The following is a 54655-nucleotide window of genomic DNA, read 5'->3' on the forward strand; positions in this document are numbered from 1 at the left end:
AGACTCTCTTTGTCACGAATAAACTGTTTTACCGCCATCGAACCAATTTCCCTTATCTCAACTCATCTTCAACAAATATAAAGCCATAAAATATAAAATATTTTAGCACAAGCTAATTAGCTTACAGTAAATCACAACTATTTTGCAATAGAATATTTTTCTTGTATCTCCTTCGAAACATGCACAGGCACAGGGGAATAATGATCAAAAACCATTGTATACTGACCCCGACCCTGCGACATAGAACGTAAAGAATCCACATATTTGAACATACAAGCAAGAGGAACATGAGCATCAATCACAACATATACAGAACGATTTTCCTGCCCCTGAATATGCCCTCTTCGTGAACTTAAATCACCAATAACATCACCAACATATTCCCCAGGGATAACAACCTCAACCTTCATAACAGGCTCCAACAATTGCACTCCCATTTTACTTGCCGCCTCCCTAAAACAAGCTCTAGCAGCAATCTCAAAAGCAAGAACAGAAGAATCAACATCATGATAAGCACCATCCAATAAAACAACTTTCATTCCAAGCATAGGGAAACCTGCTAATGGACCAGAAGAAAGCATACTCTCAATGCCCTTCTTCACACCAGGGATATACTCTTTTGGAATAGCACCCCCCACAATTTTAGATTCGAATACAAAATCTTCTCCATCAGGATTAGGCTCGAATCCTATCTTGACCTTAGCAAATTGCCCCGCACCACCAGATTGTTTCTTATGAATATAATCATGCACACAAGCCTTGGTAATCGACTCACGATAAGAAACATATGGAGCACCGACATTAGCATCTACTCTAAATTCACGTGACATCCGATCAACAATGATATCAAGATGTAACTCACCCATACCAGCAATAATAGTCTGACCAGAATCCGGATCCGACCGAACTTGCAAAGAAGGATCTTCTGCCGCAAGGCGACTTAACGCAAGAGACATACGCTCTTGATCACCTTTAGACTTGGGCTCAATAGCAACTTGTATCACAGGCTCAGGAAAATCCATCCTTTCCAAAACAACAGGCTTAGAAGGATCACACAAAGTTTCTCCCGTTATAGTATCCTTTAACCCAGCGAGAGCGACAATATCACCACAATAAGCTTCATCAATGTCTTCTCGGGAATTGGAATGCATCTGCATCATACGACCAACACGTTCTTTTTTATCTTTGATCGTGTTTAACAGGATATCTCCCTTTGAAATTTTCCCAGAGTAAATACGACAAAAAGTCAACGAACCAACAAAACTATCCGCCATCACTTTAAAAGCGAGCATAGAAAGAGGCGCCGAGTCCAATGCCGGAACATCTATTTCACTATCAGTTTTTACGTCAATACCTTTAATAGCCCTTACATCAAGAGGAGACGGCAAATAGTCAACCACCGCATCCAACAAAGGCTGTACACCCTTGTTTTTAAATGAAGAACCACACAGAACAGGGAAAAACCTTACAGAAATAGTGCCTAAACGAATTAAAGAACGTATCTTATCTGGACTAAAAGACTCACCCTGCAAGTAAGAATCCATTGCAGTATCATCTACATCAACTATAGATTCAATCATCTTTTCACGATAAGAATCAGCCAAATCTTTCATATCTTCCGGTATTTCTACTACATCCCAACTAGCCCCTAGATCTTCATTTTTCCATAAAACAGCCTTCATCTCAACAAGATCAATCACACCCTGAAATTCACTCTCAGACCCAATAGGCAATTGTATCACCAAAGGATTAGCTCCAAGCCTAGAAGAAATCATTTCAACGGAACGATAAAAATCTGCCCCCATTTTATCCATTTTATTGCAAAATATAATACGAGGAGTGGAGTATTTATTAGCTTGACGCCATACCGTTTCTGTTTGTGGCTCAACACCAGCGTTAGAATCTAACAACGTTATCGCACCATCTGAAACACGAATAGAACGCTCTACTTCCATAGTAAAATCAACGTGTCCAGGAGTATCAATAATAGTTAATTTCTTCTGAATACCATCACGTCCCTGCCAGAAAACAGTAGTAGAAGCAGATGTAATAGTAATACCACGCTCCTGCTCTTGCTCCATCCAATCCATTGTAGCACAACCATCGTGCACTTCACCAATTTTATGAGATTTCCCAGCATAATACAATATACGCTCAGTAGTAGTCGTCTTACCAGCATCTATATGGGCCATGATACCAAAGTTACGACTATCTTCTATCTTACATTTACGAGCCATTTTTTTGAACCTTTCGCAACATTACCAACGATAGTGCGAAAAAGCACGATTAGCATCAGCTACTTTATGCGTCTCTTCACGTTTCCTAACAGCAACACCCCGACTGTTAGCAGCGTCAACAATCTCTCCTCCTAAACGATCTATCATAGTTGTTTCATTACGCTTGCGCGCTGCCATTATAATCCAACGAATAGCAAGAGCCTGACTTCGCTTAGCAGTTATCTCCCCAGGAACACTATAAGCAGCCCCCCCTACACGACGGACACGAACCTCAACTTGAGGAGTAACATTACTCAAGGCCTGACGAAATAGAATAACTGGATCTTGTTTCTCTTTTTTTTCAATCAGGTCAAATGCTCCATAAACAATACTCACAGCTACAGACTTCTTACCGTCATGCATAATGGCATTCATAAACTTAGAAACAATAGGATCAGAAAATTTTGAATCAGGCAACACTTCACGGACTACCGCTCTACGACGTCGGGACATAATAACTCTCTGTCTTTCACAATCTAACTACAATACTATAAAACTAAAGACCAACACAAAAACTATTTAGGACGACCAGCTCCGTATCGAGAACGAGCCTGCTTGCGGTTCTTCACACCTTGTGTATCTAGAACCCCTCTAATCACACGATATTTAACCCCAGGAAGATCCTTGACACGACCACCACACAACATAACTACTGAATGTTCTTGTAAATTATGTCCCTCTCCAGGAACATAAGCTATAACCTCAATTCCACTAGTCAAACGGGCTTTAATAACCTTACGCAATGCAGAATTAGGCTTTTTAGGCGTCACTGTATAAACACGAAGACACACACCTCTTTTCTGAGGACTACCTCTAAGAGCTGTCATTTTAGCACGAACACGAAAAGATCCTTTACGAGGTTTGCGTATAAGCTGATTAACAGTAGGCATTTTTTATAGCTCTCTTCCTAAAAAACATCTTTGATATCCCTCATTTACAATCCAAAAACAAAACACAACTGCTACATACAAAATGCACCAGCCAAATTATCCAAATCAAAAATCAATGGAAAATACATCAAATAAAGACATATTCACTAACAACCATATTCCTGGAAAATTACACCAGAAAAAGAATATCAAGAACTGATAAATACACGGGTGTACCAGCCGTGGTAATATTTTCTTACGCTCACGTCAAGATGAATCCATATAAAATCATCAAAAAACTAAAATATCTTCATCTAATAACAATGTTTTCTTCTTAATTCAATTTTTTTTGAAAATAACACTACAAAATAAATAACTAATACAAATAATTTATCCAGTGAAAAAATTATTTCCAAAATACTTTTACAAAGATAACAATATTATCACTTTTATCAAGATTGTTTATACATTGATCCAAATATTAGTTAAATATGCACATGTAAGGAAACTCTTGATTTTAATATACGATTATCTCTATAATAAAATAGAGTACGAAAAATGAACATATCATAAAAAGCGTATTTATATGAAAATAAAGTATTTTTATTTATGTAAAGTGAAAATCTTGAATATTGCATTTCTCTAAAAAACTTTTTATTCGTATACTAAAAAATATATGTATGAAGAATCCTTGTTTATTAGCACAAAAAATAAATTTCTTGATTATGATCGCTAATTACGAAAACCAAAATGAGAAGTTTTAATTGATATTATGACTGATAAAAAAACAAAAATTAACCCTACATTAATCCGAAACATTGCAAATATCCTTAATGAAACTAATTTGACAGAAATTGAAGTAGATGGCGATGGAGTGCGAATTCGCTTGTTGCGCTCTCCTCAAAAAGATCCTTCGATAAATAACCTTGATAAAAAAAATGAACAAGTAAATTACGTCTTGGAATCTAAAGTATCTCAATTAACAGAAGATAGTAATTCTAAACCAATAGAAGATAATAATTCTAGACTGAGCACCAAAAATATCCAGATTCCTATTCCTGATAATTCTCTTACAGTGACCTCTCCAATGGTGGGGACAGCATACTTGGCTAGTAGCCCAGGAAGTGATCCTTTCGTAAACAAAGGAAACCTTGTAGTCAAAGGACAAACCCTTCTTATTATCGAAGCAATGAAAACAATGAATCATATTATAGCACCATGCCCTGGTACAGTTGTGAGTATAAATGTAGAAAATGGTCAATTAGTAGAATATGGTGATTCACTTGTGGTTTTAGAAAAGAAAGAGGATAATAAATGATTTCTAAGATTCTTATTGCCAATCGTGGAGAAATCGCCTTACGTATTTTGCGTGCTTGTAAAGAGTTAAATATTTCTACAGTTGCGGTGCATTCAACCGCAGATTCTGGGGCTATGCATGTACGATTAGCAAATGAAAGCGTATGTATTGGACCACCTCACCCCAAGGATAGCTATTTGAATATTCAACAAATAGTAGCTGCATGTGAGATAACAAATGCTGATGCTGTTCATCCTGGATATGGATTCCTTTCAGAAAATGCAAAATTTGCCGAAATATTAGAAGCTCATCATATCAAATTCATTGGACCCTCTTCAGAACATGTAAATATGATGGGTGATAAAATTACTGCAAGAAAAACCGCCCAAGAGCTTGGAATACCTGTGGTTCCTGGATCTGATGGGGAAGTGCATAATAAAAATGCTATGAATATAGCTAAAAAAATAGGTTTTCCAGTGATGATCAAGGCTTCTGCAGGAGGAGGAGGACGTGGAATGCGCATAGCGCACTCTGAAGACGATTTGCTAGAAGCAATTAATCAAGCACGCTCCGAATCACTAGCCGTTTTCGGTAATGATGCCGTTTATATAGAAAAATATCTTAAAAATCCACGTCATATTGAAATACAAGTTTTTGGAGATGGTATGGGAAATGCTGTTCATTTTGGTGAACGAGATTGCTCCGTACAACGTCGTAATCAAAAAATATGGGAAGAAGCACATTCTCCTGTAATAAGTGCCAAGGAGCGTGAAGAAATAGGCGAAATATGCGTGCAAGCAATAAAAAAGATTCGTTACCGTGGTGCAGGAACAGTAGAATTTCTTTATGAAGACGGAAAGTTCTACTTTATAGAAATGAATACACGATTACAAGTAGAACATCCTATTACTGAAGCAATTACAGGCTTAGATCTTGTACATGAGCAAATATACGTAGCATCGGAAAATCGTTTATCTATACAACAAAAAGATATAAAATTTTCTGGTCACGCTATAGAATGTCGCATTAACGCCGAAGATCCTGAGAAATTTATACCTAATCCAGGTAAAATCACCTATTACCATGCTCCTGGTGGATTAGGAGTAAGAATGGATTCTGCATCTTATCAAGGATACGTGGTACCTTCTTACTATGATAGCCTTATAGCTAAATTAATTGTCCATGGGAAAAACCGTAAGGAATGCATGATGCGATTAAATCGAGCATTAAATGAGATTGTTATAGATGGAATAGAAACAACTATACCATTATTTCAAAATCTAATAAAGAATGAAGATATTATAAAAGGAAATTATGATATTCATTGGCTAGAAAACAATTTTCTAAAACAAACATCCTAAATTTCTAATTCCCTAAATAACTAAATTATGAATATAAATCCATATATTATAATCAGAGCATATTCTTTGGGAATATTCCCAATGGCTGATTCAGATGATAGCGAAGAAATTTTATGGATAAAACCTTCTAAAAGAGGAATAATTCCTCTAGATAAATTTCATATTTCAAAAAGATTAAATAAATATATTCGCCGTGGAATATATGATATTCGTGTTAACACAGCATTTGAAAGCGTGATATCCTCCTGTTCTCAGAAAACACATAATCGTCAGTCAACTTGGATTAATAAAAAAATACGAAATTCATATATTGATCTTTTTCATATGGGGTATGCTCATACGGTAGAAGCATGGAAAGAAGAACAATTAGTCGGAGGATTATATGGAGTGTCTCTTGGAGCTATATTTTTTGGAGAGAGTATGTTTTCTCGCATGGAAAATGCTTCAAAAATTTGTCTTGTTCATCTAGTAGAACATCTCAAGAAACGCCAATTTCTATTGTTAGACACACAGTTTATCACTAATCATCTAAAACAATTCGGAGCTATAGAAATAACTAATACCACGTATGAAAAACTACTAGAAAACGCATTGAAATATTCTAAAATATCTTTTTTATAGAAATAAAGATTAATACTTTATATGAATACTATAATTTAAAAGATAGGAAGAATTCTATATTAATTATATTCATTAATACAATATTATAATTTTACTAATGAGTTATTGATCTACTATCTTTTCTAACATTAATATCACCTACAGATAAAGGAAGAGAATTATCACCTTCGCTTTCAAGGGATTTCGGCATCCTTAATAATGCATGCTCAAGAACTTCTTCCATAAAAGAAACAGGTATAATTTCTAATCCATTCTTAACATTTTTAGGAATTTCCATCAAATCTTTAACATTTTCTTCAGGAATTAATATTTTTGTAATACCAGCTCTTAAAGCAGCAAGAAGTTTTTCTTTTAATCCCCCTATTGGCAATACTCTACCACGAAGAGTTACTTCACCTGTCATAGCAACGTTTTTATAAACCGGTATACAAGTCATAATAGATACTATAGCAGTTGCCATAGCAATACCAGCAGACGGACCATCTTTAGGAGTAGCTCCTTCTGGGACATGAACGTGTATATTGGTATCATTGAATGCTGTCGGAAGAATACCAAAAGAAGAAGATCTTGATTTCACATAAGAAGAAGCTGCTAAAATAGATTCCTTCATTATTTCCTTAAGATTACCTGTAATAGTAATTTTACCTTTTCCTGGCATGACGACACCTTCAACCGTCAATATTTCACCGCCCACTTCAGTCCATGCCAATCCTGTAACAATACCAATTTGGTCTTCTCCATCTATTTGACCATATTTATAATGAGGAACTCCTAGATAATCTTGTAAATTGCTTTTGTTAATAGAAACAGTCTTTTCAATACCTTTTACAATTTTGGTAACTGCTTTACGTGCTATTTTCATCAATGCACGTTCAAAATTACGAACTCCAGCTTCACGTGTAAAAAGACGAATTATGTCTAATAATACATCATCGCTTATATCAAATTCTTTTGACTTAAGAGAATTTATATTTAAAACTTTTTTAATAAGATGATTCTTAGCTATTTGTAATTTTTCTTCCTCAGTATAGCCAGAGATACGTATAATTTCCATACGATCCATTAAAGGAATAGGAATATTTAAAGTATTAGCTGTCATAACAAACATAACTTTAGAAAGATCATACTCAACTTCTAAATAGTGATCAACAAAAGAAGAATTCTGAGCTGGATCTAAAACTTCTAATAATGCTGCAGACGGATCTCCCCTAAGATCCGATCCCATTTTATCAATCTCGTCCAACAACAGCAAAGGATTACTTCTTTTAGATTTTTTAAGCGACTGTATAATCCTACCAGGCATAGAACCTATATAAGTCCTACGATGACCCCTAATATCTGCTTCATCATAAACACCACCAAGAGACATCCTTACATAATTACGTCCTGTTGCTTTTGCAATAGATTGTGCTAATGATGTCTTTCCTACACCTGGAGGCCCGACAAAACAAAGAATCAGCCCCTTATTCTCAGCTGAACGAATCTGTACTGCCAAATACTCAATAATACGTTCTTTAACCTTTGCAAGACCAAAATGGTCTTGTTCAAGAACACTAGTAGCGAAATCAAGATCCTTTTTAGTCTTTGAATTTTTATCCCACGGAACTCCTAAAAGCCAATCTAAATAATTACGTATAACAGAAGATTCAGCAGAGAGAGGATTCATCTGACGTAATTTACGCAATTCAGACAATGCTTTTTCGCGAGCTTCTTTTGAAAGCTTTATTTTAGAAATACGATCCTCAAATTCTCCTATTTCATCACGACCTTCTTCACCATCATCAAGTTCTTTTTGAATAGCCTTCATTTGCTCATTTAGATAGTACTCACGCTGTGTTTTTTCCATCTGACGTTTTACTCGAGAACGTATACGATTCTCAACTTGTAAAATAGATATTTCACTTTCCATAAAAACGAGTAACATTTCGAGACGTTCTTTTACAGAAACAGCTTCTAATATTTTTTGTCTATCAGTTACTTTAATTGATAAATTAGCAGAAATTACATCTGCTAGTTTTGAAAAATCCTCAATCTGAGAAGTAATACTTTCTAATTCAGGAGAAATTTTTTTATTTAATTTTATATAATTACAGAATTCTGAGATAACAGAACGACTAAGTGCCTCAAGTTCAATTAAATTCTCATCGGGATCTGGCAAAACTTGAATATTAGCTTCTAAAAAATCGTCACGCTCTATATATTCAACAATACGAGCTCTAACATTTCCCTCCACCAAAGTTTTCACAGTACCATCGGGCAATCTTAGGATTTGCAATACATCAACTACAGTACCAATTTTATAAATAGAAGAAGATACTGGATTTTCATCACTAGAGTTCAACTGAGTAACTAGGACAATCTTCTTATGAGAACTCATTGCTTCATCAAGAGCACGCACTGATTTCTCTCTTCCCACAAACAATGGAACAATCATATATGGGAAAACCACAATATCACGCAACGGCAAAAGTGGATAAGTTATACTAGAACTGCTACAGAGATCTTTACTCTCGCCTTCACACGCAACACCTGACTTTTTTTCATCGTCTTGATTCAAAATCACCCACCGAAATAAATAACTACGATAACAATACCGTAGAATAGAGATTTATAAATGTAACTTAAACGCTGTATTATATCAATATATCTAAAACATATAAGAATACAAAAGAAAATCAAAGATATATTTTAAAAAAAACATCTTCAAAAAATTACTTTCGCTTAAATTCAGAATGTCATTATGTTATTAAATCACATATAAATAATACAAATCATTTATCTATTTTTAAAAGAACACCCCATATTGCACACGATAAAAATTTAAGCAGAAACGTTAGCTTTTTCATCTCTCCTATCATCATACACATTAAGAGGGCATGCACTACCCTTAACAACATCCTCAGAGATAATCACACTGCTAACTCCTTTTAACATAGGTAATTCAAACATAGTATCAAGGAGTATTTTTTCTAATATAGAACGTAAACCACGAGCTCCTGTTTTATGAACAATAGCACGTTTAGCAATTTCCCTCAAAGCATCCTCATGGAAAATAAGTTTCACATCTTCCATATCAAAAAGACATTGATATTGTTTTATCAAAGCATTTTTAGGCTCAGAAAGAATTCTAACAAGAGAATTTTCATCAATATCCTCAAGAGAGGCCAATACAGGAAGACGACCTATAAATTCTGGAATCAATCCAAATTTTACTAAATCTTCTGATTCAATATTACGTAATACATCTCCGATAAGACGATCATCTGAATCCTTAACAACAGCAGAAAAACCTATTGAGGCCTTTTCTCCTCTAGCAGAAATTATACGATCCAATCCCGCAAATGCTCCACCACAAATGAATAAAATATTTGTTGTATCTACTTGTAAAAATTCCTGTTGAGGATGCTTCCTCCCCCCTTGTGGCGGGACAGAAGCAATAGTTCCTTCCATGATTTTCAAAAGAGCTTGCTGCACTCCTTCTCCTGAAACATCACGGGTAATAGAAGGGTTATCAGATTTCCGAGATATCTTATCAACTTCATCGATATATACTATCCCACGCTGAGCACGTTCCACATTATAATCTGCCGCTTGCAGCAATTTTAAAATAATATTTTCAACATCTTCACCGACATAACCAGCTTCTGTCAATGTTGTAGCATCAGCCATCGTAAAAGGAACATCGATAATACGCGCAAGAGTTTGAGCAAGATAAGTCTTACCACATCCAGTAGGACCAACTAAAAGTATATTCGACTTAGAAAGTTCTACATTACTATTCTTAGAAGAATGAGCTAAGCGTTTATAGTGATTATGAACCGCAACCGCTAAAACTTTTTTTGCCTGACTTTGTCCAATAACATACTCATCTAAAACTTGAAGTATCTCTTGTGGATTAGGAATACCTTCATGTGACTTAGTTATAGAAGACTTATTCTCTTCATGAATAATATCCATACATAACTCAACACACTCATCACATATAAATACCGTAGGACCTGCAATCAATTTTCTAACTTCATGTTGACTTTTACCGCAAAAGGAACAATAAAGCGCGTTCTTTGAGACACTACCATTATTGCCGGTTTTACTCATAGAATTCTCCCTTAATTAGCAAGCTGTAAAAACATTCTAAAATAACTTCAATAACATAGAACATTATTTACAAACAACGTTATATTTTTCGTTACCATAAAACACATCTTCCGTAGTTAAAACATTCTCGCTCTCGTACTTATACACAATTTTAAAATATCAATTCATTTACATCAGACATTTACATAAAAAACAAATAATCCATATTACGCTATACTGTCCTAAAATCTTTTCGATATTTTATTTGGCAAAAGATATATAATCAAAAAATTACTTGTGCTCTACTGAGATATCAACACGAGATATCAAGACCTTGTCAACCAAGCCCCAATCAGATGCCTCATCAGCTGACATGAAGTAATCACGATCTAATGTCTTCTCAACCTCTTCATATGTCTTGTCACAATGTTTAACATATATATTATTCAAACGGTGCTTAATTTTAATAATATCTCGAGCATGACGTTCAATGTCAGAAGCTTGACCAGAAAACCCTCCAGATGGTTGATGCAACATAATGCGAGCATTAGGCAAAGCAAAACGCATGCCTTTTTTACCAGCAGATAAGAGTAAAGACCCCATAGAAGCCGCCTGACCTATACAAAAAGTAGATATCGGAGGCTTAATAAACTGCATAGTATCATAAATTGCCATCCCAGACGTCACAACGCCTCCAGGTGAGTTAATATACAAAGATATTTCTTTTTGAGGGTTTTCTGCCTCAAGAAATAAAAGCTGAGCACATACGAGTGTAGCCATATGATCTTCAATCTGACCAGTTATAAAAATAATACGTTCTTTAAGCAAACGAGAATAAATATCGTAAGAACGCTCTCCTCTATTAGTTTGTTCAACTACCATTGGAACAAGACCTAAAGACATATCATCATAACCTCTTTGCATATATTCCTTAAACTCCATATTTTTAAGATTCCCCGTCTATGTTTATACGTATTACAGAATCTACATTCTAAATATTGATAAATACATTAAATTATCTAAGTTATCAAAATAATTTAAAATACCAACAACGTTACATATAAATCCGTATAAAGTGTTAATATAAATAACATATAAACAATAATATTATTTCAAAGATATAGCTAAATATAAATCACACATTATTTATATATGATAATAAAATAAGAAAAACATGTTATAACAACTACATAGAAATTATCAATTGATTTGATTATCAGAACGATTTCATGTGTAAAACACAAAATAATACAACGTAGTATTAGGGGGAACATACTGTTGTTTTATTATCCAATATTTTTTCTTTATTAACTCACATTTTTTTAATTTTTTTTGAAACAATTAAAAATCATTACCTTCAAATCTTGATAACCACATATCATAGTATTTAGATAACGCCAGAACGAGATAACTTATCTTTTTTATAATCTTCAAAATTGCCTTCAAACCACTCAACATGACCATTACCTTCAAAAGCCAAAATATGAGTTGCCAAGCGATCCAAAAACATACGATCATGGCTAATAATAACAGCACAACCTGCAAAATTTTCTAATGCATCTTCAAGAGCGGATAATGTTTCCGTATCTAGATCATTAGTAGGCTCATCAAGCAAAATTACATTGCCACCACTTTTAAGGATTTTAGCTAAATGAACACGACCTCTTTGACCACCAGAAATAGAACCAATCCTCTGCTGTTGATCTACCCCTTTAAAATTAAAAGCACCACAATAAGCACGAGAATTTATCTCATGTTCATTGAGCTTAATTATATCATCCCCTCCTGAAATTTCTTCCCAAACTGTTTTTTCCGCATTTAAAGCATCCCTACTTTGATCAACATAACTCAAACATACTGTCTCTCCTATATTAATCACGCCAGAATCAGGCATTTCATCTCCTATTATCATACGAAATAAAGTGGTTTTACCCGCTCCATTAGGGCCGATGACACCAACAATACCCCCAGGAGGCAATCTGAAAGAAAGATTATCAATCAATAGGCAATCATTATAAGATTTTGAAATATTTTTAGCCTCAATCACAACATTACCCAAACGCTTCCCGACAGGAATAATAATCTGAGCGTTGCCAGGATGACGCTGCGAAGAAGATTCAACTAATTCTTCATAAGAGCGAATACGAGCCTTAGATTTAGATTGCCTTGCTTTAGGAGAAGATACAATCCATTCTCTCTCACGTTCTATTGCTTTTTTACGGGAAATTTCCTCACGATTTTCTTGATCCATACGCTTAACTTTCATTTGCAAATATGTAGAGTAATTTCCCTGATATGGAATTCCTTTTCCACGATCAACTTCCAAAATCCAATTAGTCACGTTATCTAAAAAATATCTATCATGAGTAACCATCAAGACAGCACCAGAGTATTCTCGTAAATATTTTTCCATCCATGCAATAGTTTCTGCATCAAGATGGTTAGTTGGTTCATCAAGCAATAAAAGATCTGGACGAGAAAGTAACAACCTACAAAGCGCAACACGCCTCTTTTCTCCGCCAGAAAGAGAAACAACATCCGATTCACCATCCGGGCAATTAAGAGACCCTATAGACATTTGCACTTCAGTCTCAAGATCCCACAACCCTTTGGTGTCTATAATATCTTGCAACTTAGCAATTTCTTCTTCTGTATCTTCTGAATAATTCATCATCAGTTCATTATATTTGTCGAGTACAGCTTGCTTATGTGCGACACCATCTAAAATATTCTCTCTCACTGTTTTAGAATAATCTAATTGCGGCTCCTGAGGTAAATAACCAACTGTAAAATCAGTTGCTAACCAAGCATCACCATTATAATCTTTATCAAGACCAGCCATAATCCGTAAAATAGTCGATTTCCCAGCACCATTAGGGCCAATAATTCCTATTTTAGCATCTGGATAAAAAGAAAGATTAATATTATCTAAAACCTTTTTGCTTCCAAAAAATTTACTGAGGCCTTCCATATGATAAATAAACTTACGCGCCATAAAAAATACCCTTACTTTTTAATTGAGTTTTAGGTCAACTATGTTACTAAATCAAAGACTAAGTAATCAATTAGATGAAATCAATTTTTTACCAAAATAGTATACCTTATCATTTATTAAAGAATGGGATCAAAATTGCATGTCACCGACAACTATTCTAAACGAAGATAAAACCATAACCAAAACCTCTTATTCATGCAATCAAGTACATAAGACCCCTAGTTCTATAATACTAGTTTGTCAAAGCATAGAAGAGAACCTAGAAGACTACAATGATTTCTGTGAATACCTTGCTGAAGAAAATCTTGCAGTTTATATACATAGTTACCAAAACAACATAAACAAAGATCATAATTGTCCTCATAAGAGTTATTACCAACAAAATAATCAGACAATCTTACAAGATGTAATGAAATTGCGTACATTGATTTCAGAAAAACACGGAAATACACCAGTACTTCTCTTTGGATATTCACTCGGGACAATTATCGCTTTATCAACACTGATAAATTATCCACAAAAATTTTCTGGCATTGCTCTATGGAATCTTGATCTATGTTTTGAAAAACACAGCTGTATGATAATGACAACATTCTTAAAAATGGAAAAATTCTTCAAGGGATCAGATACACCAAGCAGATTCATGCACCATTTAACTAGCAATATTTGGAATCGAAATAGTCAAAATTGGAAGTTTTTTTTAAAAAATTCATCTATAACAAAAAATTGTAAAAATAATTCATTAAACTTTCAACATATCCCAATATCAGTATGGATTGAATTGATGTCAATGGCCTCATCTGTAAATGCACGAGGATCTTTTAATCCACTGTCTAGATTCACACCTTTTTTAATTATTGGAGGTGGTAATATTTATTCTAGCTCTGAAGATCCTTCTCAAACATATAAATTAGCAACTAGACTGCAAAACGAAGAATTTTATGATACTTACTTAATGAACCTACCTGCGATACAATTCAATAATCAAATTACATCTTTTCCTACCCAAGCAATCAAAAAATTACGTAATTGGATAGTAAATTCATACTTACCAAAAGTAACACCTAGAATTTCTCAACATAAAAAATAGATTAATTATCTTAAAAAGCAAAAAACATACCTTTCTAAAACTATCCTATAATATTTAAATATTAATATTTAAATAAACTACTATATTATAAAATACATCATCTAACCAACAAATAAATGTATATAGGGGTTATTTTTAAGTTGACCATTCATATAGATATGAATATTGTGATTCAAGATGATCTCTTTAAAGATCTTTTGGGAGCGCGTAGCTCAGTCGGTAGAGCGGTCGGCTTTTAACCGGTAGGTCCTGGGTTCGAGCCCCAGCGCGCTCACCAATTAATATAAACACCAAAAGACATTTTTTTGATAGTCTAAGGATATCTAAAAATTGAAGAACAGTGCATGACAATCTAGTCTAATGTATTTTTAAAATTATCATTTTAAAATATATACAGGTGGATAATAGAAAAAGTAACCTATATTACAGTTGATAATTAACTTATTTCGCGGAGTAACCTGTTCTTTTGACGATCCCAGTCACGCTTCTTATCAGCTTCACGTTTGTCATAAATTTTGTTGCCTTTAGCAAGGGCAAGATCAATTTTCACAAAACCTTTTGAATTAAAATAAATTTTCATTGGAACAATAGTCATACCATCACGACTTACAGCTGCATGCAAACGAAGTATTTCCTTTTTACGAAGTAAAAGTTTGCGATTTCTACGTGGAAAATGATTAAAACGATTAGCCTGTAAATATTCTGGTATATAGGTATTCATTAACCAAATTTCATTATCTTCAAAAGAAGCATAAGAATCAGAGATATTTACTTTTGATACACGCAGCGACTTAACTTCAGTTCCAGTTAATACAATACCAGCCTCGTAAGAGCTAATAATATGATAATTATATCTAGCTCTTCTATTTTCAGATATAACCTTTTTGGAAGGATCACTACGAAATTTAGAACTCATTCTAATCCCAATATAATTTTATAAATACATATTCCTTGAGATAATATATATTTCATAATAAAATTATTCAATAAACTATCCAACTAGTTCAAGAGCTTTATCAATAGCAATCATTGTTTTCTTCTCAAGCATTGATACCATAGGCGATCTTACCACTAATGATATATTTCTTCCCAAACGAGATAGAGCATATTTCACACAACACATAGAAGATTCTATAAAAAGAGCTTGATGAAGAGGCATAAGTCTATCTTGATATTCAAGCGCCTTACGATAATCTCCCTGAATAGTTGCTCGTTGGAATTCAGCACAAAATCTTGGAACAACATTAGCTGTAACCGAAATACAACCAACACCTCCATGAGCGTTAAATCCTAAAGCTGAAGCATCTTCTCCCGATAACTGAATAAAATCTGACCCACAAGCAAGACGTTGCTCTGACACCAATTCAATTCTTCCTGTAGCATCTTTTACTCCTACTATATTAGGATAAGTTTTTGATAATTTCGCCATCGTACAAACATCCATTTCAATAACCGTGCGACTTGGATTATTGTAAATATAAATTGGCAAATTTACTGTATTAGCTATTTCTCCAAAATGAGCTAGAAGACCTTTCTTATTAGGTTTATTATAATAAGGGATGACAACTAGCAAAGCATCAGCACCGATTTTTTGGGCATATTTAGCTAATTCAATTGATTCTTTAGTATTGTTCGAGCCGACACCAGCCATTACAGGTACGCGACCCGCTGACGTTTTAACACACAATTCAATAATTCGACAATGTTCTTCATGTGATAAAGTAGAAGATTCTCCTGTTGTTCCAGCAGGAACAAGTCCTTTAGATCCTTCAGTTATTTGCCATTCAACATGCTCTATAAAAGCATCTTCATCAATTAAATTACCCTTTGTAAACGGCGTAATCAATGCAGGGATAGATTCACCAAATAACATGTAACACTCCAGAATATCTGAGAAAAAATAATAGAAATAACAAACAATTTGAACCCACTTCAAAATAATAGCTAATTATCAAATATATCTAATATACTAGATCTATCCATATTGAAATAGGGTTAATAAATACTTACATCCCTTGATTACAATGACATTTTAGAAAGTATAGTTAAAACTATTGACGTATACATATACAAACAATTACTAATACACGTGAAGAAGTTTTTGATTTATAATTATACTAACTTCCAAAATAGCTATCTAAAAGATGCTCAGTTCAAACTGAGTTTAACAAATAATTTTTAAGAGTAAAATCCTTTATGAAAAAAGATAATCATCTTTTTCTAGTCGATGGATCTAGTTTTATATACAGATCCTTTTATGCAACTCCTTTTCTTTCCCGTAAACGAGATGGACTACCTGTTAACGCTATTGCTGGTTTCTGCAATATGCTATGGAAATTACTACAAAATTCTCACAAAGAAAATATAGCATCACATTTCGCTGTTGTTTTTGATCATTCTGCTACAACTTTTCGCAATGAACTATATCAAGACTACAAAGCTAATCGACCTGAAATTCCCAAAACATTACTTCCACAATTACCACTTGTACGTCTTGCAACACAAGCATTCGGAATACAAGCTATTGAAATAAAAGGATTTGAAGCAGACGATATTATCGCAACCTATGCACGTATTGCAGAAAAAGAAAGAATTTTTGTTACTATCATCTCTACAGATAAAGATTTAACACAATTAATCAGCCCTACTACTTGTTTATACGATACTATTAAGGAGGAAAAAATCGATGCTGAATATGTTATTAAAAAATGGGGTGTTCCTCCAGAAAGAATGATATGCTTACAATCATTAACAGGAGATTCCACCGATAACATACCTGGAATACCAGGAATAGGATATAAGACAGCAGCATTACTCCTACAAGAATATGGAAATCTTGAAAACATTCTTATAAATGCCGACAAAATAAAACAAAATAAAAGACGAAAAAACATTCTAGAATACGCAGATACAGCTCGCCTTGCCAAAAAACTTGTAACTCTACGTACTGACGTACCAATAACCATTCCATTAGAAAATCTTATATTTAAAGATTGCAACGGTCCTCAATTAATTTCTTTTCTTAAAGCATTAGAATTTACAAAACTAACCAAACGTGTTGCTGAATCTTTATATTGCGATGCAGATAACATTGAACCCATAACTTTAGATATAGACGATAATATAAAAAATGATTTTAACGATGTAGAAGAAAATAAATTCGAAAGTTTTACAAATCAATCTAACAAAACAATAACGGTATCGGAACATACTCCTAAAAAGTTATTTTTAGAACGGCTACAATCGCTAACCAAATATCCGATAAATAATGATTACTATACCATAATATCCAATATTAAAGACCTTAAAGAATTGGTTAAAACACTAGAAAAAAATAGTTGTGCTTCTTTCAAAATAATTACAGATACAGCTAATGCTTTAGATTCTAAGCCCATAGCTATTGCTTTCAGTATTTTAAATCAAAAAGATATCTCATCCTTCAAGATAGAAAACATATTCATTGATCTTTCATTAAATACATCTCAAGACAAAGTAGAAAATGCACCTTCAAAAGAAGGTATCTCAGTTCAAGAAATTCTATCATATTTTAAAAACTTCTTTGAGAATGAAATTTTTCTCAAAATAGGTCACAATATAAAATATGATAAATTAGTACTTTATCGTTATGGAATAAACATATATGGATTTGAAGATATAATGCTAATGTCCTACGTCTTGGATTCTGGACGATCTTCTCATGATATAGTTAATATTGCGAGAAAATGGCTATCTTATACTCTTATAACACGCAAAGAACTCTTAAAATCAGGAAAATCACGCATATCAATTGACCAAATTCCTGATTTAAAAATTCAAAAATATCTTATAGAGAGCAGTAGTATTATCTTACAATCATGGTTGCTTCTTAAGCCTAAATTAATTGTCGAAAAATTAATACACGTGTACGAAAGATTAGACAAACCAATGATTGATGTTGTATCCAAAATGGAAATAACAGGAATTAAAATAGATAAAGAACTACTCGGAAAAATTGCAATCGAAATATCTAGAGATTTATTATTGTTGGAAGAAAAAATATATAATATTTCTGGGGAAAAATTCAATATAAGCTCACCTAAACAACTAGGTGATATTTTATTTACAAAACTGCAATTTCCAGGAAGTAATAAAACAAAAACAGGAAAATGGAAAACTACAGCTCAAGATCTTGAACAAATAGATTGTGGACAAAATCCTATAATAGAACATGTCTTAGAATGGCGTCAGCTCTCAAAGATAAAATCTACATATGCTGATTCTCTACCAAATCATATAAATAAAAAAACACAACGTGTTCATACTTTCTATTCTTTAACTTCTGCAATTACTGGACGCTTAACTTCCCTAGAACCTAATCTTCAAAACATTCCTATAAAAACTAATTTAGGAAAAAAAATTCGTAAAGCATTCATTGCTAATAATAATAAAAAACTAATTTCTGCAGATTATAACCAAATTGAATTGCGTGTTTTGGCTCATATAGCAAGGATAACTCCATTATATCAATCTTTTAAAGATTCACTAGATATTCACAAGATTGTAGCAGCAGAAATCTTTGGCGTAGAAATAGAAGAGGTGTCTTCACAAATGCGAAGACATGCAAAAACTATAAATTTTAGTATCATTTATGGCATTTCGCCTTTTAGACTTGCTAATCAACTTAAAATAAAACGATCTGAAGCTGCTGATTATATTAAACGCTATTTTGATCGTTTTCCTGGAATACATGAGTATATTGAAAAAACAAAAAAATTTGTTAGAAAAAATAGATACGTAGAAACTATCTTTGGTCGTCGCATACATTATGATGAAATAGATTCTCCTAAATCATCAATTCGTAATACCATAGAAAGAGCGGCGATTAATGCTCCAATTCAAGGATCTGCAGCTGATATTATACGAAGAGCTATGATTTCAGTTCAGAAATCAATCGAATATAATCAAATGTCTACTAAAATGCTATTGCAAATTCACGATGAACTTGTATTTGAAGTTCCACAAGAAGAGATTACTACTGCCTCTCAAATCATAGTCTGCTCAATGGAAAAAGCATGCTTTCCTAAAATAGATTTGAAAGTTCCGCTAAAAGTAGATATTAAGGTATCTGATAACTGGCAAGGAGAAGATTAAGATATAACAATATCATTTAATTTTCCCAATTAAAGAAGTGAAATATTAAATAGAATAACCTAGGTTATTTAGTAAAATAAATCACTTAGATGACCATAATCATATTTTAAGGGAGTGCTGATTAGGCTACCCTTCCTATAGTAAATCCGCACCTATTCGTTCATAATTTTAAACTTATTTTTAACTAATTAAGAATTAATCCCCCCTCTCTTATTTACCCAAATAAGTGAGTAATACATATTAATGCAACTAAATGTTGCAACTTTTACATTATGATAGGTAACCATGAAACATATTTCTACTTTAGGATTATTATTTGTTTTTCTTGGCTTTAGTGGCAAACGTAAACTTAATTGCCGCCATGGGTATGGGGAACATGGGTATTGTAAAAATTTTCATGTCAATGGCTATTGCAAACGCAACGGAATTTGTGTCAAAGGCTATCATAAATGCTAGCCCAGAAGATATTAAGAATTTTTTTGTTTTGTGTTATAAGGGAAAAACTAATTGTCAAATTAAAAATACGATAATTACTTATAACCTTTATTTCTTATTAAATATTACTACAGAGAGCAAGGAACCTATAATAAAAAATACTAAACTTTTAGCGTTAGAAATAGCTAAAAAATATTTGAAATTATCAATTTTTTACACTTTTTGTTCTTTTGAATTGTTTTATCAACAAACATGTAACCTAAAATACAAGACATGATTTCTTGGGTAAAAGAAGAAAAATATGTCATAAGATCTACAGATATAGTCTTCGTGGCTATAAGATAAATCGCCAATAACGGATAAAACATAATCCAATAAAAAAATTGTAAGTAGTCTCATTAAATTAATCAGACCATCTATCAATTCAACATGTTTCTTCTTTTTTTCGTATTTTGCATGAACTATTTTTAGGTTTATCTGATTTTAGTTCTTCATCTTTGCTAAATCTATCTGAGCTTTTCTATCCATTTTGGATAATTTAATCTGTGTCTTGCTATATTCTAAAGAATGTTTCTGCGTAACTTTCGAATCACCTGAATATTTCATGGAACTTCTTGAGATTACGCCAATAGGGAAAGATACTTTTTTTGTTAATAGAGAAAAAGCCATAATTAATACCCATCAATTCAGTATGTGGTTTCAATCAAAAGCACGAAAAGCTGGAATTAATAAATCTGCTCATGGAGTTCGTAAACCTCTGCTACCTTACTATCCCGATGGTGGAACCACTACTTATCTTATGACTGTATTTTGGTGGAAAAATCAGTAGTACAAGCTGCAAGATAAAATCATGGAGCTAATAGAATGCGTTTAGTAATCAATGCTTCTAAGGTGATTTCTTCTTCAATTAATCACGAACCCAATAAAAAAAAGGCACGGACAATAAGGGAAAAATACTATAATATCAAGGACTTAACGTTAATTTATGGATTAAATATAATAATCTTTTCGAATAACTTGTTTTGAAATAACAGTTGCATCTAAATCTAAATTATAAACAAAGGCTTCTCCAGTATCTATAGTTATTTTAGGAATATTTTCTAAATTTATTTTTTCCAAAACCATGATCAAAGAACGCAAAGAATTACCATGAGCTGTTACAAGAACAGACTTATTCTGAAGGACAAGCGGCAATATAGATTGAATATAATAAGGTATAACACGAGCAACTGTATCTCTAAGACTTTCCCCCCCTGGTGGAGCTATATTATAAGAACGACGCCATAAGTATACTTGATCTTTCCCCCATTTTTTACAAGCATCATCTTTATTCATACCAGAAATATGTCCATAATCTCGTTCATTAAGCGCATCATCATAAATAGGAATAATATACTGCTGATTGATTTCTCGTAAAATTATCTTACAAGTATCTTGTGCTCGTTTTAAAGAAGAACTAAAAGCAGCATCAAAAACAATACATCGTTCAATGAATTTTTTACCAATATCAATAGCTTCAGTTAATCCAATAGAAGTTAATGGAGGATTACGCAACCCAGTGAATAGATTCTTTATATTCCATTCACTTTGACCATGTCGTACCAAAACAAGTCTTCTACTCATTTACTTTGTCCTTAGAAACATTCTGTAAGACATCACGCATGGAATATAAACCAGAACTTTTAGATTTTGCCCATAATGCAGCAGTCAAAGATCCTCTAGCAAAAATACAACGGTCATATGCACTATGGGATAAAATAATAGATTCACCTTCACCCGCTATAACAACAGAATGCTCTCCAACTATAGACCCAGCACGCAATGAAGAAACACCAATTGATCCTTTTTTACGAACCTGCTGTTTTTGATTACGATCTAAGATAATGTGATCCTTAAGATTAACCTTACGACCATCTGCTATTGCTTCTCCAAGTAATAATGCAGTTCCTGAAGGAGCATCTAATTTATGCCGATGATGCTTTTCTAAAATTTCAAAATCCCAATCCTTTTCCGGAAAATATTCTGCAGCAATTTCAACTAAAAATCTTAAAAAATTTATTCCTAAACTCATATTTCCTGATTTTACAATCCTTACGTTATTTGCAAAAGACGCAATAATCTCATTTTCTTTAATAGAAAAACCTGTAGTTCCAATAACATGCACAAGATTATGCTTAGATGAAAAATGTAAAGACTGCAACGTCAATGCAGGAGAAGAAAAATCAATTATTCCATCTACATCATGAGCAGATTCCAAATTATCAGAAAACATTACTCCCATAGGAGATATACCTACAACATTTCCTACATCTTTTCCTATAAGAGGAGATCCAGACCGCACTATAACAGAATTTAATATAATAGAAGGATGATCATGGATTTCTTTAATTAAATATTTACCCATACGTCCTCCACCTAAAACACTTACCTTCATTGGCGATTTCAACATATTCATCCCTCCCGAAAAACATATAAGTATTTTAGTAGATTATTTTATCAATCACTATTTAATCCACCTGCGCCTCACTCTTTCATCGACGATAAAATTAAAGCGATCTGCCATTTTTATATAAGAAACCATACCTAAAATTGCAATATAAGGATTAGTTATAACATATGTAGGTATTTTATACATGAGCTCTTTATGAGGAGATTTATCTTCAAAAGCATTTCGAAAACGAGAATTACACAATAAATCTATAATTCTACAGGGAATACCACCAGAAATATATACTCCACCTCTTGCCATAAAAATCAAAGCAAGATCACCTGCAACACGCCCAAGATAATCACAAAAAAGATTAATTGCTTCTAAAGCAATAGGATTTTCACCTTGAGCAATAATATCTTTTGAAGATAATACTGTTTTATTTTCAAAACCATTAGCCATACAAATAGCTTGATAAATATTTAGAAGACCTTTTCCAGAAAGTAATTTTTCGGCAGATAATCTTCCCTCAGCACGATCTTTCAAATAAGGGAAAATTTCATAATCACGTTTTGAGCTAGGACCTATATTCATATGTCCTCCTTCACAAGAAATTGGAATCCAAGAATCTTTTGATCGTATCACACTTGAAACACCCAACCCTGTTCCAGGACCAACAATCAACCGAGATGAAGATGGATAACTAGTATCTCTTTCTATAACACGTCCAATAGGAACATAATCAGAAGGAGATAAATAACAAATTGCAAGAGCTTGTGCTTCAAAATCATTAATCAGCAATACATCTTCAAACTGCATATGTGAAATTAATTCTTCTGGATTAATATCCCACTGATAATTTGTAAGCTTAAAACTTTTTTGATCACCAATTGAGGCAGCAATAGCCAGAAAAGCAGAACGTATTCTTATGGAAATTTTACTGTAAACTACATCTCGTATCGCATGTTCTAAATTATCGTAATCATCAATTTTTACTGTACAATAAAATTCGATATCAGATTCCATATTACGCAATATTGCAAAACGAACATTAGTTCCTCCTATATCTACTACGAGAACAGGAAAGGAAATAGGAAAATTTTTACTTGATATATTATTCATATAAAATAACAATCTGGAAGAGTATTACTAATTCTAAACTTTTTCTCTAAGTTTAATTTTTTATGAAATAAATACATATATAAAATTTACCCTTCTCAATCATTATATGACCATTAAATGTCAAGGAACCTATTTTCCTCAATATTATATCAATAAAAAATTTTTATAAATTAAATTATACTATAATTTATATGTATAAAAAAAATTTATAAAAATAAAAATTTGTCACGCTTATAATTTAAGTAAAAAATGATAAAACTATCGAAGTATCATATAAATCCATATTAGGTACTGAATTATTTATATTATAATTTTTATACAAATTAAAATATAAAGAAATATATTACTTGATAATCAAAAAACGATAATAAATATTTAAAAACAACATATACCTCCATCTTTAAAAAAATATATTCCTTTGAATAAATTTTATTTTTATATAAGATAAATTAAGATCAATCCACTCAATTCTTAGAATAGAACTATGAAAAATTAAGGAATATACTTCTATTAATACAAGAAAAAAATCTAATAAAGTACTTTCTATAATCTTCCTATATTTACTTAATTATCAAAATTAGAATATAATTTATTTTAATGCATTACCCTGTTCAATTAATCTATTAACCTTTTTAATGGAAGAATCAAAATCTTCTTTGTAAGGAATAACGCCGACAATATTTCCAAAAGTATTAAACAACAAGAGAGCCGTTGTATGATCAACAAAATATTTTTTTTCTATATCCGGTTTCTCTACTATAACATTATTAACATAAATACGAAAACTCTTTGCTACACTCATTACATTAACAGGATCCCCTGATATTCCAACGATACGATCAGAAAATCTCTTTACAAAATTTTTCATAACTTCTGGAGTATCTCTTTTAGGATCAACAGTAATAAAATATGCATTTAACAATGTTCCAGTTGGATCAACTTGTTTTAGTAAACGATCTAATTTAGAAATATTATTAGGACAAACTTCGGAACAATGGGTAAATCCAAAAAAAACAATCGATGGTTTTTTATATAAAGAATTAACAGAAAAATCTTTTCCATCTTGTGTTACCAAATGAACATCACTGCTGAATTTTTTATTATTATCAACAAATGTTGAACTAATAGACACATAGATGATAGCTCCTAATACCGCAAGAACTATAGTCCCTAAAATTATCGCCAAAGCCTTCATATACTATTGTCCTCCTTTGAGCATTTAAATACTAACTATGAATCTTATTTGCCGATAAAAGTATTCAAATTAATATCAAGATATATTCTAAATTAGAATAAAGTTTTTACAAATTTCAAATGCAATATATATATTCCTTTAAAATAGCTCAAATAAATAATTTGATCAATAATCAGACGACCATAAAAGTAATATACATCTAATGAAAGAAAGAAAACTCGTACTAAAATAATAATATTACTTTAGATAATTACCAAAAATACATTTCAATTATCAGAGGGTATCATGATTTTTATTTTAAAATTTCCAATCTTGAGATTTAAGAACAATAAAATCTCTAAAAGCTTTTAACTTTTCAGTATTTTTTAATGCTTCAGGATAACAAAAATAAACAACAAACGATGGAGCACTAACATCTTTCATCACTCTTATTAAATTTTTATTATCTTTGACAAGATAATCTGGCAAAAGAGCTATCCCAGATCCTAACATACAATATTGCATAATAGAAATATAACTGTTAATTTGCAAATAAGAAATCCTATGCTCACCAAGAGGACGACCAACTGTAGCTAACCAGTTAAAATCCTCCATACATTTAGGAATCAAATCACCAAAAGTAATTAAATTATGTTTATCTAAATCTTGAATAGATAATGGCTCGCCTCGATTCTTAATATAATTAGAAGAAGCATAAGCATGCATATTAATCGTAACTAATTTACGCTGTATTAAAGAAGGTTGACTTGGTTTTCGAAGGCGAATAGCACAATCAGCATAGTCCATACTAATATCTATATCTTTATTATCCAGAATAAATTGAACTTGAATGTCAGGATATAGCAATAGAAATTCTTTCAAACTACCATGTAATAGATTTTGTCCTAAATCTATCGTTGTTGCAATCCGCAATTTTCCAGATGGTTTTTCAGATAATTGCTGCAACTCAATTTGTGCATTTTCTAACTTACCATAAACCTCAGATGTAACGTGATGTAGTTTACTGCCCTGTTCTGTTAATGTAAGACCACGTGCATGACGATAAAAAAGCTTAACCCCTATTTCTGCTTCAAGCCCACTTATATACCTACTAATAGATGACTGAGAAATATTTAGCTGTTCTGCCGCATGTGTAAAAGAAGAATATTTAGCAACCAAATAAAAAACACGCAATTTATCCCAATCTAAAGACATAATCTACCGTTTTTAACACCTATATTATAATAAATTTAAGCAATATTAAGATTCAATGAATAGAAAGGTATTTCTCCGCTTCCAAGGCTGCCATACATCCCATAGAAGCAGCAGTAATTGCTTGTCTATAATGTTCATCTGCAACATCACCGGCTGCAAAAATTCCAGGAACACTGGTAATAGTTGAATTAGGCATAGTCCATATATAATTTGTATTAGTCATCTTCAATTGATGACGGAAAATCTTAGTGTTAGGCTCATATCCAATAGCGACAAAAACCCCATCTATTCTCCTTTCCAAAAACTTATCATCCTTCTTATTATATAAACGAACTCCCGAAACAGATGGAAATAGTGGAGATTCTGGAATATCCCCAATAATTTCAACAACTTCAGTATCAAATAAAAAATCAATATTAGGCTGTAAAAACAACTTTTCTTGAATAATTTTTTCCGATCGCAAAGATGAACGACGGTGCACTATTGTTACCTTGCGAACAATTTTAGAAAGATGGAGAGCCTCTTCAGCAGCTGTATTCCCTCCTCCTATAACAATAACATCCTTACCCTTATAAAAAAAACCATCACAAGTAGCACATGACGATACACCAAAGCCTTGAAATTTTTTTTCACTTTCTAACCCAAGCCATTTAACTTTAGATCCTGTTGCTATAACAACAGTATCAGCACGCCAAATATCAGATGATTTAGTTGCTATAATAAAAGGACGTTTATCTAGATCTAATGATACAACCAAATCTTTTACAATATTTGTCCCAAAGCTTTCTGCTTGAAGGCGCATTTGTTCCATCAGCCAATCTCCTCGGACAGGAGATGCAAATCCCGGATAATTTTCAACGCTTTCAGATATCAATAATTGTCCACCAAAATCCAATCCAGCTATAATCGTTGGTTCCAACATAGCACGAGCAGCATATATAGCTGCAGTATATCCAGCTGGACCAGAACCAATAATTAATATTTTAGAAACATGCGAAGCCATAGAATTAAAATCCCTGCATCATAAAAATAATATTCAACAACCAATTATATATAATTATTAATACAAAACAAAAAAATATCATATTGATATGATACCATTAAATACTTTATATAAAAAAAATATTTGGAATAATAACAGTCATTATAGTATAAAATATCATAATATAACCACAAAACGTAATTTAAATACAAAAGGAAAATATCTTCTAATCATTTACCATAAATAAAATTTTTATACTTCTCATTTTCTATTTAATATATAAAAAAATACTTTTTGTCTTACCACAGATCGGAACTAGGCAATGGAATATTACCTTGAGTTTTCTTATTATCTACTTGTCGATAATCTAATTCTTCATAACTTCCTTTGTTATCCAAAGGAAAACTAGATTTTTTATATAATTGGGGATTTTCATCTTTTATAATAATCGATTCTAATCTTGATTCATCTTTGTTGTTTTTATCTGAAACCTGTAAAATGGATTGAATATCATTAGTAGCATTATCCAATATATTGCGACTTTCATTATTAGTTTTTGCTTTATCTATCGTAAGAAGATCTACTGGCTTTTCTTGTGAATCTAAAAGTTCTGTCTGTTTAGGGAATGATGGTTTCTTTCCCGAAAACCTATCATAAACTTCATGAACTTGATCAAAAGAAGCATTATTCTCTTTATCTAAGACATCGTTAGTGAAAACCTTCAAAGGATTCTTACTAGCATTAATAATACGTGGACCACCGCTAGCAAAATCTATCTCTCGATTTAATTGGAAAAACCAATATATACCAAATCCTACTACGATAAAAATGTATCCTATCAACCAGAATAGTCTACTATGTGTTGAATCTTTTTTTACATTATCATAAATATTATTAGAACTAGATGGACGACTACATTGAAAATCATCTACAGAAGTATTTAAAGAAGAAAAAATATTTTCCTGATGAAATTCATTTTCTAAAACATTATCTTTCTTAACAGAAAATTCCTGCTCTATAACCCTAGAATCATCAGAAAATTCTTTATTATCGCGTTCTTCAAAAGATAAAGCTGCAATATCTTGTTCAAGAGAACAATTCAAGTTTTCAATTGAGATTTTTTCTTCCGAAAAAGGCATAATAAAATTATCTAATTCCTCAGGAAAATTTTCAAACTTAACAATTTTGGTAATATCAAAATCCAAATCTTGATCTTTTTCTATACTAGAAGAAGATTTTTTCTGATTTACGAGATCATCTAACAATAAATCAGGATTTGAAATTTCATCAGAATGGCTAACAGATAACAATTCTTTTTCTATATCTTCAAAATCCAAAACAATATTATCTTCAATAGCAGAAGCAGGTTCCAAGTTTTTTTTTGAAGTTCCCTTTAAAGATAAATCACTATCATCTACTTGCAATTTTTCTGTATGTTGAATATTCGAAGATGAAACATTTTTTTCTGATTTCAAAGGATTATCATGAATACAATCCAGAAAAATATTTTTTTCTTCTGGAGGGTAAGACTTAATTTCTCCAATTTTTTTTACAGTAATAGAAGAATCAATACTACTCTTGTTTTTTAATTGATCATTTAAAATTTTTTCTTTTTCATCTAGATTTATAGGATTGATTTTATGTTTTTCATCAAGATCCTCATCTAAACCATGAATAATTTCTGAATTAAGATCTAGATCATTTATATCGGATTCAGGATGCAAAACTTCATCAATATCCGCAGCATTCTTTGAAATAAATTTATAAGCACACGATTTATTTTCTAAATTATAATTTAATGACTTCTCAGATAAATTAGAACTTAAGATAGGCATATTTAAAGAATTATATGTAACATCAGATTTAGGATAAAGATGACTATCATTAGATAAAGATTGATTAACAGAAGAATTCTGGAACACACTTGTATTGTTATTATAAGACTCAAGTTTTCCTTTATCTATATTACGAAGAGAAAGTATTAATTCTCGTTCTAGCCCATCAAAAAAAACTTTATCCTTCAAAAAAACATCTGCTAATTGTTGTGAACACTTTTCAATAACAGGAGGAGAAAACTGTCCCATTTGAATAAAATCAGATTTTTTATGAGGTAATTCTTTGTTATTTTTCATATTTTATACCATCCAACTATGATTCTATTTCACAACGTAAGAATCATATACTACATTCAACTCATTTCATGAGGAGATTCAACCCCTATAATGTTAAGAGCAGAATTAATAACAGAAGATAAAGCATATACCAATTGCAATCTCATCATTGTTAAATCTCTATTATTTTCTTGGATAAACTTTAACTTTGGATTTTCTCTTCCATGATTCCAATGTCCATGAAAAATGCTAGCAAGATTATACAAATAAAAAGCAAGTTTATGAGGCTCTTGAAAAACGGTAGCATTCTCGATAACACGGGGATATTCTGCAAGATGTACAATTAATTGCAATTCACTGGCATCAAATAAAAACTCTTGGAAATTTTTATTTTTTTGAAACAAATCAAAATCAATATCTGGAAAAACATCTTTTGCTTGCCTAAAGATAGATCTACATCTAGCATAAGCATATTGTACATAAAATACAGGATTTTCCTTTGATTGTTCCTTAACTTTACAAAAATCAAAATCCAATAATTCTGAATTTTTCCTCCACAACATCATAAAACGCACTGAATCACAACCTACTTCATCAACAACATCCCTTAAGGTTACAAAATCCCCTGCACGTTTTGACATTTTGACAGGCATACCATCTCTATAAAGCCTAACTAATTCACATAACATCACATCAATAATATCTTTTTTCTCTGACACTGCAAAAGCTACTGCTTCAAGACGTTTTACGTAACCACTATGATCAGACCCAATGACATATACCATCTTATCAAAACCACGGCCATATTTAAATTTAAAATAAGCAAGATCTGCAGCAAAATAAGTATAAGATCCATCTAACTTAACCAAGGGACGATCAACATCATCACCGACCATTGTTGAACGAAATAGTAATTGTTTACGATCTATTTCACATTTTTGATTTTTTGTTGATTTTGGCAGAGGAAGAGTTCCCTCATATATATACCCTTTACGATCAAGGATATCAATTATATCACGTATAGGAGAGCAGTCACCATGATGGAAATCGTTTTCCGAAACAAAAATATCATGTTGTACATTAAGAGCTTTTAAATCATCCTTTATAATATGCATAATTGATTTTACAGAATAATCTCTAACTATTGGCAACCATTTATCCTCATGGAAATTTAAAAGTTCTGAACCATATTTATCTGATAATTCTTGTCCGATCTTTTTTAAATAAACACCTGGATATAAACCTTCTGGAATATCAGAATCGTGGATAGAGAATATTTGTTGATAGCGCCAAAATACAGAACGAGCTAACATATCAATTTGAACACCCGCATCATTAATATAATATTCCCTAGTTACTTCATAACCAGAAAAAGCCATTAGATTAGCAAGCGTATCTCCTACAACAGCACCACGACAATGCCCAACATGCATCGGACCTGTTGGGTTAGCAGATACATATTCAATATTAACTTTTATATTTTTTCCAATTAAATTACGACCATATTCTGTTCCACTGGACACAATAGAAGAAAGAATTTTACTCAAATAGGAAGAAGATAAAAATAAATTTATAAATCCTTTTCCCGCAATAGATGCAGAATCTACATCAGGATCAAGCTTTATACGAGAAACAATTAATTCAGCTATAACTATAGGATCAAGATCAAGAGGACGACTCAAAACCATAGCAGCATTAGTAGATAAATGCCCATGAGCACAATCTCTAGGACGTTCAATAACAATACGATCTAAAAATTCTTTTTCTAATTCTATTTTAAAATCAATATTTTTAATATAATTTCTCAGACGAACACCAAAATCCGCAAAGAGATACATAACCACACTCCACTCGATAAACGAAATATTTACTCATTATAGTACTTTAATGAAAATTATAATATTCTACTGCAAAATCAGGGATATAACCAAATAGAATATTGTGTTCATATATTGCATAACCATCTGTCATCCCAACCAGGTAATCTGCAATACGCCGCACTTTTATCATATCATCTACATCTTGTTTAAATTCCAATTTATCATATCCTCGCATCTTATATGGATCCGACATATATGCAGAAAAAAGATTTCGAATAACACTATCTATTTGATTACGGCAATCAATAATGCTAGGATGACGATATACATATTTCAAGAGCATAGACTTAATTTCTTTATCTACTATAGCCATCTCCTCAGAAAAATCTACGATTTGAAAACTAGCAGAACGAATATCATTAATTGAGTTAGGCTTTAAGCTCGCTATTCTTTTTTGAGATACTGTTATCACATCTTCAACCATAGCAGTAATCTGCCTTCTTACAAGCTCATGCACCAAACGCTTTTCATCTAAATCAGCATAAAGATTATGCAATAATTCGATATTATCTTTCAAAAATGACACTTCTTCCATCATATCAAAAGTCAATATCCCTGAACGCACACTGTCATCAATATCATGTGCATCATAAGCAATATCGTCAGCAATAGCAGCAACTTGGCTCTCAAGACTAGAAAAATTTTCAAGACTCAAACCATGTATATGATAATTATCATAAAACATCTTTGGGATAAGACCATTTCTTACGAAATCTTTTTTTGGAAAAGGACCGTTATGTCCTAATAATCCCTCTAGAGTTTCCCAAGTAAGATTAATGCCATTAAAATCTGCATAACTGTGCTCTAATTCGGTTACAATACGAAAAGATTGCATATTATGTTCAAATCCACCATAAGAAGAAAGAAGATCATGTAAGATACTTTCTCCAATATGGCCAAAAGGAGGATGACCAAAATCATGTGCTAATGCTATTGCTTCAGCCAAATCTTCATCAATCCTAAGTGCACGTGATAAAGATCTTGCTATTTGCGACACTTCAATAGTATGCATTAAACGAGTACGATAATGATCCCTTTGTCTCTTAAAAAAAACTTGTGTTTTATCTTTTAATCGACGAAATGCTGTAGTATGAATTATACGGTCGCGATCACGTTGAAATTCAGAACGTGTCATACTTTTCGGCTCTACATACATTCTGCCTAGACTCTTTGTAGGATCAGCAGCGTATTTAGCTTTTTTTTGATAACCAAATCCTAATTTGCTTTTTATTACCACCTTATTTCCTTTTTTCTCCTGGTGTCCTAGAATCAGTATTTCATATATACATAAAATATACTATAATAAGAAGTGATATAGTGGAGGAAGAAATGGTTCCTATTATAAAGATTACCGATGCAGCTGCCATACGAATTAAAGACATTTTAAAATCCAATAATGACAAAAAAGCTCTTCGCGTTGCCATCGAAGGCGGAGGATGTTCTGGTTTCTCTTATAAATTTAATCTTGAGTCTAACCAATACGAAGACGACGTAGTATTTAATAAAAACGGCGCTCAGATATTTATAGATAAAACATCACTTAAATATCTCATTAATTCAGAAATAGATTTTGTAGACAACCTTTTAAGCAAATCTTTTCAAATAAAAAATCCTAATTCTACAAGCAGTTGTGGTTGTGGAGTAAGTTTTTCTATATGAGCAAAGAATAAAATGAGCCTATTAAAAATAGCTACTTGGAATGTCAATAGCATAAGAGCACGCATCCATAATCTTATTGAATGGATTAAAGATAATGATCCCGATATTATTTGCTTACAAGAAACCAAAACCGATAACAAAACTTTTCCTTTTGAGGCTTTGCAATCTTTTAACTATAATATTAAAGCTCATGGACAAAAATCCTACAACGGAGTGGCAATTCTATCAAAACATAATCCTATAGAGGTTTTAACTAAGCTTCCCGGAGATGATATTGATGAGCAAGCACGATTTATAGAAGCAACTTTCACGATTAATTCCCAAATACTTCGTATAGGGAATATATATTTACCTAATGGGAATCCTGTTATGTCTCCCAAATACAGTAATAAAATATCATGGATAAAGAGATTTTTACAATTCGCATCCCAACGACTTGCGTTAGAAGAAATACTTATATTAGCAGGAGATTATAATATCATTCCTCAACCATATGATTGCTACGATCCAATAATATGGGAAAGTAATGCATGCTTTCAATTAGAAGTACGTCAATATTTTCAAAAATTACAAAATATTGGATTCACGGATGCAATACGCGCTACACATGACACAAATAACCTTTATTCTTTTTGGGATTATTTTGCAAACTCTTGGACAAAAAACAAGGGAGTAAGAATTGATCACATGATGCTATCCCCAGAAGCTACTTCTTTGCTACATTCAGCTCAAATAAACACAAAACCACGGGGATGGGAAAAACCATCAGATCACGCACCTGTCATTCTATCATTAGATATTCCTGAATAAGAAAAAATCATACATCAATATAAATTAATGTACTCCTCTTTTACAAAAATAAAAAAATATTATTTATAAGCATACTTGTACAGAACACAATTATTGGGGAAAAATTAACGTGAATATTATCAAATAAATTAATAGTTGCAATACTACAACAAAATTATTTTTTTACACCTCAAATTACCATTATCTTACAAAGGCATCAAATAAAAAAATCTTAATAAAACTAACTATCTAGAAAACTTCTTAATTTCTTTGAACGACTCGGATGCTTTAACTTGCGAATTGCCTTTGCTTCAATCTGACGAATACGCTCACGAGTAACACAGAACTGTTTACCCACCTCTTCTAGAGTATGATCTGTATTCATCCCTATTCCAAATCGCATACGCAATACTCTTTCTTCCCTCGGAGTCAAAGAGGCAAGAACACGTGTTGTCGTTTCGCGCAAGTTTGCTTGAATTGCAGAATCTACAGGAGATACGGCATTTTTATCTTCTATAAAATCGCCAAGATGAGAAGTATCTTCGTCGCCTATCGGGGTTTCTAGAGAAAGTGGCTCTTTAGTGATTTTTAAAACTTTTCTCACTCTTTCCAAAGGCATTGCGAGTTTTTTTGCTATCTCATCAGGAGTAGGTTCACGTTTAATTCTATTTGACATCCTACGTGCAGTTCTAACAACCTTATTGATCGTCTCAAGCATATGAACAGGTATTCTAATCGTGCGAGATTGATCTGCGATAGAACGTGTTACTGCTTGTTTAACCCACCACATTGCATATGTAGAAAATTTATAACCCAAACACCAATCAAATTTTTCCGCAGCTTTCATCAAACCAATATTACCCTCTTGAATTAAATCCAAAAACTGCAATCCACGATTTGTATATTTTTTGGCAACAGAAATAACAAGACGCAAATTAGCCTCAACCATTTCCTTTTTGGCTATACTTGCTTCACATGCTCCCTTGCGCACCATCGAAACAATATGCCTGAATTCAGAAATAGATATCCCTGTTTCAGATGAGATATCTTTAATTTCATTTCTAATTGTAAGGACAGCATCATTCTCGCAAGTAATAAAATCTTTCCATCCTTTTTCAGAAAAATCTTTTGCACAATCTACCCATTTAGGATCTAACTCACGCCCTTGATAACGGTCTAAGAAAACTTCTCTTTTAATCCCATAAGACTGAGCTAATCTTAGAATCTCACCTTCATTTTGCATAATACGCTTAGAAATGTCGTATAGCTGTTCAACTAATAAATCAATACGACTTTGATTTAATGAAAGAGATCCAACTAATTGAACTAATTTCTCTTTTAGCATTTTGCATTTTGCAGAGTATTGTTCATCTTTTAATTTTAAACCATCTGATGAATTATCTTGGAGCGAACGCAATTCGCTATATGATTCTGCAATTTCATCAAGCGTACCCATTACTTTAGGTCGCAACTGATCCTCCATTGCGGAAAGAGTATGCGTAGAATCGTCCTCATCTTCATCTAAATTTCTTTCATCATTTTCAATATTTTCTGATGAAGGATTATCATTCTTACTTTCATTTTTATCTTGTTTTAAAGTGTTTTCAACATCATCTTTTTTTAAAGTATTTTCAACATCATCTTCTTTATCTTTAAATTCATCTTCATGTTTCTGATAAGAATTTTCTCCTCCATAAAAAAAAGCTCCTTTTGTTCCTGGGTCAATACAAGCCTCCAAATCTATAATCTCGCGTAAAAGCGTAGTACCATCATTTAACTCATCTCGCCAAATGATAAGTGCTTGGAAAGTAAGGGGACTTTCACATAGACTTGCCATCATCATAGCTCGACCCGCTTCAATCCTTTTAGCTATAGCAATTTCACCTTCACGTGATAATAATTCTATAGAACCCATTTCACGCAAATACATGCGGACAGGATCATCGGTACTTCTATCAGATGAATCTTTACGTTTTTGAGATAATACAGACGTACTACTAGAACCATTGGCTAAATCAAGAGAATCTTCAGATCCATCTTCATCTTCTATATCATCGCCGTCAATTACATTAATGCCCATGTTAGAAAACATAGCCATTACTTCTTCAACCTGATCAGAATTTGAATCGTCAATAGACATCACATTATTTAATTCTTCTATAGTAACATAACCACGCTGCTTAGCGAGCTTTATAACTTTTTTCCAAGAATCATCTGAAAAATAAAAAGCTAGAGAATCATCCAAATTCTCATGTTCACTATCAGAGTTTCTATTTTTCTTCTTTCCTATTGTCATCGCTTTTACCTTGTCCCTCAAAATCGAGATTTACCATTACTTAGAGAAATAATGGACAAAATGCATACTTCACACGATTTTTCCAAAGATTACCTTACATAATCATCGTTTTTGAATTTAAACAAAATTTTAACAAACCGAATTAAAAAATAAATATCTCAAATAACCATAAATCCCGTATCTTTATACAAATGACTCCTATTGTATTTCTTCAAATTACAAAAATATATACCTATAAAACTTTTCCAAAAAAATTCTACTTAATCTTAAATCATCATGTATTATCATATTTAAAGAAAATCAAAATAATATTTTTTTATCACTATAGATTTTCTCAAAACAATAGTACTAACATGTATAATAAAAAATCAAAAATTTGTACAACCGACCTAAGTATCATTACCAATGATTTTTACAAGATACAATCATATAATCATATAAGAAATATAAATTTATTATCAAAAACAAGGTAATTATATGTTTTTTTATAAAAAAATGCACCATGTTGCAATTTCTGAATATGGAAATTCAGATGTTATGTTTTTAACCGAATCACCAATTCCTAAACCTAAAAGAGAAGAAATTCTCATTAAAGTTGATGCAATTGGAGTTAATAGACCTGATATCATGCAAAGAAAAGGGCTATACCCTCCTCCTAGAAATGCTAGCACTATACTAGGGCTTGAAGTAGCAGGGGAAATAGTAGACTTAGGGGAAAACACCATTAATTGGAATATAGGAGATAAAGTATGCGCATTAGTTAATGGAGGTGGATATTCTGAGTATTGCATATCTCATCAAGGACATACCCTTCATATTCCAAATGGCTATAATGCAATACAAGCAGCATGTTTACCTGAAGCATTTTTTACAGTATGGGCTAATCTATTCCAAACAGCTAAACTACGAAGTAGACAAACAATCTTGATTCACGGAGGATCAAGTGGAATCGGTACTACAGCAATACAATTAGCATCTTATTTTGGAGCAACAGTATATACGACAGCTAAATCAGACGAAAAATGCCTCGCCTGCTTAAAACTTGGGGCCAAGTATGCAATTAATTACTTAAAAGAAGACTTTTCAGAAATTATACAAAAGGAAACTAAAGGAAAAGGTGTTGACATTATACTGGATATGGTAGGAGCAAATTATCTCGATAGACACCTCAATATTCTTGCAAGGGAAGGACAACTAATTATCATTTCTTTTTTAGGAGGGAATATTGCAAAAGAGTTTAACCTAAATCCTATAATCTCCAAAAAACTAACTATTACAGGATCTACCTTACGTCGCCAAACTGATGCAGTAAAACAAAACATTCGTGACGCGTTAAAATTTAAAATTTGGCCTATTCTAAATTCTCAAGAAATTGTTCCAGTAATATACAAAACTTTGCCATTAGAAGAAGTAATTATAGCTCATAATATTATGGAAAAATCAGAACACATTGGAAAAATCATATTGTTACCATAATCAAAAAGATAAATTTAGATGTAAAATACATAGATAAAATACATAATAATGAAGTGATAATTATTTATAAAATATAAAATCATAGATGATACTTACATGGAAATTGTAAATTATTTAGATCCTAGCGGACTATACCATGTAGTATAAATTAAATGTTTAAAACAAAATATTTGAAAAAATTAATACTTTTATCAAAAAACGGAAATTTTGCGATTATAACAGCTATAATAATCCCAGTCATTCTAATCTTATCATCTGCCTTTATAGTATTTTCTAATGCTATGTCAATCAAATCTACTATAGAATCTTCTGGCGAAGAAGCATTGAATCGTGGAATATATTTGATTTGTTCTCATGATATTCAACCACCAAACGCCATAGAGCCAATATTAGATGATTTTAAAAAAATCCTTATAAAAAATAGTTTTACAGTCGAAGTAGCTGATGATATCAGGAAAAATACTCAAGTCAGTATTTTACCAGACGACCATTCAGATATACAAAAAAAATATATTTTAAAAATGCATACGAATTATAATAATATGCCATTAAATAAATTCGAAAAATTTTTTATGTTAAAAAAGGAAAATATAGATTTAGGAATTGATGTAGAAGAGATATCAAATTGTAGGCACGAAATGATGATAATGTTACATAATCCTCCTAGCATTCACGATACTAAATATGATTATCCCGAATTTATCAAAGCACTTAATTCAATTATTGATCATGAAAATGTTCATTTAACAATGATATCTGGATCAATAACGATTACAGGAGCATCGTATGAAACCAAAAGATTTCACAACATCTTCTCTAAATTAAGAGCACCGTTTTTAAGGGGATTAGGAAATGAAGAAACCTTATATCATATTGGAATATGCAACGATAACGGTTTGTTCTTCAACTTAAGCTCTGATTCATGTGTATTCAATACTATTAATGATCTCTCGTGGAACTTAGCAAATAATTATAAAAAAATCGATACTATTACTAGATTCAATGGTGATACAAGAAGATCTAAATACCATGTAATAATATCACATCACACAATCACAGGATCTCAAGCTTATTCATGGAATATAGGTAATGTCCATTTCATTCAAACAAACAATTCCCTTTTTAATACAATTAGAGCTAATGATCTAATATCAAATACATTCGAAGCAGATATAGAACCACTAATTTATTACCATGGAGAAATTAGTAATTGGCTTAAAAAAGACATATCCGAAGCTGTTAAAAGAGGAGATTATATAATAATCTGCACCAATGATGTGATGCATGATTCTAATGCTTATCAGAAAAATGCATTACTAAAACTTCTAGCAGATAATAAAATATCTACGATATTCCAAAACGTATGGAAAAATTCAGACGAAACTAAACTTTTTGATTCTAATGGAAGAAAAGTAACAGTATATGGTATAGGAAATGCTAGTAAAAATGAATTTATTATTTTAGAATTCCATAAAAATATAATTTATGTTAAAAATTGTATTATCAAAAACAGAGATCAAGTTTATGTTAAAAATAAATTATCGCCGATTCATCTAGACAAATAAGCAATGCTTTTATTAAAAGCTTTGGCATAGTAGTTAGTTATATTAAAAAATGAAAATTCATAATTATTGCCATTAATTAAACTGACAAAAAAACTTCACACTCAATTATTATAGAAGACATGTTTTAAATCATATATAATTCACAATACCTATATGGAAAATAATACTCATTTTTATAGTAGTGATTTCAAACACGTTATTGACTGATGAATAAGTATTCGATATCAATATAACTTATCATGTTTCTAGATGATGCACTCTCTTTCTATAATATGTTGATTGATGGAGAGCAAAGTGATATATACCGCCATTTGAAATGGTTATAACAGAAGGAAATCGTTGTGATGATGCCAAGCTTCTTTCAAAAATCGAGTGAAGTGGAAAAAAAATGGATATTAATTGATGCTAAAGGATTAATTGTTGGAAGACTGGCTACTCAAATAGCACTTCGTTTGCGCGGAAAAGACAAGCCTACGTATACACCAAGCACTGATGATGGAGATAATGTTGTGATCATCAATGCATCTAAGGTATCATTTTCAGGGCGGAAATATGATAAAAAAGTATATTATCATCATACTGGATATCCAGGAGGGATTAAAAAGAGGACAGCTAGAGAAATACTAGAAGGACATTCCCCAATTGACGTTCTCAAGAAAGCAGTTACAAGAATGCTGCCAAGAGGACCTCTTGCAAGAAAGCAAATGAAGAATTTGCATATCTATGCTGAAGATCATCATCCACATGAAGCACAGAAGCCAGTATTAGTAGATATAGCAAAGATGAATCTAAAAAATTCTAGGAGAACTTAATAATGGAAGGTATCGAAAATATCAAAGATATCATTGAAAAAAAAATTGAAACTATTGTTGAAGATAAAGGTGTGCAACCAAAGGAACCATCATCTTCTCCTATCGTCTATTCTCGCAAAGTTGATCAATTTGGACGTTCTTATGCTACTGGAAAGCGCAAAACTGCTATCGCACGAGTATGGATAAAGAGTGGTAGCGGGAATTTTACTATAAATTATAGAGATGTATCAAAATATTTTAAACAAGATTCTTTAGCGTCAAGTATTATTAGACCCTTCCATACAGTATCTCAAAACAATATGTACGATGTTTTCGCCACTGTATCTGGAGGAGGATTCTCTGGACAAGCCGAAGCTTTATGTCATGGAATTGCAAAAGCTCTCGTATCTTTTCAGCCAGATCTTAGACCACAAATAAAAAAAGCTGGATTTCTAACGCGTGACAGTCGTATTGTTGAGCGTAAGAAATATGGAAAAGCTAAAGCACGTCGTAGCTTCCAATTCTCTAAACGCTGATACCTTAACTTTATTTCTGGTATTTGTATTATATGCTATAGTTTTGTATATTTTTTCTATATAAACAAAGATTTTTCTAAAAATTATAACCATAATGATGTAGATGTGATGCGTTCTTTTCTCTTTTTAAAAACAAATGTATAATATATTTATAGATGGAGAACATGGTACAACTGGATTGAAACTTCGCGATCGTATACTACGACGAAAGGATTTGAACCTTTTATCCATTCCAATTGAAGAAAGACATAATGTTAAATTTCGAGAAGATCTTTTAAATGCAGCAGATATAGCAATTCTTTGTTTGCCAGACGTTGCGTCATTAGAAACTATTAAATTAATTAAGAAAAACGGCATCAGTAGTCGTATTATTGATACTTCAACTGCGCATAGAATTGCACCAGATTGGGTATATGGGTTCCCTGAACTGGATAGGTTACAAACAGATAAAATACGATCGGCACGCTATGTATCCAATCCAGGATGTTATGCTACAGGAGCCATCTCAATTTTACGTCCATTACGTAAAACAAAAATTTTACCTGACGGATATCCTGTAACTATAAAATCCGTTTCTGGATATACAGGAGGAGGAAAAGAATTAATATCCCGCATGAAACAAACAAATATGCAGGATTCAATCAGTAATAATCATTTTTTGTACAGCCTAAATCTTTTACACAAACATTTACCAGAAATAAAAAAGCATAGCTTAATAAAAAGTTATCCTATGTTTTTACCATCTGTAGGTCGTTTTCCTCAAGGAATAACCATTCAAATTCCACTTAACATAGAACATCTCTCATGGAAAATAAGCCTAGAAGAATTACATTCTATTTTCCTAGAGTATTACGCTGGACAAGATATAATATCAATTGTTCCATTAGAAGATAGCAAAAAAATTAATACCATAGACTGTGAGATGATGGCCGGAAATGATAAAATGTATATTTTTTGTTTTGGATCATCTGAATTACCATATATCAATATTATAGCCGTTCTTGATAACCTTGGAAAAGGAGCAGCAGGAGCAGCAATTCAAAATATGGATTTACTTCTTTCATCTTTTTGAAGACATATCTCATTACTCAAAAAAACAATAAATAACATACTTACTATCAATAATATTCTACAGAATAAAAATAAAGACCCTCAGAAGGAGATAAAGGCCCACATTTTTTGCGATCTTGAGATTGTAACGCCATTTTTAGATCAGTTGGTGTCCATTTCCCCTCACCTACTAATTTTAAACTACCAACAAAAGATCGTACTTGAGTATGCAAAAAACTCCTAGCAACAACACGAATTTCAATTAAATCTTTAAATAAACTAACATCAAAATAATCAATTGTACGTATAGGAGATAAAGATTGACAATGCACTGATCTAAAAGTAGTAAAGTCGTGTCTACCAATTAAATACTGTGCCGCTATTCTCATTTTTTCACAGTCCAAGACTTTAGGAATCAACCATGCTCGTCCTTTTTCAAGGGTGAGAGGAGATTTTCTAGTAATAATACGATAAATATAACTACGACGAATTGCAGAAAAACGAGCATGAAATTGTTTATCTACTACTTTTAAATTAAGGATAGAAATAGTATCGGATATTCTCAAATAAGCATTCAATGCATTACATAATATTTCTGGAATCCATTCTCTACTCAAATCAAAATGTGCAACTTGTCCAAGGGCATGAACACCCGAATCGGTACGTCCTGCACCATGCACTGTCACAGTTTCACCTGTTAACAAAAAAATAGATCTTTCTATAGATCCTTGAATTGAAGGGCCATTTTTTTGTCTTTGCCAACCAAAATATCCTTTGCCATCATATTCAATGATCATACAATAACGTATCATCAACCAACTATACAGCCTTCTTTGACCGGATATCCTAAAAGAAAATCCTTGATATTTAATGCCTGCCCCCCCGCTCTTTGCAAACGCATAATACGAACTGCTCCTTGACTACATGCTATTGTAAAATTTGAATTGATAACTTCACCAGGCATACCTTTACCATCTAATAATAATTGGGATTCCAATAATTTAATACGCTCACGTTTATTTCCAATTACCATTTCTATCCATGATCCAGGGAAAGGTGATAGTGCTCTAATATGATTATGAACATTTTCCGCAGGTTGAAAAAAATTCACACGAGTCTCATCTTTAGAAATCTTCTTAGCATAAGTAACACCATCTTTTACTTGAGGAGAAAGAGGAAGATCATTTTTCTCAAGCTTATCCATAGCTTTAACCATTAAATTAGCGCAAATAATACTTAATTCATGCTGTAATGCTAATGCGTTTATATTTGAAACTATTGGAAAACTTTCCATCAAAGCAATTGAACCTGTATCTAAATTCTCATCCATTTTCATAATTGCCACTCCAGTTTCACTATCACCAGCCATGATAGCACGCTGTATCGGAGCCGCTCCACGCCAACGAGGCAATAAAGATGCATGACCATTGTAAAACCCTAATTTCGTAGCATTTAAAATACGTTTAGGAATGAGTAATCCATACGCAACAACTACGGCAACATCAGCATTAAAACTCAAAAATTGTTCATATTCTTCTTGGCCAAGCTTACTAGGAATAAATATATTATCACATAACTCCTTGGACTTTTTATATACAGCAGAAGAAACAAACTTCAAACCACGTCTTCCAGCTGGACGAGGCGGTTTAGTATAAACAGATACAACACTATGAGAAGAAGCAACAAGAGCTTGCAAAGTAGCAACCGCAAACTCTGATGTACCCATAAAAACAACTCGCAATGTAGATCATACTCCTTTTATAGATTAATTTAAAATTTAATCGCGCAACCTAGCTAATTTCGAGAACTTGTTTATTACCATATCACGTTTTAAACGTGATATGTGATCTATAAATAGTACTCCATTCAAATGATCAATTTCATGTTGCAAACAAGTCGCTAACAATCCATCTGCATATATAATCTGAGTCTGTGAATCACAATCTGTATATTTCACAGTCATAAAAGAAGATCGCTTTACATCAGCCCTATAATTCGGAATAGACAAACAACCTTCTTGATTAAAAGAACAATCACTTGATAACGACAATATGGTAGGATTAATAAGTACCATCGGCTTCTTACTACCATCACATCCATGCAAATCAATGACAATTAGTCTATATAAAACACCGATCTGAACAGCCGCTAGGCCAATACCTTCATTAGAATACATGACTTCAAACATATCATCTATTAATTGCATAATATCAGAATTGATTGTCTCTATTGGACTAGATACTTTCCTTAAAATAGAATTTGGTAAAATAATAAGAGATTTTTTTGTCATGTATTTATTCTCATTTTATCTAAATACTAAATTATACATAATATTTTCTGGTACTTTATTACGTATACAACTTTAAAAAAGATTAGTAAATTTTTTAAAGGTAGAAACTTATTAAAATATAATAATTACGAAGTAAAAATTTATTTAAATGATGTTTAATATATGGTCATAAAGAATAGAAACCGATTATTATGGCTATCAGATAACCCATAATAAAATTAATGTTTTACTGATAAGCTTATAAAATTGCTTTACAATAATTTAATGTAAATAATGAAGAAAAAATATAATTATATCTTAAATGAATTAGTTACATAATATAAAATAAGAAGCATAAAATGCATATTACTTGACAAAATGTAAAAAAAATGCTTTTAAATTGTACGTATTTGTTTCGTGAAGCTTAGTAATATAAGCTGATTTTTCAGGTTTATTTGAACGACAAGCATATGATTTGACATCATAATGCTTAGTCCTGATGATTTTCTTTACCTTTTAATAGAAAATACCTGATCGTATATTTTGCAAAACATATTGTTTCGTATAGGAGGTAAAAGACACGATGTGCATAGCACTATCCTAACCAGTAGAACTTTAATAAACGAAAAGGAGAAATAATGAAGTGGTTTCTTTTACTTATAAACATAGTACTTAGTATTTTATCTAGTATTTTTGTAAAAATATCCACAACATCTCAAGCAGGAAATGGTAGATTATACGACTCTATATACTTTGCAAATAATATGTTCTTTTGGATCGGCTTTTTATTATATGCTGCAAGCTTCTTTTTCTATATCATGGTTATTGTACATTTCCCTTTACAAATCGCACAAACTATAGTTACTTCCGCTATTATAATAACCATTACATGCGTTTCATCTCTTGTTTGGCATGAACCATTTTACTGGACAACTGGAGTAGGAATCTTATTAATTACCATTGGCATAACATTAATTTCATTTTACGCAATGTAGTCCATTAATTTTACAAAAACAAAAATCTATCAAAAAGTAATCTCATACTCAGTCAATTAAAAATTATTTTTCTTAAAATATTAAAACAATTGATAATACCCATCAATAATTTAAGTATACAGAATTTATGATGTTAGAAGCATTGAATCGACTATTCAACATCCCATATGTTGAATGCCAATTTCCGAAAAACCTTGTTTCTAAAAACGCATCAGCTATGTCATTCATACCAACTTTATAAAGAGCAGCTGCAGAAGAAGCTAATGCTATTTTTTCAGTCAAAAGACGAGCCAATCCCTTATCTTCTTTACATAGCGAGACTGTATTTTGAAGAATCCCAATAACTTTTTTACCAGATACACCTAAATCTTTTTCTAAGTTAACAAAGAGATGATCAAATAAATTTGATCCTTTTTCCAAAAGATTAATAACATCTAATACCATAGCATTTCCAGAACCTAATAAAATAGAATTAGCAGGAGATTCTCTATAATGTCGTGCAATAGATCTTTCTTCTATATAACCTGACCCTCCAATACATTCCATCGACTCAGCAATAATTGTCGGAGATATTTTACAACACCAATATTTAGTAATAGGAGCCATAATACGTGCATAAGCAGCTTCTTCAGAACGAGATTTAGCTTCATCAAAAGAATTAGCTAATCTAAAAGAAAGAGCTGTTGCAGCAACAACATCAAGAGCCATATCTGCTATTACTCTTTGCATAACTGGCTGATCAATTAAAGCACTACCCTCAACATAACGTCTTCGAGCATAATGAATAGTTTCAGCAAGAGAAACACGCATTCCTGATACAGACATAATAGCACAATCCAAATATATCAATATTTTCATATCTTCAATAGGACTTGCATTTTCACCAAGGTCCCCAAGCAAAAACCCGAAGGTATTAGAAAATTCTACTTCAACAGTAGCGTTTGATCGATTACCAATTTTATTCTTTAACCTTTGATAGCAAAGACCATTAGGAGAACCATCTTCTAGTAGTCTTGGAACTAAGAAACAACCGAAGAGACCTTCTACTTTCGCAATCATAATAAAAGCATCACTCATAGGAGCAGATAAAAACCATTTATGTCCCGATAAACAATATATACCATCACTGATTTTGTGACCTTGAGAAGTGATAGCAGATATATCAGTTCCACCTTTTTTCTCAGTTAATCCCAATCCAATTGTCACAGAAGATTTCTGCATAGGAGCTTTACTAGTAGGATCATATTCCCGAGAAAATATTTTAGGAGCCCAATCTTTATTTACTAATGGAGTAGTCATTAAAGCAACCATTGATGCACTGGTCATACTGGGGGAAATTAGGTGCCCAGCTTCTAATTGAGCCATTAAATACAAACGTACTGCCCTTATTTTATGTGCTTGTTTGCGCACTATAGGCTTAAAACTTCTATCCCAGATAGAACAATGCAAACCATCGTGTATAGAACGACGCAATAAGGCATGCCAAGCCGGATGAAATTCAATTCTATCCCAACGTTCTCCACCTGGTCCATACGCATGAAGCTGTGGAATATTATGATTTGCCATACGCGCTAATTCTTGCGAAGAACAAGAAAAAACATATTCCCCTAATGATTCAAGATCCTTATGAAAAGCACTGGGAAAATTAGCAGAAAGAGCAACAAGCAAAGAATCACTGCTATATGCATTCATTCCAACAAAAAGAGATGGTTGATTCAATTCAGAAAGGGAATCTAATGGATTGTATATTTGATTCATGACTAATTTTCGGTAAACTTTTCTAAATGACATAATTAGGACATATTAGTGTCACTGACCAATTTACTTCCCTACAACTATAAAAAATTATTTACAAACATAAACATATAAACATTTATACTCAATGTTTATAACGATTCCTTATATAAGTCATTAACAATCATTACTCTTTATGTTAAGAAGGAATAATAGCTTTTTTGGAGAGCGTGTAATGTATTCTTTTCCCTTATATAATTTTGTTACTGTTAAAGATCTTTCTGCACAAAATATAAATTATTTATTGGATCAAGCAAATAAATATTTTCGAATAAATCGCCAACTTAATCCACCCATTGCAGGATCTCGTTTATTAACCCAAATCAACCTCTTCTTAGAAGCATCTACGCGTACACAATCTTCTTTTGAAATTGCAGGAAAATTACTTGGAATTAATGTAATAAATATTAATATAAAAAACTCTGCAATGAAAAAAGGAGAGGACATACTAGATACCATATCTACATTAAATGCTATACGACCTAATATCATCGTTATCCGCCATCCTTGTTCTGGAGCTATTAATGCATTGATTCGTAAGATTAAAGGCCCTAGCATAATTAACGCAGGTGATGGCACACATGAGCATCCTTCACAAGCATTACTTGACGCTTTTGCTATTCGCCATTTTAAAGGACAAATATCTAATTTAAATATAGCAATTTGCGGAGATATTTTACATTCACGCGTTGCACGTTCAAATATAATTCTACTCAATATCATGGGAGCACGAATACGCGTTATTGCTCCAACAACATTACTTCCAACGAATATATCTGACATGGGAGTAGAAGTTTTTCATGAGATGAAAAAGGGATTAAAAGATGTGGATATAATTATAATATTACGCATGCAAGCGGAAAGAATGTCACAATCTCTCATACCATCAATGAGAGAATATAGACATATGTATACCCTTGATCAAGAAAAGCTAAAATATGCTAAAAAAGATGCAATTGTTATGCACCCTGGCCCCATAAATCGTGATTACGAGATTTCATCTTGTGTAGCAAATGGACCACAAAGCATTATTCAATATCAAGTCGAAATAGGTGTAGCTATTCGCATGGCTATTATCGAAGGACTTATTGCAAACCAAAATAAAATCAAACAGAAAGAACTATGACATCCTTTGTTTTAAATAATGCACGAATTATAGATCCCAGTCGAGATATTGACGAAATTGGCACAATTATTGTTGAAGATGGAATTATATCGGCTTCTGGCGCCGATGCTATTAATAAAAAAATTCCGAAATCTTATCCAGTACGTGATTGCAAAGGACTTGTTGCAATTCCTGGATTAGTTGATGCAAGAGTCACACTTGACGGTCCACCGGAGCAATACAGCAAGAACATTGCCACATTATCAAAAGAAGCAGCGGAGGGAGGAGTTACATCTGTCATTTTAATGCCTTTAGGAATATCCTCTTTAATAGATGAATATACTTTTATCAAGTATTCATTGAAGGATATACAATCCAATTCACTTATTCATGTATACCCAACCGCTTGTCTAACACATCAAATGGAAGGGAAAAAAATAAATGAAATTAGACTTCTTCAAGAACAAGGTATAGTCAGCTTTGTACAAAGCCCAACGAGTATGTTCGATACACAAGTTCTTCTTAATTCTATGAAATACGCACATATGCTTAACGCAATAGTTGCGATAGATACTCACGATTATTTTCTTGGAGCAGAAGGAACTATTAATGATGGTATAATAGCTAATTCTCTAGGATTAGTAGGAATAAACTCAATCTCAGAAACAATACCATTATCACGGGATTTAATAATAGCACAACATACTGGAGTACACTATCACGCTTCTGTTATTTCTACTCCTCAATCAATCTCAATATTAAATCATGCTAAAAGAAATAATACAAAAGCAACATGTGGAATTTCAATAAATAATCTTATATTGAATGAAAACGATGTAGAAATGTACAATAGCTTACGAAAAGTATTACCTCCATTACGCTCTGAAGAAGAACGTATGAGTATGGTTGAATCACTTGCTAAAGGTGATATAGATATCATAGTTTCTGATCATACTCCTTGCAATATAGACACAAAACTTCTGCCTTTTGCAGAAGCAAGTTTTGGATCAATAGGATTGGAAACAATGTTGTCTGCAGCCTTAAGATTATTCCATGGACAACAAATATCCCTAAAAAAACTCATTTATGCCATGTCAACACGACCTGCTCAAATATTTAATCTTCCAAGCGGCACATTGAAACCTAACACATCAGCTGATATAGCTTTAATAGATTTAGATTATCAATGGAATCTTAAAGAAAACGATATGACATCGCTTTATAGAAACACTGCTTTTGAAAAAGCATTCTTTACAGGGAAAGTCGTTGAAACCTATGTATCAGGAAAACCGATATATACACTAGAAAGTTAATTAATTTATGGATAATTTACAATTTGCATCCTATCAACTAATTGCACAAATAATATCAATTATTATAAGCTATATTATCGGCTCAATACCTTTTGGATTATTGCTTACACGAGTGCTTGGATTTAAAGATATACGGTCTATAGGATCTGGGAATATAGGTGCGACAAATGTACTCAGAACTAGCAATAAAAAAATTGCTTTTACTACTCTTGTTCTTGATGCACTCAAAGCAACTGTTACTATCATAATTATCAGCAAGTTATTCGATAATAAAGTTGGATGTTTAGCAGGATTAGCAACATTTTTAGGACATATATTTCCTGTATGGCTTAAATTCAAAGGTGGCAAAGGAGTATCTACATACATTGGCTTTTTGATCGCATTAGCACCAAATATGGCTGAGCTTTTTATATTCGTTTGGATATCATCCTTTGTTTTTACAGGTTATTCTTCAATTTCATCTCTTCTTTCAACACTTATTATTGCAATTGTAATATTAATCAAATCCCCAGAAATTAATATATCCATAATATTTACATTCATGACTATTGTAGTCTATTGGAAACACATAGAAAATATCAAAAGACTTATTATAGGATCAGAAAAAAAAATTATTCTTAACAATAAAAATTTTATTAAAAGAAAGTAATAAAACAACATAATGAAAAAAATGAATCCTATAAAAAGAGGAGTATATCTGACAGATAACCAAAAAATTTCTTGGTTACGTCTGATACGCAGCGATAATATAGGACCTGCAACTTTTCGAGATATGATTAATTATTTTGGTTCAGCAGAACAAGCTCTAGAAATGATCCCTGAACTTGCACAAAGAGGCAGTATCAGTAAGAAAGCAAGAGTTTATTCTAAAGAAGCAGCTGAAAAAGAAATAGAAACAGCAAATTCCTTAGGAGCAAGTTTTGTTGCTCTTAGCGAACCAAATTATCCATCAGCATTACGTTATGTAGACTGTCCTCCACCTTTGTTAGCAATCAAAGGTAATTTAAAAGATATATCCACAAAACCCTCTGTAGGTATTGTTGGCACACGCTATCCATCTATAAGTGGAATAAAGTTTACAGAAAAAATCGCTTGCGAAATAGGAAGCGAAGGATATAACATTGTATCAGGATTAGCATTAGGTATAGATTCCGCCGCCCATCGAGCAACAATAAAAACAGGAACTATCGCTGTCATGGCAGGAGGATTAGATTCTCTTTATCCACCAGAAAACCGTAATTTATTAGAAGAAATTTGCAATAATGAGGGAATAATAATTAGTGAAATGCCTTTTGGATGGGAACCTCGAGCATATGATTTTCCACGTCGTAACCGTCTCATTGCAGGAATAGGATTAGGTTAATAGTTGTGGAAGCAAATAAAAAATCAGGATCTCTTATCACATCTAGAATTGCAGGAGAATATGGACGACTGGTTTTTTCTGTGCCTGGATCACTTCTAGACGCTCGCTGCGAAGGAACAAATCAACTTATTAAAGAAGGAGCTACCCTTATTACTTCTTCTCATGACGTTCTTCAGATGCTACACTCACAAGTAAAGCAAAACTTTTTTTCATCATCATCCAATATAAATGAAATAAAAGACCTTAATATCACTAATTATCCTGAATATAATAAAAATGAAAGGATGATAGTAGCACAAGCTTTAAACAATGTTCCTATCCACATAGATGATATCATTAATCATACAGGCATAGGAGCTCCTACTGTATATCTCGTGCTATTAGAATTAGATTTAGCGGGTAAATTATGCCACCATTCTGAAGGAAAAGTATCGTTAACAACGCAATTTGATTCTTATCAATCAATTTGAAATATTGGCATAATTACAATCTAAATGAAATTTATTCAAAAACATGGAGATTGATTTAGAAAATAAAAAATCACATATCCATGCTTTATAAATTACAGTATCAAGAACAATATTTGTGATTGAAAATAAATTTTATTAAGGAATCAAGTAATATATTATTAAATTACATGCTTGTTATAGAGATTAAAAAATGAATGTTATAATTGTAGAATCACCCGCTAAGGCGAAAACTATCAGTAAGTATTTAGGATTAAATTATAAAGTATTATCATCTTTTGGACATATACGTGATTTACCTGCTAAAAAAGGATCAGTATTACCCGGAAAAAAATTTGAGATGATTTGGGAAATTGATTCTTCATCTCAAAAACATCTGCAAAATATTTTCAGTGCTGTTAAATCATCTAAAACAATAATTCTTGCTACAGATCCTGACAGAGAAGGAGAAGCTATATCTTGGCATATTTTAGATGTTCTTCGACAAAAAAATCTAATAGAAAACACAAAAATTCAACGTGTATCTTTCAATGCTATAACAAAAAAAACCGTCCTAGATGCTATGAAGAATCCTAGAGAAATCAATCTAGATCTAGTTAATGCTTATCTAGCTAGACGCGCATTAGATTATCTTGTAGGTTTTAATCTATCACCAATTTTATGGCAAAAACTCCCAGGAGCTCGTTCAGCAGGTCGTGTTCAATCTGTAGCTTTACGACTCATATGTAATCGCGAAAATCAAATAGAATGTTTTGTTTCAGAAGAATATTGGTCATTTTCGGTGTTATTAGAAATCCCTAGTGGAGATCAATTTATAGCAAATGTCATAGAATTTGATGGCCAACGCATTGATAAAAAATCAATTAGAAATAAAGAAGAAGCAGATAAACTAATTTCTTTCCTTAAAAAAGCCACTTATGTCGTAAAAACAATAGAGAAAAAAACTGTCAAGCGTAATCCTTGGCCATCTTTTACCACCTCTACTCTTCAGCAAATAGCCTCATCTAGATTAGGTTTTTCTGCTACATATACTATGCGCATAGCACAAAAATTATATGAAGGAATCGATGTTAACGGCGAAACAATTGGATTAATAACTTATATGAGAACAGATGGTATACATATATCTACCGATGCTCTCGAAGAAGTACGAAGCTATATTACTTCTCATTATGGAGATCGTTATCTTCCTACAAAACCAAGGATATATTCCTCTAAATCAAAAAATGCTCAGGAAGCACATGAAGCTATCCGACCTACTGACTTTAATTGTTTACCTTCAAAAATGAAACAATTTTTGGATTCAGACCAATTTAAACTATATAATTTGATATGGAAACGCAGCGTTGCTAGCCAGATGGATTCAGCTGAATTTAAACGTACAACTCTTAGTATTTATGCTAAGTATAACGATCAAGTAGCAAATTTATCCACCATAGTATCTTGCTTACATTTTGATGGATTTCTCAAAGTATGGGAATATCAAACTGATAAAGAAAAAAATTCAACTGAGAATATACTTCTTCCGAATATCAATGAAAATACAAAACTTATTAATAAAGAAACCAATTCGTCTCAGCACTTCACTGAACCACCTCCACGTTATTCAGAATCTTCTTTAATTAAAAAAATGGAAGAACTAGGAATTGGAAGACCTTCTACTTATGCGTCAATTTTAGAAACACTATACAAAAGAAAATATGTAATTACCGAACAACGCAAGATTTTACCACAAAATACAGGCAGGATAGTTACAGCATTTTTAGAAAATTTCTTTAACCAATACGTAGAATATGATTTCACAGCAGATCTTGAAGAAAAACTAGATGAAATCTCTAACGGTAAACTTGATTGGCAAGAAGTTTTAAATGAATTTTGGAAAAATTTTATTGAGAAAATTGACAATATAAAAAAACTTCGCATATCAAATGTATTAGATATTTTAAATGATACTTTATCGTCGGTAATATTTTATAATAAAGATAATAATGAAAATAATCGTACATGTCCTGAATGTAATACTAATCCTTTGTCTTTAAAACTTAGTAGTAAATATGGAGCTTTTGTCGGGTGCACTAATTATCCAGAGTGTAAGTATACACGCCAATTGACGTCGAACCAACAAAATACGCCAGAAACAAAAGATCCTATACTCCTCGGAGAAGATCCAGAAACAAAAGAATCTATCACGTTACGATCAGGTCGTTTTGGATTCTATGTACAACGAGGAGATGGAGATAATGCAAAGCGTTGTGGTCTACCTAAAAACTGGGAAAAAGATATAGTAGATTATGAAAAAGCAATGTCTTTACTATCTTTACCTAAAGAAATAGGCATACATCCTGAAACTAAAAAAAGCGTCATAACTGGAATTGGGAAATACGGATGTTATCTTAACCATGATGGATCATACACTAAATTAGAATCAATAGAACAAGTCTTAACAATCAATCTTGAGGAAGCAATTTCTTATATTAAGAATAAACAGAAAAACGAAAAATCTAGAAAAAACTCTAAAAAAAAAAGCAATGTAATAGGTATGCATCCAGAAGGTGGATATATCACGATTCATCACGGACGTTATGGTCCTTATATTAGTTGGAAAAAAATCAATGCAAGCCTTTCAAAACAAGAAGATCCTGATACAATCAACCTAGAAAGTGCACTCAAAATTCTTAATGAAAAAAATAAAAAACAATAACATAGTATACTTGTGATATACAAAAGAATTTAATAATATGAAGAATTTTGGATAAATAGGTTTATTAATAATTATTTATTATAATCGTAATTATAACGTAAAATCAATGGTTTAAACGCACCCTACCCCACTTTAAGGGGGCGTTGATTCTAGGCTGTTTTTCTTATAGTGACTCCGCACCTTTTTAGCCAATCTAACCTTGATAACAACTCCGCTTCAAATTCCCTTCTCACAATTAAACCTTTTAGCTTCTTAACTCTTGAGTAAACCCATCTTTGACATTCCTGAGACGCTTGCTCCCAATTAGCTTTATCAACATATTTTCTGAAAGTACTATTACGATAATTGCCAATAGTCCAAATACCTGTTGGACATAAATAGGCTTTCAAGTGTAATCCTTCAAAGTGTTTAATCAGAGATATTAAAAGTGGTGAAACCTTCATATATACAGCCTTTTTAACTAATTAGTAATTAAGTTCCCTCCGTTCCTTGACTCATACAAGCGAAGCATACATGATACCGACAACTTAATGTTGTAATTTTTTGTATATGTGGGGATTGAGTGATTAGTTGGAATAACGCTTATAGATTATTAAGAACATTTCTCAGCCAAGTTTTTATACCAATTTTCTTAATACCATCTCTCTTATTTTTGGGGGTGGTACAACTTTTGTCGGCGTTAAATTTTGTACCACCTATAGTACCTATACGACCTGCACCACCTGTAATATCAACAGTTGGCGGCAGTAAAGCTGATGGCGTAGTGAAATTTAGTTATCTGAGCGGTAGGCTATACAAAGTAACCAATAAGCAAATCCGAGATATTTTAAAGCAAGCCGCGGAGAAATGTAGAAATTGGGGATATAAAGAATATAAAAAAGCGAAGTTCGGATACCCTGAAACTGAATGCTTAGGACGAGATGAATATGGTTCGTGTATAGTGTATAATGTGAAGTCATATGTTCAATGTTACTAACTTGACCTGATTTAGATATTATCTACTCCAGTCTCTTCTTACGTATGCTTTTTTGCAAACAAAAAAAACCTATAAAGTTATTTATGTTTTATAACTTTCTTTCTCTTCCTAACGACTAAATCTGTGAACCAAAAGCCAATTATGTGTTCAATGATAGTTTGGCTATAAGGGCTAAGTAGAGCTAAAGGATCCGTGGCTATAACCCCTTTTGATATTAGATAAGTTGACATTGAAGGATAAACCATAATCATAAAAACAGTTGTAAATGGTCGTATTAAAGCATTAACTCCATCTATCCACTTAATACCACTTTTGGCTTGTTGAGCTTTAACTCTTGCTAATTTAATAAGTTGATCAGCCTTTAACTCTTCAATCCCGTATTTAATCTCTTCTAGATCTAACTGAGTTGAATTGTTCAATTTAGCCATTTCTAATTTCATCTTATCATAT

Annotated in this window: 46 protein-coding genes, 1 tRNA gene and 1 pseudogene; 22 read left to right on the forward strand and 26 right to left on the reverse strand. The window is 32.2% G+C overall.

The window, feature by feature from the left end; translation table 11 throughout:
• Positions 1-137 precede the first annotated feature (137 nt).
• The 3 genes from fusA to rpsL form a co-directional block, all read right to left on the reverse strand.
• Positions 138-2237, reverse strand: a complete 2100-nt coding sequence (gene fusA / locus GY664_RS03810) for an elongation factor G (RefSeq protein WP_333948145.1) — start codon at positions 2235-2237, stop codon at positions 138-140.
• Between the two features lie 21 nt (positions 2238-2258).
• On the reverse strand, positions 2259-2729 hold the full coding sequence (rpsG, locus tag GY664_RS03815) for a 30S ribosomal protein S7 (protein WP_333948146.1): 471 nt from the start codon (positions 2727-2729) through the stop codon (positions 2259-2261).
• Between the two features lie 62 nt (positions 2730-2791).
• On the reverse strand, positions 2792-3166 hold the full coding sequence (gene rpsL, locus GY664_RS03820; protein ID WP_333948147.1) for a 30S ribosomal protein S12: 375 nt from the start codon (positions 3164-3166) through the stop codon (positions 2792-2794).
• Positions 3167-3917: 751 nt separating this feature from the next.
• Between rpsL and GY664_RS03825 the strand changes: the two genes are divergently transcribed.
• From GY664_RS03825 to aat, 3 genes are read left to right on the forward strand one after another with little or no spacing between them, the layout of a single operon-like run.
• Positions 3918-4463 (forward strand): acetyl-CoA carboxylase biotin carboxyl carrier protein, encoded by a 546-nt coding sequence (locus tag GY664_RS03825; RefSeq protein ID WP_333948148.1) that lies wholly within the window; start codon positions 3918-3920, stop codon positions 4461-4463.
• The gene (accC, locus tag GY664_RS03830; RefSeq protein WP_333948149.1) at positions 4460-5803 is read left to right on the forward strand and encodes an acetyl-CoA carboxylase biotin carboxylase subunit; all 1344 of its coding nucleotides are present in this window, start codon (positions 4460-4462) and stop codon (positions 5801-5803) included. Before GY664_RS03825 ends, accC begins: the two co-directional genes overlap by 4 nt.
• A gap of 27 nt (positions 5804-5830) precedes the next feature.
• Positions 5831-6424 (forward strand): leucyl/phenylalanyl-tRNA--protein transferase, encoded by a 594-nt coding sequence (aat, locus tag GY664_RS03835; protein WP_333948150.1) that lies wholly within the window; start codon positions 5831-5833, stop codon positions 6422-6424.
• Positions 6425-6518: 94 nt separating this feature from the next.
• Here aat and lon read toward each other — a convergent pair whose 3' ends face one another.
• The 4 genes from lon to ettA all read right to left on the reverse strand — a co-directional run bounded on the left by lon (position 6519) and on the right by ettA (position 13493).
• Entirely contained in the window at positions 6519-8981 is a 2463-nt protein-coding gene (gene lon, locus GY664_RS03840) for an endopeptidase La (RefSeq protein ID WP_408612133.1), read from the reverse strand.
• Positions 8982-9244: 263 nt separating this feature from the next.
• The gene (clpX, locus tag GY664_RS03845; RefSeq protein ID WP_333948151.1) at positions 9245-10519 is read right to left on the reverse strand and encodes an ATP-dependent Clp protease ATP-binding subunit ClpX; all 1275 of its coding nucleotides are present in this window, start codon (positions 10517-10519) and stop codon (positions 9245-9247) included.
• Positions 10520-10789: 270 nt separating this feature from the next.
• A complete protein-coding gene (gene clpP / locus GY664_RS03850) occupies positions 10790-11440 on the reverse strand; it encodes an ATP-dependent Clp endopeptidase proteolytic subunit ClpP (protein ID WP_333948153.1) in 651 nt (216 codons plus the stop codon).
• 445 nt (positions 11441-11885) lie between these two features.
• On the reverse strand, positions 11886-13493 hold the full coding sequence (ettA, locus tag GY664_RS03855; protein ID WP_333948154.1) for an energy-dependent translational throttle protein EttA: 1608 nt from the start codon (positions 13491-13493) through the stop codon (positions 11886-11888).
• A 139-nt stretch (positions 13494-13632) separates the two neighbouring features.
• Between ettA and GY664_RS03860 the strand changes: the two genes are divergently transcribed.
• Together GY664_RS03860 and GY664_RS03865 are read left to right on the forward strand one after the other, a co-directional pair.
• A complete protein-coding gene (locus GY664_RS03860; RefSeq protein WP_333948155.1) occupies positions 13633-14583 on the forward strand; it encodes a serine aminopeptidase domain-containing protein in 951 nt (316 codons plus the stop codon).
• 201 nt (positions 14584-14784) lie between these two features.
• Positions 14785-14860, forward strand: a tRNA-Lys gene (locus GY664_RS03865).
• Positions 14861-15019: 159 nt separating this feature from the next.
• Here the strand turns inward: GY664_RS03865 and smpB are convergent.
• The gene (gene smpB / locus GY664_RS03870; protein ID WP_333948156.1) at positions 15020-15499 is read right to left on the reverse strand and encodes an SsrA-binding protein SmpB; all 480 of its coding nucleotides are present in this window, start codon (positions 15497-15499) and stop codon (positions 15020-15022) included.
• 75 nt (positions 15500-15574) lie between these two features.
• Entirely contained in the window at positions 15575-16456 is an 882-nt protein-coding gene (gene dapA / locus GY664_RS03875; protein WP_333948157.1) for a 4-hydroxy-tetrahydrodipicolinate synthase, read from the reverse strand.
• 323 nt (positions 16457-16779) lie between these two features.
• On the opposite strand from dapA, the gene polA reads away from it, so the two are divergent.
• On the forward strand, positions 16780-19713 hold the full coding sequence (polA, locus tag GY664_RS03880) for a DNA polymerase I (RefSeq protein WP_333948158.1): 2934 nt from the start codon (positions 16780-16782) through the stop codon (positions 19711-19713).
• A gap of 316 nt (positions 19714-20029) precedes the next feature.
• Positions 20030-20425, forward strand: coding sequence for a hypothetical protein (locus GY664_RS03885; protein ID WP_333948159.1), 396 nt, complete (start codon positions 20030-20032; stop codon positions 20423-20425).
• Positions 20426-20631: 206 nt separating this feature from the next.
• Here the strand turns inward: GY664_RS03885 and GY664_RS03890 are convergent, their stop codons facing one another.
• A complete protein-coding gene (locus GY664_RS03890; RefSeq protein ID WP_333948160.1) occupies positions 20632-20754 on the reverse strand; it encodes a hypothetical protein in 123 nt (40 codons plus the stop codon).
• Here GY664_RS03890 and GY664_RS03895 point away from each other — a divergent pair.
• Positions 20753-20977: a hypothetical protein gene (locus tag GY664_RS03895; RefSeq protein WP_333948161.1), complete on the forward strand. Its 225-nt coding sequence runs from the start codon at positions 20753-20755 to the stop codon at positions 20975-20977. The genes GY664_RS03890 and GY664_RS03895 overlap by 2 nt on opposite strands.
• 161 nt (positions 20978-21138) lie before the next feature.
• Here GY664_RS03895 and GY664_RS03900 read toward each other — a convergent pair whose 3' ends face one another.
• The 9 genes from GY664_RS03900 to GY664_RS03940 form a co-directional block, all read right to left on the reverse strand.
• Positions 21139-21771 carry a 2,3-bisphosphoglycerate-dependent phosphoglycerate mutase gene (locus GY664_RS03900; protein WP_333948162.1) on the reverse strand — a complete coding sequence of 211 codons (633 nt, stop codon included), beginning with the start codon at positions 21769-21771 and terminating at the stop codon, positions 21139-21141.
• Positions 21764-22597, reverse strand: coding sequence for a 4-hydroxy-tetrahydrodipicolinate reductase (gene dapB / locus GY664_RS03905; protein WP_333948163.1), 834 nt, complete (start codon positions 22595-22597; stop codon positions 21764-21766). The genes GY664_RS03900 and dapB overlap by 8 nt, the downstream gene beginning before the upstream one ends.
• Positions 22598-22651: 54 nt before the next feature.
• A complete protein-coding gene (locus tag GY664_RS03910) occupies positions 22652-23698 on the reverse strand; it encodes a glucokinase (protein WP_333948164.1) in 1047 nt (348 codons plus the stop codon).
• 589 nt (positions 23699-24287) lie between these two features.
• On the reverse strand, positions 24288-24893 hold the full coding sequence (locus GY664_RS03915; protein WP_333948165.1) for an SCO family protein: 606 nt from the start codon (positions 24891-24893) through the stop codon (positions 24288-24290).
• Positions 24894-25190: 297 nt separating this feature from the next.
• Positions 25191-26087: a LysR family transcriptional regulator gene (locus GY664_RS03920; RefSeq protein WP_333948167.1), complete on the reverse strand. Its 897-nt coding sequence runs from the start codon at positions 26085-26087 to the stop codon at positions 25191-25193.
• A 52-nt stretch (positions 26088-26139) separates the two neighbouring features.
• Positions 26140-27090 carry a thioredoxin-disulfide reductase gene (trxB, locus tag GY664_RS03925; protein ID WP_333948168.1) on the reverse strand — a complete coding sequence of 317 codons (951 nt, stop codon included), beginning with the start codon at positions 27088-27090 and terminating at the stop codon, positions 26140-26142.
• Positions 27091-27368: 278 nt separating this feature from the next.
• Complete coding sequence (locus GY664_RS03930; RefSeq protein WP_333948169.1) at positions 27369-29201, reverse strand: hypothetical protein; 1833 nt, start codon at positions 29199-29201, stop codon at positions 27369-27371.
• 56 nt (positions 29202-29257) lie between these two features.
• Positions 29258-31018, reverse strand: a complete 1761-nt coding sequence (argS, locus tag GY664_RS03935; protein ID WP_333948170.1) for an arginine--tRNA ligase — start codon at positions 31016-31018, stop codon at positions 29258-29260.
• Positions 31019-31064: 46 nt separating this feature from the next.
• Positions 31065-32297 carry a deoxyguanosinetriphosphate triphosphohydrolase gene (locus GY664_RS03940; protein ID WP_333948171.1) on the reverse strand — a complete coding sequence of 411 codons (1233 nt, stop codon included), beginning with the start codon at positions 32295-32297 and terminating at the stop codon, positions 31065-31067.
• Between the two features lie 92 nt (positions 32298-32389).
• Between GY664_RS03940 and erpA the strand changes: the two genes are divergently transcribed.
• Both erpA and xth read left to right on the forward strand, forming a co-directional pair.
• Positions 32390-32719, forward strand: a complete 330-nt coding sequence (gene erpA, locus GY664_RS03945) for an iron-sulfur cluster insertion protein ErpA (protein ID WP_333948172.1) — start codon at positions 32390-32392, stop codon at positions 32717-32719.
• A gap of 12 nt (positions 32720-32731) precedes the next feature.
• Positions 32732-33529, forward strand: a complete 798-nt coding sequence (xth, locus tag GY664_RS03950; protein WP_333948173.1) for an exodeoxyribonuclease III — start codon at positions 32732-32734, stop codon at positions 33527-33529.
• A gap of 220 nt (positions 33530-33749) precedes the next feature.
• Here the strand turns inward: xth and rpoD are convergent, their stop codons facing one another.
• Complete coding sequence (gene rpoD / locus GY664_RS03955) at positions 33750-35804, reverse strand: RNA polymerase sigma factor RpoD (RefSeq protein WP_333948174.1); 2055 nt, start codon at positions 35802-35804, stop codon at positions 33750-33752.
• 477 nt (positions 35805-36281) lie between these two features.
• Between rpoD and GY664_RS03960 the strand changes: the two genes are divergently transcribed.
• From GY664_RS03960 to argC, 5 genes are all read left to right on the forward strand, one after another.
• A complete protein-coding gene (locus GY664_RS03960; RefSeq protein ID WP_333948175.1) occupies positions 36282-37280 on the forward strand; it encodes an NAD(P)H-quinone oxidoreductase in 999 nt (332 codons plus the stop codon).
• Between the two features lie 152 nt (positions 37281-37432).
• Positions 37433-38845 (forward strand): hypothetical protein, encoded by a 1413-nt coding sequence (locus GY664_RS03965; protein ID WP_333948176.1) that lies wholly within the window; start codon positions 37433-37435, stop codon positions 38843-38845.
• Between the two features lie 347 nt (positions 38846-39192).
• Positions 39193-39657: a 50S ribosomal protein L13 gene (gene rplM / locus GY664_RS03970; RefSeq protein ID WP_333948191.1), complete on the forward strand. Its 465-nt coding sequence runs from the start codon at positions 39193-39195 to the stop codon at positions 39655-39657.
• 2 nt (positions 39658-39659) lie between these two features.
• Positions 39660-40172: a 30S ribosomal protein S9 gene (rpsI, locus tag GY664_RS03975; protein ID WP_333948177.1), complete on the forward strand. Its 513-nt coding sequence runs from the start codon at positions 39660-39662 to the stop codon at positions 40170-40172.
• 136 nt (positions 40173-40308) lie between these two features.
• A complete protein-coding gene (argC, locus tag GY664_RS03980) occupies positions 40309-41244 on the forward strand; it encodes an N-acetyl-gamma-glutamyl-phosphate reductase (RefSeq protein ID WP_333948178.1) in 936 nt (311 codons plus the stop codon).
• 46 nt (positions 41245-41290) lie between these two features.
• Here argC and truA read toward each other — a convergent pair whose 3' ends face one another.
• The 3 genes from truA to def are packed head-to-tail and all read right to left on the reverse strand — an operon-like array spanning position 41291 to position 43512.
• Entirely contained in the window at positions 41291-42034 is a 744-nt protein-coding gene (truA, locus tag GY664_RS03985; protein WP_333948179.1) for a tRNA pseudouridine(38-40) synthase TruA, read from the reverse strand.
• Positions 42034-42963 carry a methionyl-tRNA formyltransferase gene (fmt, locus tag GY664_RS03990; protein ID WP_333948180.1) on the reverse strand — a complete coding sequence of 310 codons (930 nt, stop codon included), beginning with the start codon at positions 42961-42963 and terminating at the stop codon, positions 42034-42036. Before fmt ends, truA begins: the two co-directional genes overlap by 1 nt.
• A gap of 36 nt (positions 42964-42999) precedes the next feature.
• Positions 43000-43512: a peptide deformylase gene (gene def / locus GY664_RS03995; protein WP_333948181.1), complete on the reverse strand. Its 513-nt coding sequence runs from the start codon at positions 43510-43512 to the stop codon at positions 43000-43002.
• A 617-nt stretch (positions 43513-44129) separates the two neighbouring features.
• Between def and GY664_RS04000 the strand changes: the two genes are divergently transcribed.
• The gene (locus tag GY664_RS04000) at positions 44130-44486 is read left to right on the forward strand and encodes a hypothetical protein (protein WP_333948182.1); all 357 of its coding nucleotides are present in this window, start codon (positions 44130-44132) and stop codon (positions 44484-44486) included.
• 102 nt (positions 44487-44588) lie between these two features.
• Here GY664_RS04000 and GY664_RS04005 read toward each other — a convergent pair whose 3' ends face one another.
• Complete coding sequence (locus tag GY664_RS04005; protein ID WP_333948183.1) at positions 44589-46244, reverse strand: acyl-CoA dehydrogenase family protein; 1656 nt, start codon at positions 46242-46244, stop codon at positions 44589-44591.
• Between the two features lie 211 nt (positions 46245-46455).
• On the opposite strand from GY664_RS04005, the gene GY664_RS04010 reads away from it, so the two are divergent.
• The 5 genes and pseudogenes from GY664_RS04010 to topA all read left to right on the forward strand — a co-directional run bounded on the left by GY664_RS04010 (position 46456) and on the right by topA (position 53229).
• The gene (locus tag GY664_RS04010; protein WP_333948184.1) at positions 46456-47406 is read left to right on the forward strand and encodes an aspartate carbamoyltransferase catalytic subunit; all 951 of its coding nucleotides are present in this window, start codon (positions 46456-46458) and stop codon (positions 47404-47406) included.
• Positions 47403-48698: an amidohydrolase family protein gene (locus tag GY664_RS04015; RefSeq protein WP_333948185.1), complete on the forward strand. Its 1296-nt coding sequence runs from the start codon at positions 47403-47405 to the stop codon at positions 48696-48698. The genes GY664_RS04010 and GY664_RS04015 overlap by 4 nt, the downstream gene beginning before the upstream one ends.
• Positions 48699-48705: 7 nt before the next feature.
• A complete protein-coding gene (plsY, locus tag GY664_RS04020) occupies positions 48706-49347 on the forward strand; it encodes a glycerol-3-phosphate 1-O-acyltransferase PlsY (protein WP_333948186.1) in 642 nt (213 codons plus the stop codon).
• Between the two features lie 12 nt (positions 49348-49359).
• A pseudogene (gene dprA, locus GY664_RS04025) lies at positions 49360-50531 on the forward strand (DNA-processing protein DprA).
• Between the two features lie 190 nt (positions 50532-50721).
• The gene (gene topA / locus GY664_RS04030) at positions 50722-53229 is read left to right on the forward strand and encodes a type I DNA topoisomerase (protein WP_333948187.1); all 2508 of its coding nucleotides are present in this window, start codon (positions 50722-50724) and stop codon (positions 53227-53229) included.
• Between the two features lie 149 nt (positions 53230-53378).
• On the opposite strand, the gene GY664_RS04035 is transcribed toward topA, so the two are convergent.
• On the reverse strand, positions 53379-53672 hold the full coding sequence (locus GY664_RS04035) for a glycoside hydrolase family protein (RefSeq protein WP_333948188.1): 294 nt from the start codon (positions 53670-53672) through the stop codon (positions 53379-53381).
• 215 nt (positions 53673-53887) lie between these two features.
• Between GY664_RS04035 and yecR the strand changes: the two genes are divergently transcribed.
• Positions 53888-54205, forward strand: a complete 318-nt coding sequence (gene yecR, locus GY664_RS05075) for a YecR family lipoprotein (protein WP_408612134.1) — start codon at positions 53888-53890, stop codon at positions 54203-54205.
• Between the two features lie 77 nt (positions 54206-54282).
• Here the strand turns inward: yecR and GY664_RS04040 are convergent.
• Positions 54283-54655: hypothetical protein (locus GY664_RS04040; protein ID WP_333948189.1), on the reverse strand; the 373-nt coding region annotated here is incomplete at its 5' end.

It is taken from the genome of Candidatus Liberibacter brunswickensis (assembly GCF_036858155.1).
GTDB classification, from domain to species: Bacteria; Pseudomonadota; Alphaproteobacteria; order Rhizobiales; family Rhizobiaceae; genus Liberibacter; species Liberibacter brunswickensis.

Excerpts from the sequence above, each read along its gene's own strand:
- fusA (WP_333948145.1), bottom strand. The coding sequence starts at position 2,237 with ATGGCTCGTAAATGTAAGATAGAAGATAGTCGTAACTTTGGTATCATG.
- rpsG (WP_333948146.1), bottom strand. The coding sequence starts at position 2,729 with ATGTCCCGACGTCGTAGAGCGGTAGTCCGTGAAGTGTTGCCTGATTCA.
- rpsL (WP_333948147.1), bottom strand. The coding sequence starts at position 3,166 with ATGCCTACTGTTAATCAGCTTATACGCAAACCTCGTAAAGGATCTTTT.
- GY664_RS03825 (WP_333948148.1), top strand. The coding sequence starts at position 3,918 with ATGACTGATAAAAAAACAAAAATTAACCCTACATTAATCCGAAACATT.
- accC (WP_333948149.1), top strand. The coding sequence starts at position 4,460 with ATGATTTCTAAGATTCTTATTGCCAATCGTGGAGAAATCGCCTTACGT.
- aat (WP_333948150.1), top strand. The coding sequence starts at position 5,831 with ATGAATATAAATCCATATATTATAATCAGAGCATATTCTTTGGGAATA.
- clpX (WP_333948151.1), bottom strand. The coding sequence starts at position 10,519 with ATGAGTAAAACCGGCAATAATGGTAGTGTCTCAAAGAACGCGCTTTAT.
- clpP (WP_333948153.1), bottom strand. The coding sequence starts at position 11,440 with ATGGAGTTTAAGGAATATATGCAAAGAGGTTATGATGATATGTCTTTA.
- ettA (WP_333948154.1), bottom strand. The coding sequence starts at position 13,493 with ATGGCGCGTAAGTTTATTTATCATATGGAAGGCCTCAGTAAATTTTTT.
- GY664_RS03860 (WP_333948155.1), top strand. The coding sequence starts at position 13,633 with ATGTCACCGACAACTATTCTAAACGAAGATAAAACCATAACCAAAACC.
- smpB (WP_333948156.1), bottom strand. The coding sequence starts at position 15,499 with ATGAGTTCTAAATTTCGTAGTGATCCTTCCAAAAAGGTTATATCTGAA.
- dapA (WP_333948157.1), bottom strand. The coding sequence starts at position 16,456 with ATGTTATTTGGTGAATCTATCCCTGCATTGATTACGCCGTTTACAAAG.
- polA (WP_333948158.1), top strand. The coding sequence starts at position 16,780 with ATGAAAAAAGATAATCATCTTTTTCTAGTCGATGGATCTAGTTTTATA.
- GY664_RS03895 (WP_333948161.1), top strand. The coding sequence starts at position 20,753 with ATGGAACTTCTTGAGATTACGCCAATAGGGAAAGATACTTTTTTTGTT.
- GY664_RS03890 (WP_333948160.1), bottom strand. The coding sequence starts at position 20,754 with ATGAAATATTCAGGTGATTCGAAAGTTACGCAGAAACATTCTTTAGAA.
- GY664_RS03900 (WP_333948162.1), bottom strand. The coding sequence starts at position 21,771 with ATGAGTAGAAGACTTGTTTTGGTACGACATGGTCAAAGTGAATGGAAT.
- dapB (WP_333948163.1), bottom strand. The coding sequence starts at position 22,597 with ATGTTGAAATCGCCAATGAAGGTAAGTGTTTTAGGTGGAGGACGTATG.
- GY664_RS03910 (WP_333948164.1), bottom strand. The coding sequence starts at position 23,698 with ATGAATAATATATCAAGTAAAAATTTTCCTATTTCCTTTCCTGTTCTC.
- GY664_RS03915 (WP_333948165.1), bottom strand. The coding sequence starts at position 24,893 with ATGAAGGCTTTGGCGATAATTTTAGGGACTATAGTTCTTGCGGTATTA.
- GY664_RS03920 (WP_333948167.1), bottom strand. The coding sequence starts at position 26,087 with ATGTCTTTAGATTGGGATAAATTGCGTGTTTTTTATTTGGTTGCTAAA.
- trxB (WP_333948168.1), bottom strand. The coding sequence starts at position 27,090 with ATGGCTTCGCATGTTTCTAAAATATTAATTATTGGTTCTGGTCCAGCT.
- GY664_RS03930 (WP_333948169.1), bottom strand. The coding sequence starts at position 29,201 with ATGAAAAATAACAAAGAATTACCTCATAAAAAATCTGATTTTATTCAA.
- argS (WP_333948170.1), bottom strand. The coding sequence starts at position 31,018 with ATGTATCTCTTTGCGGATTTTGGTGTTCGTCTGAGAAATTATATTAAA.
- erpA (WP_333948172.1), top strand. The coding sequence starts at position 32,390 with ATGGTTCCTATTATAAAGATTACCGATGCAGCTGCCATACGAATTAAA.
- xth (WP_333948173.1), top strand. The coding sequence starts at position 32,732 with ATGAGCCTATTAAAAATAGCTACTTGGAATGTCAATAGCATAAGAGCA.
- rpoD (WP_333948174.1), bottom strand. The coding sequence starts at position 35,804 with ATGACAATAGGAAAGAAGAAAAATAGAAACTCTGATAGTGAACATGAG.
- GY664_RS03960 (WP_333948175.1), top strand. The coding sequence starts at position 36,282 with ATGTTTTTTTATAAAAAAATGCACCATGTTGCAATTTCTGAATATGGA.
- GY664_RS03965 (WP_333948176.1), top strand. The coding sequence starts at position 37,433 with ATGTTTAAAACAAAATATTTGAAAAAATTAATACTTTTATCAAAAAAC.
- rplM (WP_333948191.1), top strand. The coding sequence starts at position 39,193 with ATGCCAAGCTTCTTTCAAAAATCGAGTGAAGTGGAAAAAAAATGGATA.
- rpsI (WP_333948177.1), top strand. The coding sequence starts at position 39,660 with ATGGAAGGTATCGAAAATATCAAAGATATCATTGAAAAAAAAATTGAA.
- argC (WP_333948178.1), top strand. The coding sequence starts at position 40,309 with ATGTATAATATATTTATAGATGGAGAACATGGTACAACTGGATTGAAA.
- truA (WP_333948179.1), bottom strand. The coding sequence starts at position 42,034 with ATGATACGTTATTGTATGATCATTGAATATGATGGCAAAGGATATTTT.
- def (WP_333948181.1), bottom strand. The coding sequence starts at position 43,512 with ATGACAAAAAAATCTCTTATTATTTTACCAAATTCTATTTTAAGGAAA.
- GY664_RS04000 (WP_333948182.1), top strand. The coding sequence starts at position 44,130 with ATGAAGTGGTTTCTTTTACTTATAAACATAGTACTTAGTATTTTATCT.
- GY664_RS04005 (WP_333948183.1), bottom strand. The coding sequence starts at position 46,244 with ATGAATCAAATATACAATCCATTAGATTCCCTTTCTGAATTGAATCAA.
- GY664_RS04010 (WP_333948184.1), top strand. The coding sequence starts at position 46,456 with ATGTATTCTTTTCCCTTATATAATTTTGTTACTGTTAAAGATCTTTCT.
- GY664_RS04015 (WP_333948185.1), top strand. The coding sequence starts at position 47,403 with ATGACATCCTTTGTTTTAAATAATGCACGAATTATAGATCCCAGTCGA.
- plsY (WP_333948186.1), top strand. The coding sequence starts at position 48,706 with ATGGATAATTTACAATTTGCATCCTATCAACTAATTGCACAAATAATA.
- topA (WP_333948187.1), top strand. The coding sequence starts at position 50,722 with ATGAATGTTATAATTGTAGAATCACCCGCTAAGGCGAAAACTATCAGT.
- GY664_RS04035 (WP_333948188.1), bottom strand. The coding sequence starts at position 53,672 with ATGAAGGTTTCACCACTTTTAATATCTCTGATTAAACACTTTGAAGGA.